Here is a 57,671-nt window from a genome sequence, read left to right as displayed (position 1 = left end):
GTGATGCACGCCCTGATCAAGCCCGGCGACACGATCCTGGGCCTGAACCTGGCCCACGGCGGGCACCTGACCCACGGCATGAAGATCAACTTCTCCGGCAGGCTCTACAACGTGGCCGCCTACGGCGTCTCCGAGGAGGACCACCGGGTCGACATGGCGGAGGTGGAGCGGCTGGCGCACGAGCACCAGCCGCAGCTGATCATCGCCGGCTGGTCCGCCTACCCGCGCGAGCTCGACTTCGCGGAATTCCGCCGGATCGCCGACGCCGTCGGGGCGTACCTGATGGTGGACATGGCGCACATCGCCGGCCTGGTGGCCGCCGGCCTGCACGCCAGCCCGGTGCCGCACGCCCACGTGGTCACGTCCACCACGCACAAGACGCTGGCGGGCCCGCGTGGCGGCATCATCCTGACCAACGAGGCGGACATCGCCAAGAAGATCAATTCCGCGGTGTTCCCCGGCCAGCAGGGCGGGCCGCTCGAACATGTCATCGCGGGCAAGGCCGTGGCGTTCAAGGTCGCAGCCTCCGAGGAATTCGCCGACCGCCAGCAGCGCACGCTGGCGGGCGCACGGATCCTGGCCGAGCGGCTGTCGCAGCAGGACGTCGCGGAGAAGGGCATCACGGTGCTGACCGGCGGCACGGACGTGCATCTGGTCCTGGTTGACCTGCGCAATTCCGAGCTGGACGGCCAGCAGGGCGAGGACCTGCTGGCGGCCATCCACATCACGGTGAACCGCAACGCGGTGCCGTTCGACCCGCGGCCGCCCATGGTCACCTCCGGCCTGCGCATCGGCACGCCGGCGCTGGCCACCCGCGGCTTCGGCGACGAGGCGTTCCGCGAGGTCGCGGACATCATCGCCGAGGCCCTCATCGCTGGGCCGGCCGCTGACCTGTCCGGCCTGAAGGACCGGGTGGAGGCACTGGCCCAGGCGCATCCGCTCTACCCGGACTTGGCACCGGTTTCCACGCCCATTGAAGGGCGCTGAGGAGCCATCATGGCCGTAGGCGTCTTCGACCTCTTTACCGTGGGCATCGGCCCCTCCAGTTCGCACACCGTCGGCCCGATGCGGGCGGCCGCGGTCTTTGCCGGTGAACTGGTGTCACGCGGCATGCTGGACCGGGTCGCCGGGCTGCGGGTGGACCTGTACGGATCCCTCGCGGCCACCGGACGCGGCCACGGCACGTTCACCGCGGTGATGCTCGGGCTGGAAGGTTTTCAGCCCGAGCAGATCCTGCCGGACGACGTCGAAACCCGGCTGGCAGAGATGGCCTCGACCGGCGAGCTGCAGCTGTGCGCGCGGGTCGAGGGCTCGGCCGGCCTGATCCTGGATTACCGGGTCGAGGACATGGTGCAGCATCCGCTCACCGTGCTGCCCCGGCACACCAACGGGATGAAATTCCAGGTGACCGACGACGCCGGCGCCGTCCTTCACGAGGCGACGTTCTTTTCCGTGGGCGGCGGCTTCGTGGTCCGCGACGGCGAGGAAGGTGCGGCGGCCCGGGAGCCGGATGCCACCCAGGAGCCCCTCCCCTACCCCTTCCGGACGGCGGCGGAACTGCTGGAACACTGCCGCAACACCGGCCTGGGCATCAGCGACATCATGATGCTCAACGAGAAGGCCTCACGCTCCGAGGCGGAGATCCGTGCCGGCCTGATCCACATCTGGCAGGTGATGGAGGACTGCAAGGACTCCGCCATCAGGCGCGAAGGTGTCCTGCCCGGCGGGCTGAACGTCCGCCGTCGGGCCCCGGCCTGGCATGAGCGGCTGCGCAAGGAGGACAAGGACCGGGACCACAAATACTGGCAGGAATGGGTCAACCTGGTGGCCCTGGCCGTGAACGAGGAGAACGCCTCGGGCGGCCGCGTCGTCACCGCACCGACCAACGGAGCGGCCGGCATCATCCCCGCGGTCATGTTCTACGCCACGCACTACGCGCCGGGCATGGACAAGGCGACGCAGGCGGACAAGGAAGACGTCATCGTGAAGTTCCTGCTGGCGGCCGCCGCCGTCGGGGTCCTCTACAAGGAGCAGGCCTCCATCTCCGGCGCCGAGGTCGGCTGCCAGGGCGAAGTGGGCTCCGCGTCCTCCATGGCCGCAGCGGGACTGGCCGAGGTGATGGGCGGCAGTGCCGCGCAGGTGGAAAACGCCGCCGAGATCGCCATGGAGCACAATCTGGGGCTGACCTGCGACCCGATCGGCGGCCTGGTGCAGATCCCCTGCATCGAGCGCAACGCCATCGGCGCCGCCAAAGCCGTGAACGCGGCCAAGATGGCACTCTGGGGCGACGGCACGCACCGCGTCTCGCTGGACGAAGTCATCATCACGATGCGCGAAACCGGCAAGGACATGAGCTCCAAGTACAAGGAAACCGCGATGGGAGGCCTGGCCGTCAACGTCGTCGAATGCTAGGCCTGCCCGGTCCGGCTAAGCCCCGCGGGAGCCGGTATTGCGCCCCCGTATTCACTGTCCCTTTTCGGTGTGGCCCTTGATGTCGATCAGGTGCTCCTCCATGGCATCGAAGGCCCCGTCGCCGTCGCGCGCCAAGACAGCCTCAAAAATGCGGCCGTGCCACATCACAGAGCTCCGGACGCGTTCCAGCGTCAGGAATTCGTCGGCACGCGAGGGGGCCATCAGGTCATTGGACATCGCCAACAATTCGGTCAACAGCGGGTTCAGGGACAGCCGGGCCAGTTCCGCGTGGAAATCCAGATCGAGTTTTCTTAATTCCGCGTTCGAGGGCTGGGAGCGGGCCGCTTCTTTGGTGGCCGCATCGAGGATCGACCGCAATTTGGACACCTGGCCACGCGCCCTGATGGCCGCCCGCTTGGCGATCCCCGGTTCGATGACAAGGCGGAGATCCATGACGTGATTCATCGGGTCTCCGGCACCAGTGCTGCCGGCCAGCGACGAGGAGCCGAAGGCCAAAAGCGGTTCGTCGGCTACGTAGGTGCCGCTGCCGGGGCGGCGATACAGCAGGCCGACAGCCTCGAGCTCGCGCAGGGCTTCCCGCACCGTATTTCTGGACAAGCGGTAATTCTCGGCGATTTCCCGTTCGCTCGGAAGTTTAGCTCCGGGGCTCAGGGTCCCGTCCTCAATCCGAGTTCGAATTGCCTCGGCGAGAACGTCTACGCGATCGCTGAATACCAATAAGGGCTCCTGCCTCAGGCTGCGCATATTCGTCCTCTCTATGGGTACCGGTTAGCGGGTTTCCCCCTGACCGCACAAGTTCCGGCAATTAAAAGTGTATTTCGCGGCCCCACACCTTGTGGTTTAGTGACTCACCTCACTATGCTACCCAAAGTGGTCCAACCACCCTACCGGTTCTGTGAACTAGCAGAGGAAGCCCCAGCAATGAATCAAGCAGCAATCTCAACGCCGCACCACCTGGCCACGGAGGCCGGGTGGGCTGTTCTTCAGTCAGGCGGAAGCGCGGTCGACGCCGCCATCGCCGCGGCCGCCGTCCTGTCCGTCGTCTACCCGCACAACTGTTCCATCGGCGGCGATCTGGTGGCGCTGGTGAAGGAACCCGATGCAGAGCCTGAGTGCGTGCTTGCCGTAGGCCGTGCCCCCGGTGCCGGCCGCCTGGCGGACATGAGGGATCGGTTTGGCGAGAAGATGCCTGCCCGGGGACCGGCGACCCTCACGGTTCCCGGAGCCCCCGCCGGCTGGCAGCACCTGCATGAGCGGTACGGACGGCTGGCGCCCTCGACCCTTCTCGAAAGGGCGGCCGAACTCGCCGGCGGCTATCAGCTGTCCCGGTCGGTGACGATGGCAGCGGTCAAAGCAGCAGCTGCCGGCGGAATAAGTGCCGACCTGGTCTCCGCGTTGTTTGGTTCCTCGTTTGAGCCGGGCAAGCGCGTGTCGAACCCGGCGCTGGCGGAAACGCTGCGCCGCATGGGTTCGGAGGGGTTTCAGGAGTTCTACCGGGGCACGACGGGCGAGTCACTGCTCTCGTTCATGCAGGGCCACCGCGCCGAATTCAGTGCCGACGACTTCGCATCGGTCGTCCCGGTCACCGCCGCGCCGCTGTCACACCGCGGCGAAAGCCACACCGTGTACACCAGCCCGCCACCCACCCAGGGCTTCGCACTGATCCGGCTGCTGGAGAACCTTTCCGCGGCCACGGGCCACGCGGTGACCTCGCCGGATGTCGTCGAGGCCATGCAGGTCAATGCCCGGATCTGCAACCACCTCCGGGACAACATCCTCAGCGAAGACTCCGAACCGTACTTCTACCGCGATTACGGCCTGGAGGACCTTCCGTCATCCGGGACTCCCGCACTCGCCTCGGCCCGGGCCGACGGAGACACGGTCGGAATTTCGTGCGTGGACAGCACGGGATTGAGCGTGTCCTGGATCCAGAGCCTGTACTCGGCCTTCGGCTCGTACCTGATGGATCCGGCTACCGGCGTCATCCTGCAGTGCCGGGGCTCTATGTTCTCGCTGAACGACTCGCAGCCGAACGCCTTCCGGGGCGGAGCCATGCCGCCGCACACGCTGATGCCGGTCATGGTGACCGACGAGCACGAACGCATCCGCTACATCCAGTCGACCATGGGCGGCAAAGCCCAGCCGCAGATCCACGCCCAGGTGTTGCTGAGGCAGTGGGCGGGCGAATCGCCGGCGTCTGCGCTGCTGGGCCCGCGCTGGATGATCGTGCAGGACGACCAGGGTGCCGATGTGGCTGTCATTGAGCAGTCCGTGGATGCCGGGACGCGGGAGCACTTGGCGGACAGTCTCGGCCGGACCCGCATGGAGCCGGACTTCACCGACGGGCTGGGGCACATGCAGCTGGTCACGGTGGATTCCGCCGGCGCTCCGGTGGCGGCCAGCGATCCCCGATCGGACGGATCCGGACGCTACGGACCGCTCGGATGACGCTGACGGAAAGGCGTCCGGCAAAGAGTGCCAGGCGCGGCTGGCTGCTTCCCGATCCGCTCCTCTTGACGGTGCTCTCGTTCGGCACGGGCTTCCTGGATGCCCTGACCTACCTCGGACTGGACCGCATTTTCGGTGCCAACATGACCGGAAACCTGATTCTGGTGGGGATCGGACTGAGCGGGGACTGGGCCGAATTGATCCACCCGCTGGTCGCCCTCCTCGCGTTCTGCGTCGGATGCATGGTGGCGGGCTTGTGCAACAGGCTGCTGGAGGCAAAGAAGCGGGGATCCCCGGCCCCACGGATGCTGTTCCTCACCACCGGGGTGCTCCTGGCCGTGAGCACCGCCCTCGCTTTCATGAATGGGGGTGGATCTTTGGGACTGGTCATCACCGCCCTCATCGGGGTGGCCATGGGTTGCCAGAGCCTCGCCGCGAGACTTCTGGCGGTCCCCGAGATCAACACCGTGGTCGTCACCTCCACCCTCTCGCAATTCTTCGCCGAGGCCGGAGCGGGCCGAACCTGGCGCAAACGGCGTGTTTCGGCACGCCAACTGGCAGCCGTTGGAAGCATGCTGGGCGGCGCCATCGTCGGTGCGGCCGTCGTACCCTTTGCCGGCCTCACGGCCCTCGCCGTTCCCACCGCCCTGGTTCTCCTGATGGCTATTTTCTGCCGGCGACTGGAACCCCAGGCGTCCTGACACCTGCCCGCTGCGAGCCCGATCGAGAAAGGGGAAAGAACCAGAGGCTGCCCTGACGGAACAAGCCTCACGTCGATTGCACCAATTCTTCCAAGAACAGGAAATCCAAATGTCTGAGTACAACGCGCCAACCGGAGCGGTGAACCACGCCGACCGGATTGACGACGACGGCGGCAAGCCCGCCAAATGGAAAATTGTCGGCCCCGGGCTCGTCGTAGCGGCCACCGGCGTGGGGGCAGGGGACATGGTCGCCACCCTGGTGGCCGGCACCCAATTCGGTTACCAGCTCTTCTGGGCCGTCATCGTCGGTGTCGTCATGAAAATCGTCCTGGTCGAAGGCGCCGGACGCTACACCCTGGCCACCGGCAAGACCATCTTCGAAGGCTGGCTGACGCTCGGCCGCTGGACCACCTGGTACTTCGGCCCTTACATCATCATCTGGGGCTTCGTCTACGGCGCCACCGCCACCTCCGCGGCAGCGCTGCCGTTGGCCGCCATGTTCCCGGTGCTCCCGCTGTGGGCGTGGGCCATCCTGAACAGCCTGGCTGGCTTCGTCATGATCTGGTTCGGCAAATATGCCACCTTCGAGAAAATCACCGCAGTGCTGGTCGGCATCATGTTCGTCACCGTCGTGGGCCTGGCCATCATTGCCGTTCCCAACATCCCCGAAATGCTCAAGGGGCTGATCCCCTCGATCCCGGCCGAAGGCGGCCTCCTGTCCACCCTGGCCCTCGCCGGCGGCGTCGGCGGCACCATCACGCTGGCAGCCTACGGCTACTGGCTGCGTGAAAAGGGCTGGTACACCCCCAAGTGGATGCGTGTCATGCGCATCGATAACTCCATGGCCTACGTCATGACCGGCATCTTCGTCATTGCCATGCTGATCGTCGGCGCGGAGGTCGTCCGCTCGGCCGGAGTCTCCATCAGCGGGAGCGATGAAGGCCTGCTGGATCTGGGCAACGTCCTCAACGATCGCTACGGCGAGGTCGTCGGCACCACCTTCCTGATCGGCTTCTGGGCGGCGTCGTTCTCCTCCATCATCGGCGTCTGGAACGGTGTGTCCCTGATGTTTGCCGACTTCTGGGGCCACATGCGCAAGAAGCCCTCCGGCCATCCGGACACCCGCATTGGGGGCAAGTACTTCAAGTTCTATGTGCTCTGGCTGACTTTCCCGCCCATGCTGCTGTTCATCATGGGCAAGCCCATCGCGCTGATTTTGGCCTACGGCGTCCTCGGCTCGCTGTTCATGCCGTTCCTTGCCCTGACCCTGCTCGGCCTGCTCAACGGCAGCCGCGTGCCCAAGGCGTGGGCCAACCGCCTCCATACCAACATCGCGCTGGGCATCTGTGCCGTGCTGTTCGGCGTTCTCGGTATCCAGCAGCTGGTCAAGTCGGTCGCCCCGCTCTTCGGCGGCTGACACCCAGGGTGAGGTGGCTCAGCGGCTGCCCAGCCCCGCCGGCGCGTCCTTGAGGATAGCCGGCCTTGGCCGCCACTGCAGTCCCGAGGCAAGGACGCCTCGGCAGCCATGGGGAGAAGTTATAGGTCCGGAAGGCCCGCAACGTCGCGGGCCTTCCGTCTTCCCTTGGTGGATGCTCCGGCAGCTGGTTGTTCGGATCGCACCGCCGTTTGCCGGTCAGGCCAGCCAGCGCCGCCAGCGTGACTGCTCTGGTTCCGGCGTTGGTTCCGGCTCCGGCTCCTCGCCCAAGGCCAGCGCGGCCTCGACGATGTCGTCCTCGGTGAGCGTCATGACGGCCTCACGATCGAGCGCATCGAAACTTTGTTCCCCGTCCAGCGACAGCCGCAGCGCCTGGCGGTTGAGCGCCTGCTCGAACAGCGTGCGGGCGAACCGTGCATTCCCGGAGTCCTCGCCTGCGTGGAGCCCGGTAAAAATGCGGCGCAGCATCTGGTCCGCACCCGGTTCCAGCGTGTACTCGTGTTGGGCCAGCATCCGGTGGAAGATCGTCAGGAGTTCGTCGATGGAGTAGTCGGGGAACGTGATCTCGCGGGCGAATCGGGATCGCAGTCCGGGGTTCGAGAGCAGGAAGGACTCCATCAGTTGCGGGTACCCGGCCACGATCACGACCAGGCGGTGGCGGTGGTCCTCCATCCGCTTGAGCAGGACCTCGATCGCCTCGGGGCCGAAGTCCGCCCGGCCGTCGTCCGGGGCCAGCGCGTAGGCCTCATCGATGAACAGGACGCCGTCCAGCGCCCGCCGGATCACCCGGTCCGTCTTGATGGCGGTCGCGCCGACGTACTGCCCCACCAGGCCCGAACGGTCGACCTCGACCAGGTGGCCTTTCTGCAGTAGACCGACCGCGCGGTACATCTCGGCCAGGAGCCGCGCCACGGTGGTTTTGCCCGTGCCCGGGTTTCCGAGGAACACCAGATGCTGTGATGTGGCCACCTCCGGCAGTCCGTGCGCCTTACGGCGGGCCTGGACCTGGAGCAGTGCGACGAGGGCCCGCACCTGTTCCTTCACGGTCCCCAGTCCGACCAGCGTGTCGAGCTCGGCCTGCACCTCGGACAGCGGCCGGGCCGGCCCGGGCCTCGCACCGATGCGATCGCCGACCAGATCGTCGACGCGCTCCGAACCGTGCAGCTTGAGCTGATCGGCCAGATGGCCGATGGTTTCGCGCAGGTCGTCGAGCGGATTGCGGCTGGCAGCCATGCATCCACTGTAGTACCCGGTTCCCGGCCGGGGTGGGGTTAGCCACACTAGTATCACCCCGTTACCTTCTGGCCGCAGTTCACGCGACACAGGACTCTCCGTTGGATGATGCGGGCACTGGCCGGAGAACAATGAGGAGACTGTCCCTTCCGATCAACGGGGGAAACCCTGGACGCAGGTCGTCCGTAGTTCGCAAGCTGCCAACGACCTGCCATACAAGTCTCCGTTATGGAGGAGCATGGTTATCCGAGTTCTAGGGTCGCCGCCCTTCCCTGCTCAGGGCCCCACCCTGCGCACTCGGCCTGACTGTCTCGTAAGCCGGTCCTCGACCGCGACACTGATGAGCGAGAACTATGCATGCCTGTGAATGGCGCCAGCGAGATGGAATTCATGTTCCGCCAGGGCTCGTGAATGTCCCGTTGGAGGATGCTTCTTCGAGGCACCTGTCCGGACATACTCACGGTTATCGGCCCTTAAAAACGGGCAGAGGGAGTGGCTGCTCAAGGGCTCCGCGACTTGGAGGAGAGTGCTGGTCTGGACTCAGCGCGTGAAGGTGCGCGCCGGGGCGGCCCAGGGTTAAAAGCCGATTTGGAAGCATCGCTGGTCGCGATCATTAGATGACCCTGGCATACTCCCTCGGCGAAATCCCATCGCGCCGCTAGTCGGACTGGTCCAGTCAATGATTGCCCCGTCATCAGGGGACCTGCAGGATCTGGGTTCAGGCGAGTTTGGTTACCTGGTAAGTGTGGCCGGCCGCACGGAGTCGCTGCATGAGCACGTTGCCGAGTGCAGTGGCCGGTGTTAGCGACCCTTTCGCAGTCGGCAGCCGGTCACCGTCGAGGGCAAGAGCGAGTGCAGTCTCCCCTGCCATCACGGCGGTGGCGGCATAGCCGGGATCGCCGGGGCCAGCAGCAATCGCCTGGTATCGGTGCCCGTTCTCGGCGCGGGCGGTTACCTGGGAGTGGAACCAGCCCGCGCGCTGCGTGCTGGTGCTCGGACCCGAACCTGGTGACGGAAGACAGCGGTCGAGCACTCCCCGGGTCGGCGGGAACGCCATCGCGCCCGTGAATGCCCGGAGCCCGAGTGCCATTGCCCTGGCGATGACCGCTCCTGCCGGTCCGCGGGCTACCCCCATCACCTCGCCGTACTGAAGGGAGCGGCCGTAGGCCCAACCCTGCAATGCGTTGCTGCGGCGCACTATCCGAGTGTTGACCGCGGCCATGATGAAAGGCGCGGTCCAGGTGCCGTCATCGGAACGGCGCACAGGACCGGCGTCAGGAGGCTGTTGTGTCGTCGGCTCCCGTGTGCGGTCGGGGCTCAGAGCGTAGGGGTCCGCGGCCAATGACCGCAGGGCGGTGCTCCATCGCATCGCGTCGAGCTGCCCGCGCATCGACTCGAGCGTGCCTCCGCTGATGCCGCCCTTGGCCGTAGCGACGAGTTGGACCTCGACCAAACCGCCAGCGCCATCGGCTTCTGCTGCCTGATGAAGCAGCAATACAGCGAGGTCGGACGGCACGGAGTCGTAGCCGCAGGAGTGCACGATCCGGGCCCCGCTCGTCCTGGCCAGAGCGTCGTAGCGATCGATCGCCTCCCGGACGAAGGACACCTCACCCGCGAGGTCGGCGTAGTGGGTACCGGCCCGTGCGCAGGCGTCGACGACAGGTAATCCGTGTTTCATGTATGGACCGACGGTTGTGAGAAGCACGCGCGTGCCCGCGGCCAGGGCAGCGATCGAGTCCGCGTCCTCCGAGTCGGCTTCGATGAGGGCCCATCCGTGTGCCGCGACCGGCAACTGCGACCGAACCGCCTCGAGTCTGGATTTCGACCGGCCCGCGAGTCCGACTCGCATGCCGGCCGGTGCATGCTCCGCGACGTAGCCGGCGATCAGTCGGCCAACGAAACCCGTCGCTCCGTAGAGAACGAGGTCATGTTCCCGGGATGAGTTGTCCATAACTGCAGCCTTTCACAGCGGCAACTCCAAGCTGACACACGGCTCCTTGCTTTGGTCCTCGGGTACCGTGAGTGGTCCTGCTTGGGAGACTGGCTCGCGTTCCGTGTGTTGCCAGTTCAGGTACACCCCAACCTGACGTCAGGAAGATAGCTGAAAGACGTCAGGTTAGAGTTCAAATCTCCGATCTCTGACGCCTTGAGGCCAAAGTCCTCAATTTCACTCTGACACCTCAAGGGTCAGGGACTGGGCGGCGGGAGTCTCCTCACACACCGTCCCAATAGCCGGTCCTTGACCGCTACATGGAAGAGACGCCCCCCGCGGAAGATCCTGTGAATCACAGCGCTAATGGGCTACCAGGGCTACGCCGGCCCTCCCGTCAAGGCCAGAAGAAACTACACAACCAACAACTAAAAACCACCAAAGGGGGTCAATCTTCAATCAGCAAAAAGGGGTCAAAATTCAGCCGGCGTTGACAGGCGATCTCAAATGGTTCTTCGATTGCGCCTACGCGGGCATTTTTGAGGAGTTCAAGGCGAACCGTTGACTCCTGACCACGCCTGGACCATAGTGTCAGTACATTGATGTTGGTAACACCCTCAGCGTGGAGGCAACGTGTTAACTGAAATGTCACTTAAGGAATTCGTCCTCAAGACTTCCTCCAACAGCCCAACTCCGGGTGGCGGGAGCATCGCCGCTCTGGCGGGTTCACTGGCCGCAGCGCTCTCGACGATGGTAATTCGACTCACGACTGGGAAAAAGTACTTCGCCGAACTTCCACCCTCGGAGCAGCAGGACTTACGGGACGCTCTGGAATCGCTTTTTGGCCTAAGCCAGGAGTTGCTCCAATCTGTGGCGGCGGACGCCGCCTCTTTCGATGGAGTAATGGCAGCATTCCAGATGCCGAAAGATACTGAGGAACAAGTATCGGCAAGAAAAGAAGCCATTCAGGCGGGATATCGATCGGCCGCCTCGGTGCCCCTCGACACCGCAACAAAATGCCTACAAGTCCTGAAAATTTCCGTTCTGATCGCAAAGAACGGAAACCCTGACGCGGTCACAGATGCAGCCACTTCGGCGCTCATGGCTCACGCGGGCGTTCAAGGTGCCCTGTACAACGTCCGCATCAACATGAAATCCATTCGAGATGAAGCACATGTCGTTACGTTACGCCGAGAGGCGGAGACCATCGACGCAGAAGCCCAAATGCTCTCAGACGAGATTCTTGCGATATGCGAGGCACGCCTCTCACAAGCATGAGGGACGACCATAACCCAGTACCCTACCCCCCCTTCCAAGAGGAGACCCCTACCGTGTCCCAGTACATTCTGACCGACCCCAACTTCAGCGAAGGTGCAAACGAGGAGGTGATTGAGGCCATCATGGACTGTTTTCGCAATCGCGAGGGAGTCAAGTTGATCGGCTATGAGCCCGATGCCGACTTCGGAAGACTGCCGGCCGAAGTTCTCGGGCGTCCCGAAGCTGTTAAAGAGGCGCTTCTCGATGCTGCAGCTAAAGCATACGAACTCATCGACATGAATCAGTACACTGGCCGCCATCCGCATATCGGGGCGTTTGACACCATCGAAATCTATAACGCCAAGGGCTTGAGCGACGAGGAAATAGTAGCTTTCGCGGATGACCTTGGGAACGAACTCTTCGCCCGATACGGAGTCCCTATATATTTTACTGGAATGAATGCAACCAAGCCTGAGAACGAGGGGTTGACCTTCATCCGGAAGGGAAACTACAAGGGCGCTAAGGCGGACATACCAGGCGATCCGGACCGCAAGCCTGACTTAGGCCCGGCAAAATTGCACGAGACTGCTGGTGCAACAATCGTTGGTGCGCTTAAGGACCACGACGCCTACTTCAACGTCCTTCTGGACACCCAAGACTTGGACATCGCGAAGAAGCTCGCAAGCGCGGTGCGCTATAAGACCGGCGGTTTTACCAATATTCAGGGCGTCATCGGGCTTCCTCAGACGCACCGCCGTACCAAGAAGGAGGTTGTGATGGTGTCCTGTGAAATCACCGACCCCTTGAGCCTCCCGCTTCACCGCGTCTTCAACCTTCTCAGAGACGAGGCCGCACGATACGGCGTCCGTGTCATTGCTGGTCAGGTCTGCGGCACTATTAGTGCTGAAGTCCTGGTTCAGACTGCGGAGTGGTACCTGCAACTCGAGGGCATCAACGGGCCTTGGGACTACAAGACCCAGGTCCTGGAGAATCACATCCTCGAACTGGACTAGTTCGGCTGCAATTCGGGGGTTACACGTCGACTGGCGTGTCGTCCCGTTGTCCTTTGATCGCGAAGCCCGTCGAAACGCCCCATTCACTTATTCATGGCCCGAGAGGACCGAGAGTTGTGAGCAGCCCCTCCGCTTCCGCCCGAGAACGCCAAAACCCCCGCCGACCTCCGGGCGCGGCCACGCACGGCATGAATCGAGCACTACGGTGGCCGCACGTTGTGTTCATGGTGATGGGAGCGCCTGCCCTAGTTCTTTTCAGCATGGGTGGAATCTCGACCCTTGTTGGCCCTGTCGCTCCGCTGGTCTGGACTATTTCGATCATTTTTGGGTTCGTCCAGTCGATTGCTTACGCAGAGTTCGTTGGAATGCATCCCAACAAGTCGGGCCAGACATCCAATTACGCTACTACGGCATGGTTTCGGTACGGCAAAGTGGCGGCTCCGCTAGCTATATGGGGGAGCTGGCTTGCATGGGCACCCATCATCGCTATTGGGAGCGGTCTTGCTGCCGGATACTTCTTGTCAATTTTTGTACCCGACACGCATCCGTGGCGCGCCTGGAGTCTGGACCTTCTCGACCTCGACTGGGTCTTGGAGGGACTCACGGTAAGAATCGATTTGCAGTTCTTAGTCGCTTTTGTCATCATGCTGGCAATCTGGCTAATTCAGCGTGCTGGAGTAGAGAATTTCTCGAAAGCTCAAATTGTTTTCGCGCTTGGCGGCATACTGCCACTTCTTGTGGTTGTACTAATCCCTCTGTTTTTAGGGCGTTTCGACGCTGACAACTTCGTGCCCTACGTTCCACTCTCAGGGAGTTGGAACGTGCTTGGCGTACATACATTCATTGGCGCACTATTCTTGGCCGCGTGGTCGGCTTATGGGCACGAAACCGCTGCGAGTTACATGGGTGAGCTGAAAGAACCTAAACGTGATGGTCCGCGAGCTATCATTTACGCCGGATTGGTTGCCTTGGCTGTTTACATTTCAGTCCCCCATATGTTTCAAGGGGTGCTGGGTACGGAGCGGATGACAGATCCCACCATTGATGCGGGCACTGGCGTTGGTCGTGCTCTGGCCAGCATGGTGACCACAAACGATGTCTTCCTTAGCATCATCGTCGTGATGTTGATGGTGACGTTAGTTATCGCGGGTATGACGGCCATCGGGGGGACCTCCAGGACATCATACCAGGGCTCAAAAGACGGCTTTTTCCCACGCTATTTGAACCACACGAATGCACGACAAGTGCCAACTCGTTCCATGTTAACAGACCTAGTTTTCGCGACCGGCCTGCTCATGGTGTCAGACTATCTATTTGTTCTCTCTATTTCCGCCGTCAATTACGTTCTGTCGCATTATTACAATTTGAATGCAGCATGGATCCACAGGGTCGACAATCCAAATGCGGACCGTTCGTTTAGGGCTCCGACTTGGATTATAGTGGTTGGCACCGTTTTGGCTTTTGTTAATACGTTTTTGATTGGAGCCGGTGCAAATTTGTGGGGATCGAATGTTCTTCTTATCGCGCTTTGCATCCATTTTCTGATTATTCCAGTGTTTCTTTATAGGCATTATGTTCAAGATAAGGGTGTATTTCCGCCAGAAATGTACGAGGACCTAGTTCCCGTGGGAGCTACAGAACTCCCGCCCAAGCGCGCCGGGATATGGCCGTTTGTGGCGCTCGCAGGCGGCGCAGGCTCAATGGCCTTCGGGTACCTACTCTTCTATGTCTGGCTGTAAAGACGGGACCGGTGCCGGGCGCCTCCTCTCAGTCTCGGCTGGCGAAGCGGTACAGGATGACCGCGACCTCTCCGCCGGTGATGGTGCGTCCCGGACGGTATGACCCGTCCGCGTACCCACGATAAGAGTTAAGAAACCCGTTCGCCCAAGGGCATTCGACAGTGGCATGTCTGGACAGTCCCGTAAGCTGGTCTCCCGCGTATACCCCGCCCGCAAAAATGCCCGGTGAAGGTAGCCCAATCGCTACAGTTGCAGCTATGAGTGCGCACATCATCGGCTAACGCGAGTATCGACCAACGAGCAGGACCTCACCTCCCACCGAAACGGGCTGGCTGCGTTGGGTGTGCCCGAAAACAGGATCTATACCGACCACGGGTTCACCGGCACCAACCGGGACCAACCCGGCCTCCGTGAAGCCCTCGCCGCGGTCGGCGCCGGCGACGCCCTGGCCATCACAAACTCGACCGGCTCGCCCGCCCCCCTGTCCGATGCCCGCGACATCGTCGAAGAACTCACGAAGAAGAACGTGAAGCTGAGCATCGGCGGATCCATTATTGACCCGACCGACCCGGTCGAAGGGATGCAGGTCGCCAAAGCCAAAGGCCGACTCCGCGGCAAACAGCCTAAACTCTCCAAAAGCCAGGAAGCCCACCTCGTCTCCCTATTTAAGGGAGGTCAACACACACCGCCGAGATCGCCGAACTCATCAAGGTCGCCCGGAGCACCGTGTACCGCATCGTCCAGCGGACCCCGTAGACAATGTCAGCATGCGGGTCGCCCAGACCGGGTCCTTGGCCCGGCCCCGCCGGCCCTTGATCTCCTGGGTCAGGCACTGCCGAACGTCGGTGAGCATGCAGTTTCTGAGGGCGACCAGATGGAAATGGCAGGAACGGCTGGCGACGATGCTGGAATCAGGGCATCTGACACCGGTTGAATTCCAGCAGATGAAGAAACAGATCTTCGACTCACAACGTTGATGCCTCCCGAGCGCCGATATTGTGATGCCCTACCCACCGTTTTCAACATCTGGCACTGGATCCACAAGGATTCCACGCCGCTGCTCAACATCATCACGCCGTCCAGTTACGTGGGGCTGGGCGTCACCGCGGCGGCCCTGTGCATCTTTACCGCCACGTACATCCTGCTGGCCGGGTGGCAGCCGAAGACGTGGAACGTCAACCAGGTCAGGAACAGGTAATGGCAGAGGAACACCCCGAAGGAGGCGTTCGACACTGGATTAGCGTCCGGCCCAGCCAGCTGGCGTACCGACGCGGGCGCTGATCTGGGTGAAGTTTTCCATAGCCACCATCGGCTCCTTCGCCCTGACCCTGCTGGCGCTGCGGACTCCGGTGGTGCGGCGCCAAGCCGGGGCCGAGGAACCACCCCGGTCGTTCTTCGGTCCGGGCCGGAGGACCCTTGGTGGCGCTAGAAGAGTCCGGTGATCACGCCGTCGTCCACGTCCATCCGGCCCGCCGCCGGCTCCTTCGGCAGACCAGGCATGGTCATCACGTCGCCCGTCAGCGCGACGATGAAGCCCGCGCCGGTCTTGGGGATCAGGTCGCGCACCGTGATGCTGAAACCGCTGGGGGCGCCCAGGAGTGAGGGGTCGTCGGTGAAGGAATACTGCGTCTTGGCCATGCATACCGGCAGTTTGCCCCAGCCGTTCGCCTCGATTTCGGCCAGCCGCTTGCGGGCCGGACTGGTGAATTCCACATGGTCCGCGCCGTAGATCTGCTGGGCGATGGTCTCGATCTTTTTCTCCACTGTCTGGTCCAGGTCGTACAGCGGGGAAAAGAATTGTTGCTGCTGCAGCACCTGCGCCACTTTCGCGGCCAGCGCGTCGCCGCCGGTTCCGCCGCCGCCCTGAGCCCAGACATCGGCCACCGCCGCCTCAACACCCTTCTGCCGACACCAGTCCAGCACCCAGTCCAGTTCCTCCGGGCTGTCGGTGGTGAACTTGTTGATGGCCACCACCGGTGTGAGGCCGAACTTGGCAGCGTTGTCCACGTGGCGTTCGAGGTTAGCGATGCCGGCCTGAACGGCTGCCAGGTTGGATTCCTCCAGCTGGTCCTTGGGGATGCCGCCGTGCATCTTCAGCGCGCGGATGGTGGCCAGCACTACTATGGCCGACGGCGCAAATCCTCCGGCGCGGGCCTTGATGTCCATGAACTTCTCCGCGCCCAGATCCGAACCGAACCCGGCCTCGGTGACCACGACGTCGGCGAGCCTCCGGGCGGTCTGGGTGGCGAGCAGCGAATTGCAGCCGTGGGCGATATTGGCGAACGGGCCACCGTGCACAAAGGCAGGCGTGCCGGCGATGGTCTGCACTAGGTTCGGCTTGATCGCGTCCTTGAGCAGCATGGCCAGGGCACCCTGCACGCCCAGGTCAGCCACGGTCACCGGCTGGCGGTCATAGGTGTAGCCGACGGTGATGCGCGACAGTCGGGCCTTCAAGTCGGCCGGGCCCGACGCGAGGCAGAAAACAGCCATCACTTCGGAGGCCACCGTGATGTCGAAGCCCGCCTCCCGCGGCACTCCCTGCGTCGGCCCGCCCAGACCGATCACTACCTGGCGCAAGGCCCGGTCGTTCATATCCAGGACCCGTCTGAAGGTGAGCCGGCGCGGGTCGATGCCCAGGGCGTTGCCTTGGTAGATGTGGTTGTCCACCAGCGCCATCAACGCGTTGTTCGCCGAGGTGATGGCGTGGAAATCTCCGGTGAAATGCAGGTTGATGTCATCCATCGGGAGCACCTGCGAATAGCCGCCGCCGGTTGCCCCGCCCTTCATGCCCAGGATCGGCCCGAGCGACGGTTCACGGATGGCCACCATGGTCTTGTGCCCTGCCTTGGCCAGCGCATCCGCCAATCCCACCGTCAGCGTCGACTTGCCCTCGCCGGCCGGAGTCGGCGACATCGCCGTCACCAAGACCACCTGGCCGCGGGGTTCCTCGAAGCCCGCACCGAGCTTGGCCGGATCGATCTTCGCTTTATAGCTGCCGTAAAGTTCCAGCGCCTCCGCCGGGATTCCCACCTCCTCGGCAATCTCGCTGATGGGCCGCAAGGTAGCGCGGCGGGCAATCTCCAGATCGGTCAGCGGAGCCGGTGCAGACATCTTCGTCCTTCTTCCCTCGCATGGGTCATCAGGGCAGCAGTGCTGCCACAGCCAACGTATCAGCCGCAAACGCCCCCGTCACCGGTTGGGGCCGAAGCAAAACAGCGCGCGGGGTGCAACGTTTCCGCCCTGTTATGGGACGGCGCGTCCATGTGCCCGGACATCACCGCCCGCACGGCGTTCGGGCCTACTCGGATCAGCGCCCGAAAGCCGGAATTTCGGCTCCGGGGCGAGAGCTGGTTCGGCCTGATTCTGCCAGTCGCTATTTGCAATCAATGGTTGTCAAGTGTCGTCCGCTTGACGCTTGGCCCCGTTGCATCCATGCGGTAGAAGACGCTGGTGTTGGGAACACGATGGTGCTGCCATCCAGCTACAGGCTTTTCAGAATCTCGCTCTTCTTCGTCGCATTTTCAGCCTCTGTGATCAGCCCTTTTGTCTTGAGGCGGCCAGCCGCCCGGAACTGGATCGGATGCTTGACCATCTGCGGGAAGGGGACGAGGTGGTGGTCTGGAAGCTGGACCGGCTGGGCCGCAATACCCGGAACCTATTGGCCCTGATTGATGATCTAGAAGGACGGGCCGTGCACTTCAGGTCCTTGACTGAGGGCATCACCACCACGGGGGCCATGGGTCGGGCCATGCTCACCGTGATGTCCGCCTTCGCCCAGCTCGAACGCGACCAGTTGGCCGAACGGACCCTTGAAGGGGCGGTGGTGAGACCAGGGACGCCGTTAGCCATTATGAATTGCGTCTTTCACCCGAGCGATTACGTTTTCGAGTTGATAACCCGGGTGCACCTCGATGAGCCGGCAGCCGTTCTGTCTGCAGATGCCTAGCTTTTGGGCGTCTCGCTGCTGCTGAAGCTCGAACGCCTTGGCGCCGCCGAAGTACTTGACGGGCGTTGAATGCTGAACGCCCTGGTATTCGATTCCGATGTTGTGATCCGGGAGATAAATATCGAGGCTCTGTGGTGCTAGCCATCCTGGGCGCGCCTGAAGCACGACGCGCTCATCGGGGAATGCTGTCTGCACCTGGCGCAGGAGTGTCATCTCCGAAACCCATCCCTCTCCTACTCGAGGAATCTCAGCCTCGTCTCGAGCGATGTTTTCGGCATCGCGTGTGAGAGTCCGAAATAGAGCAAAAAGGAGCGCACCATGCCGACTCCAACGAACCCACGGGGCGGGCCAATCAATTGGCTCCTCATACTCGGGCCACTCCTGAAAAGCTTTAGGCGGTTCTCCCAGCGGGCTTTCCTTACGCGCTTTGGAGATGAGAGCCAGGACAGCGGCGCTTGGGATGCGCAGCACTACGTCGTCTTCGATGCTGGCCGCCACTTCAATGACAGAGCCGTCGGCAGTCATTCGTCGCCAAAAATTCTCCACGCGGCTTTTGCCATATGAACGATGGAATTCATCGAGGCGTGACTGAAGCGCGTGGAAAATCGCCTCGAGGTGACGGACGCCCTTCTTCGTGATTCCGTTTTCTGCCCACCTAAAAACTTGCATTGCCGTAAGTGGAGGGTGGTCGAGATGCGCCGCAAGTGATAGGTGGTGCGACGGGGTCACCCATGGGCCGAGTGCAGCGTAACCGGAAACAAAGTCACCCTCAACAAAGTAGAAGTCAGCCAACGCGGACTCCGCATAATAAGGTCGATCACCGCTACGGTATGCCATCACGAAAGACTCCAATATGCGTCGGGCTTCGATCGGGTTGGTCCGGCGCTCTTCCAACAGCTCGTGCACCAATACGGCCCCATATCCGGACTGCCCCTGCACGTCCACAGGGTCGCCGGCGAGCAACGAAGGGAGGAAGGTACGGTGGTAGAAAGATTTCTGCAGCCGATTCATCTCCGGTCGTTCCAGGCCGTAGTAAAACTTCGGCACTCGACGCGGTGCTTTTGGAGTGGATGCGGCCACGCTCTTGTCTTGCTCCATGGCGCTATTTTGCACGAGAGTCACTAAACTCACGGCGGACTTCGACGATTGTGACTGAATTCGTGTTCCAACAGCCGGAAGAGCTCTTCAGCACACAGTGAGACAAAGCCACCTTCGGAACTCAAACGTTCGGGTGGCCGTCAATAGACGGCCCTCCTGCCTTGGCAAACCGCCTTTGTTGAGGCGTTCCGCCAAGCTACATAAAGCTCTCTCATAGCCATGCTGAGCCTCAACCGCTTTCGTCGCACGTCAGTGGCCTTTGCTGACCGGCAGTACGGCGCGATCAGTAAGTGCAACGTTATAGTACAAAGCCAATGTAGATTCATCCTATGTCTGGCGACCAGGAGAAAAGTATTGACCGCATTCGGCAGCTGTGCAGTCGAAGGCGTGGGTGAGCGAACTTTTGCATCAGCTTCCGGAACCCTCACAGTTATTTCGCCGCTTCGACGCCGACAGCAGCTCTGACGGCGCAGCCCGTGACCGGTTTGAACAATTCGTTACTGACCTCGTCGCCACTCAATGGGACGACGCGACCACGGTCTCTGCACGGAATCACAACGACTGGGGTATCGACACGTTTGTCGGGGAGCTAGGAAAAGGTGAGGTTCGGGTTTGGCAGTCGAAGTACGTCCGTTCCTGGCAAGATGACGGCCCCCGAAGACAGGTCCGGGATTCGTTCACGTCGGCTCAGAGGCAGTCAGAAAAAGAAGGGCACCGGATTGTCGAATGGACCCTCGTCATTCCTGCGATTCTTCACCCGAAGGAGATGCAGTGGTTCTCTAATTGGGCGAGACGCATGACGAAGCAGACCGGAACGAGGGTAACTATCTGGCAAGGCGACAAACTTCGTCAACGGCTTATGAGCAGCGAAGCCTATGACGTACGCAGAGAGTATTTTCCATACACCCTCACGCAGCAGGTAGCCCAGGTTGCGTCGGTCCCTGAAGTAGCCTTGACCGACGACTACGCGGCATTCGATGACGCCTTATTCGTCCGGCAGCTCCATGAAGCCGGGTTCTCGGAAACCAGCGCCGCGTGCGGGATGTACTTCGCGACCGACGCACTACGTCGCGATCTGGAAGCGAAGGAATCCGTCACGGCGCTTCACGCCTTCCGCACCGTTCAGCTCAGCGTGCACGGGGTGTGGGAGACCCGATTCAACGAACATGTTTCGACCTGCGACGAAAATGGGAGGATGCTCCCCCTTTACGGCACCGTCATCCGCGAAGCGGCTACAGTCCCCGACGCTCCAGGCCTCGCTCTGCAAAGCGCGCATAAACAAGGTGCTGCGCACCTGCTCGTCGAGCAGCGCAAGGCAGGCTGGGTGAAGCACTGGCGGGAGGTCGCTGAATCCCATATCCCAGAGACTGCGATCGGCTCGACCGTACCCCATGAGAGCACCGCCGCCCCGACCGCTAACGCTGGCGGAGAGTTGATAGTCAATCGTTCCATTGAAGATGACTACCGCGTTGAGCCGGAGCTGCCACGCCAAGCGGAGACACCAGTGGAAGAAGGCGTCGACGCATGATGGGTGACGGTTCAAAGGCGGCCGATATGACTGTGCCGCCAGCGTTTGTGCCGGAAAATAATCGCACGTTTCGTTGTGCTCGTTTGCTTCTCCTTCTTGCCACCGCTAGACACGACGGCAGGCAAATTGCCTCTCTCGATCGGCTCGCTTACTACGAGTTCTTCGCAGACAACCCCTGGGTTGTCATCGATGGCGGAAGCAGCGGGGACGCGGCCGACGAGAACACTCTGATACTCGCGGGATTCTCGCGCACACAGCTGTCGTACGCCTCCACCGGGCAGCGATTCGTGTCTCGGAGGGAACGGATTCGCGGTGACCTTGCGCAGCTCGTTGCGTACGGCTTGGTCCATCTCGCCGATGCGCAGTTCGTCATTACCGAGCGGGGCCGAGGAATCGCCGAAAGCTTGCAATCCTCATACGCCGACGGGTTCCGGGCATCCGCAAGCGTTGTCCTCCGACGCCTTACACGGCTCTCGAACAAGCAACTGCAAGAGAACGTCGAACGTTGGCTGGGTCATTCATGGCTCCTACTCGACCTTCTCGACGGCGTTCGCGGGGCTGACGTGCCCACCGCTGTCTTTATGAACCAGGAAAGGAACTCGGCGTGGGTATCAGAGTGAAACGGCTGCGGCTCATGGGTGCGTCAGCTACTACACCCAGCTACGAGGTCTCCTTCCAGCCGGAAGGTGCCACGGACGGTTACCGTCCCCTCTCCATCATTGCCGGCCCGTCATTGACTGGTAAGACAACCATCGTCGATTTCATCGCCTACTGTCTCGGCGGCAACTACCTTCCCCCGCACGACGAGATACGCGCACGCGTACGCGGGGCACTTCTCGAACTGGACCTTGGGGATCAGCCGACCGTGATTGAGCGTACCGCCGCTGGATCCCCGTCCGAGTTCGCCACAGTCTGGCAGTCCGCATTTGAAAACATTGGGGACAGCGCCGAGCTCAGGCTTAATATTGAGCCGACCGGAGACCCATCAGGGTTGTCGCAGTTTGTTCTCGCATCATCGGGCCTCGACGGGGTGCGGCTGTCCGATTCAGTCATCAAGGACAGCACTGCGTCCGCAATGCTGTCCATTCGGGACGTTTTTCGGGTTCTGATAGTTACCAACGACCGCCTCGACTCGAAAAGTCTTGTTTACGAGCGCGAGCACTTCATGGTTAAGCAGAAATATCGCCAGACCATTGAAGTCATGTTCGGTGTGTACGACAACGAGGAAGCAGTCCTCGCGGAACAGCAGCGCCGTGCAGTTCAGCAACGCAACAGTGCACAGGCACGTCTCGAAGGCCTGATCATTAGCGCTGAACGAGACTACCCGGACGGCCTCGGTGCGTTGCAGAGCATCGTCGACCAGCAGTCGATCCTCATTGCGGAACTGAATGCCCAATTGCGCAACCTTGACGCAGAACGGCGAAGCACCGAGAGCGCTTCGGCGAACATGCGCCGGTCTCTCGACACGGCGCAGCGCCGCGCTTCGATGAAACGTGTGCAGGTTCGGGATCGCCAGTCGCTTCTCGATCGGCTCGATTCGCTCCGCAGCCAATATATAGACGACCGCCGGAAGCTAAACTTCCTCCTCGATGCAGAAGCATCGTTCGATCCTTTACGAGTGTCCCAGTGCCCGGCTTGCTTCAACCCGCTGGATCCGACACCATCCATAACGGATGGGAGTTGTTCCCTCTGTCAGCATCCTATTGATGCCGGGACGCCAGAGCCGATCGCGGCGAACTTCGAGGACTCTCCCCCTACGGGGGCATTAGCAGATGCGGCCGCCGACGCGAATGAGCTGGCGACAGGCGACCCTAACGGTACTCGGCTGATTCGTGCGGAGCTTCGTGCGGTGAAGTCCCGGCTCGTCAATCTCAACGACTACATGGCCCGGCTCACAGTCGACCATGCGGCGTTGGTGCGAGACGCCGCAAATGCGGAACGGAACGCAACCGAAGCGGCCGCAGCCGTGGACGCGATCGTCGCCAGCCCTGCTCCATGGCTGGCGCTACGAGATCGGCTCACGGACGACATCACGTCGGCGAAACTTGCTCGCCAAGCAGCGGAAAGTGGTGTGCGAGCATGGGAATGGGTAAATAAGAGCTGCTCTCTCGTGGAGTCGCTGCAGGGGGACGTGGACCGACTATCTCGGGCCCGCCGGAGAACCCGACCGGACCGCGACGCAATAGCACGGGCACTGTCCGACAGGTTCGCTGCTATCCTCGCCGACATCGGCTATCCAAAGCTCAGCAATGCGTACATCGGAGAAGACTTCATCCCGTACGTCCGCGGCCTGCAATACACCAACGCGAGCAGCGGTGGCATGGTCATAATCGCCCTCGCCTGGAATCTCGCCCTGTGGGAAGTAGCGTACGAACAGGACGCGAACGCTCCAGGCTTGCTCATCATCGACAGTCCCCAGAAGAACCTCGGCCACAATGCTAGTCCAGACGACGATTTCGCCGACGCTGCCCTCGTCGACCGGTTCTATGCCCACGCGAAGAACTGGCTCGCCACCGACGGACAAGGGGCGCAGCTTATCGTGATCGACAACAGCCCGCCCGACTCTGTCGCGGACGATGTCGTCGTACGGTTCACTCGACGCGCGGAGGAGTACCCCTACGGGCTCATTTGGGACGCCGTTAACTAAAGGATGCACCAAGCTGTTATTGCTTATGTGATGGGCCGATGTGAAGGGGGCAATCAACTGCAGGTCCTTCGCGGTGAATCTACCGCCCGATCTCGTACTCCATTATTGATGATGACCTCAGCGGGCAAAGGAGTTGCAACTGTTGTTGTCCGTGTTCTCTCCGCTCAGCCGATAACAGCGCATATGTTCGGTTGTAAGCCCTCGTTGAAAACCTTACTCGTCTACTCACATGGGTAATTGAGTTGCCGCCCTAACGAATCCCAGCCCGCAGTTCGGAGTACCAGCGCTTCGCGCTGATAGGGCGCATACGTCGCTGAACCAGCAAGGTAATGAGGCTCAGGAACGCCGGCGCCTCCGTTGTCGAAGCGCCGGCGTTCCTGAATTTCGGCCGTGTACCGCGTGAGGTGCGGCTACTGGAAGTTGGCGAGGTCGCGGTCGCGGCCTTCCTTGGTGAGCAGGATTGCTCCAGCTGCTGCCACGAAGGCCAGGATCCACACCGAACCGAGCAGGGTGAGGCTGCCGCCGCCGAGGACCAGCAGGCCCGCTGCGATCGCCGGAGTGAAACCGGCTCCAAAGGTCGAAGCGCTCTGGTAGGCCAGCGACGCGCCCGTGTAGCGCATGCGCGTCGGGAAGAGTTCGGCGGTGAACGCGCCGAACGGGCCGAAGATCAGCCCCTGCAGGGCCTGCCCAACCACGACCGCTACGGTGAAGCCAAGCACGGTTCCGCTGTCCACCAGCCACAGGATGGGGAAAGCGCAGACTGCAGCCGCGATCACGCCGGTGAGCATGACCGGTTTGCGGCCGAACCGGTCGCTGAGCCGGGCGCCGACCATGGTGGTGATGATCATGCCGAAAGCTGCAAGGGCCTTGGCGTTCAGGACGCCGGTCTTGTCGGCGCCGGCGTCGACGGCGTAGGAAACGGCCCAGACGGTGACCATGCCGGCGATGGTGTAGACGCTGGTGCCGGCGATGATGCCGAGGATCAGGTTCTTGGGGTGCCGGGTCAGCACTTCGGCCAGCGGAATCTTCTTGGATTCGGCCTTCGCCTCAAGTTGCTGGAACAGTGGCGTTTCGCTGACCTTCAGCCGAATGACGAGCCCGACGGTCACCAGCACGATGCTGATCAGGAACGGAACTCGCCAGCCCCAGGCCAAGAACTGTGCGTCCGGCAGCAGGGTGAAGAGACTTACGGCCAGAGTTGCCAGCAGGGCTCCGGCGGGCGCACCCATATTGGCGAAGCTGGCCGCAAAGCCGCGCTTCTTATCCGGGGAGTGTTCGAGGGCCATCAACATGGCGCCGCCCCACTCCCCTCCGACAGCCAAACCCTGAACCACCCGCAGGGTGATGAGCAGAATGGGAGCGGCAACGCCGACCTGGGCCGTGGTGGGCAACAAGCCGATGATGGTTGTGGCGACGCCCATGGTCATCATCGAGATGATGAGGACCGTCTTGCGGCCGATGCGGTCGCCGAAGTGGCCGAAGATTGCCCCGCCGAGCGGTCGGGCCACGTAGCCGGCCGCCAGCGTTCCAAAGGAGGCGAACGCGGCCATGCCCGGCCCCAGGTCAGTAAAGAACACCTGGCCGAACACGATGGCAGCGGCCGTGGCGTAGAGGAGGAAGTCGTAATACTCGATGGCACTGCCAATGAAGCTGGAGGCCAGGATCCTCCGCATGTGCTTGGTGTTCAGGCTTTGGTCGGCCGGGTTCTGCCGCACAGTTTCCATGCTGGGTGATGTCGTCATCGTCATACCTATTCTGCGGTAGCGAAGGAAAGGGTTTCCTGTCGGGCGAAGGAGATAACCTCCAGATCGTCCGGAACGTAGACCTGGCCCTCGAAGGTGTCCTCGGCCCGGTGCCAAACTGCGGGATCTGCCGTTCCCGGGACGAGGTGGTGTAACGCAAGCGCTTTGGCTCCCGCCCGGGCGGCAACCTCCCCTGCCTGCTGCGGACTGGTGTGGGATTTGTGGTGGTGGTCCACCGAGGCTTGTGCGGTCGCCGGTTCCTCGTGCGCGTAAGCCCGCTCGACCCAGTCAAAGTCGATGGCCTCGTGCATCAGCAGGTCGGTGTCCCGGGCCAGCCGAACCAGGTTGTCGCAAGGTGCTGTGTCTCCGGAGATGGTCACGGAGCCATCGGCCGTCTGGAATCGGAAGGCAAAAGCCGGAGCAATCGGCGGGTGCTTGACCAGCGTCGCCGTCACGGTGACCAGTTCGTCGCGGTAGATCTCGAAGGGTTCCATGCCGGGTACCGGATTGTCGTTTGGGTGGAAGCCGGTTTCTTCGGGGACCGCGATGTCCTCGGCCTGGAAGTACTTCAGCGGAGACGGACGCAGCGAATCGATCACTCGATCATTGATGTCGGTTGAGTACGCGCGCAGCAGCGTACTCACCATGTCCTTCGTGCCAAGTGTGGGGTTCTCCGGGAAGACCGGTTCCGGCACTTCAACCGCCCGCGGCGATGCCGGAGGAAGCGCCCCGCGGTCGCCGGGTCCCAAGATGCGGATGGGCCGCTGTGACGGATCGACGATATGCAGGAAACCGAAAACGGTCATGCTGGCCAGATCGATGGTGTGGTCGGAGTGCAGATGGGTCAGGAAAATCCCGCGGATCTGCGGAATCTGCAGTCCCGCCATCATCAGCTGCCGGCCGACCCCGTGCCCCAGATCCACCAGGTACACCGCATCTCCGACGACTACGGCGGTCGCTATGCCAGCCCTTTGGCCTTGCCTAGCGCCCTTCCACCAACGGGGACCGCCCGCCGTGCCGAGCGCCACAACGTGGGGCTTCAGCTTCGAACTACTTGATTCAACGGTCATCGTTCCTCCGGGTGGGTAATACAGATCACAGGTTCTAGATATCTACTATCCGGAGTACGCTAATTTTTGTAAATCACAAAGAACAAACAAACAACTTATGATTTCCTAATGAATGTCACGCTCCGGCAACTGGAATACTTTTTGGCCGTGGCCGAACTGGGCTCGGTCACCGCCGCTGCCCGTCGCTGCCACGTCTCCCCCGGCGGCCTCTCGCTGGCGTTGACCGAATTGGAAGCCGCCCTCGGAGTTCAGCTACTCCTGCGTCGGAAGGCCAAAGGCGCCGCACTGACGCCGACCGGCCGCTGGGTCGCCGAACGGGCTAAAACCATCGTGGCGGACGCGGGGGAACTGCAGTTTGCCGCCCAACGGCTCCACGGTGAACTCGTCGGACCGCTGAAGATCGGGTGCTTCGGCTCACTTTCGCCCTGGCTGCTACCCCGCATCATCGAACACTTCGCGCTCGAGCACCCCGCCGTCGACATCGAACTCACAGAAGGCTCCTCCGACCTTCTGCAGCAAATGCTGCTCGACGGCGAACTCGACGTCGGCCTGATGTACTCACTGCACATCAACACTGAGATGGACCAGACCACGATCGCGCCCGTTCGGCTCCAGCTCCTACTTAGCCCCGAACACCCCCTCGCTGCCCAAGACGAAATAGCACTTCGGGACCTCCGCGACTCCCCGGCCGCACTCCTGGCGCTTCAACCGGCACGCGACCTGGCCGAAAACCAACTCCGGAGCGCCGGGTTCGAACCGTTCATCAAATGGCGCAGCACCAACGTGGAAACCATCCGCTCGCTCGTAGCACGGGGGCTGGCCTACTCCGTCCTGATGGGCAGGCCAATGGGCGACCGTACCTATGAAGGACTCTCCCTGGCCTACCGGCGAATCAAGGACGACCTGCCTGAGAATGCCGTCGTGGCAGCGACCCCGCGTGGAACTGCCCCCTCAGGGAAAGTGCGCGCCCTCCTCGAGTACTGCCAGCAGGAATTCACACCCAACAAGTCACCGGTCCAGTAACCACACCCGCCTGGACACCGAGCAACACGTGTTTTGGACGTACCCCCCCCGGCCCCAGCTGTCCGATAACGGCGCCGATGACGGGAGTACGCCCCGCCCGGGTCTCTCAAGGCTGGGCTAGGTAACTGCCTGGGCAGTACAGCCAGGTCAGCGGAGTGTGGCCGCGCCATATTGCAACATGCAATTGATCAGCTTTCTTAAGGTGAGTTAATAGCATTCTTACTATTAGATGGTCAGCTTTCTTTGCAATTCCACCCTGATATAACAAGGGTTTCCGAAGCGATACTGAGACATACTAAGGCAGCTCTTTCTGGGCAGTAGAGGTCAGCATGGTTGGACCTATACCTTCACCCGACCGGCCTACTCGGGCCGGCTGTTGACGGGCGGCTTGATTCGCAGGATTCGGTAACTGGAGGGCGCAGCACGCTTCCACCCGGTGCCGGCAACTGGAGCCTGCGCAGGCCAGGCTTTGCCGCCCGTTCACCCGGTCGTAGCGGACGAGGGACCGGTCCGTCATACGGAAGTCCTACCTTGAGGGATTGCTTCCAACAGCAATCACCCTGGCGAAAGGAATCTGTATGTCTTCCCCTGTCTCCCGGCGTCGTCGTGCCCTGATGGGCGGCACCGCCCTGGCCTTGCTGGCACCGCTGGCGTCTTTCGGCGTGCAGATCGCTTCGGCGGATCCGCCGAAGCACTCCGGCGCGGAGGGCAACCCGCCGGCCCATGCTCCCGCCAAGGGCCACCGCGGAGACAAGCCCGTTGATGATGGGGTGGACCCCACGACCTACGTCGGCGGTCCGGAAGTGGTCACCGATGGCGAGACAGGGAAGGATGTCCTGGAAGGCGTGGTCTTCGATGACGCCAACCAGAACTCGGTCCGGGATAAGGGCGAGGAGGGCATCGCGGGGGTGACGGTGTCCAACGGCCGCGAGGTGGTCCAGACCGATGCCAAGGGCCGCTACGAGCTGCCGGCACAGGACAAGGACACCTTCTTCGTCACCAAGCCCGCCGGCTGGGACACCCCGGTCGACGAGAACAACATCGCGCAGTTCTCCTACACCCACGCCCCCCAGGGCACCGCCGAGCAGGAGTTGCGCTTCGGCGGCCTGGAACCCACCGGGGCACTGCCCGCCGCGGTGAACTTCCCGCTGACCAAGAATCCCTCCTCGGCCGGCGAGGACATCCGGTGCCTGGTGCTGGCCGATCCGCAGGCCTACTCCAACCAGGAGATCTCCCATGCGCGCAACGGTGCCCTGCGCGAGGCAGCGGCCTATGATGCCGCCGACTGCGGCGCCCTGTTGCTGGGCGATATCGCCGGCGATGACCTGGGCATGTACGACCGGGCGAAGGAGGCCCTGGGCCTGATGGGCATGCCCGTGCGCGCCATCCCCGGAAACCATGACTTGGACTTCGACGCCACGGACGCCCGGTGGTCGTTCGATACCTACCGGCAGCACTGGGGACCGGAGAACTACTCCTATGATGTCGGCGAGGTACACGTGCTGGCGCTGAACAACGTGAAATACCCGTGCACGCCCGAGGACGACAACGCCGACGGCAAGCGGCCGGCCTGCGAGGACCCGGCCGGCGCCCCGGCGTACAACGGCCGCCTCGGGGAAGACACCCTGGCCTGGATCAAGAAGGATCTGGCCACCGTGCCCAAGGGCAAGCGCGTGGTGGTCGCCACGCACATCCCGCTGGTGTCCCACTCCGGCGCGGACAGCGCCCAGCACCAGACCGACGACGTCCGCACACTCTACGAACTCCTTGAAGGACGCGAGGCGTTGTCCCTGTCCGGTCATTCGCACTGGGTCGAGTCGATGGCCAAGGGAGATTCCCTCGGGGCATGGGAGAAGGCCGTTGGGGTGAAGGCGGTGCCGTTCGACCACATCGTCGCCGGCGCCGTGTCGGGAGACTGGTACGCCGGGGACTACGACGTCGACGGCCAGCCGATGAGCTTCCAGGGCGACGGCGCGCTGCCGGGCTTCTGGACCTTCGACTTCTCCGGCACGGACTACCGGCACGCTTTCCATGCCACGGGCCGGGACGGCGACCAGATGGGCCTGGGCCTGAGCTCCCCGCACTACCGCCACTGGGCGCAGACCCTGATCGACTGGCGCGACGAACACCCCGTCACCTGGGAGAACAAGCACAAGGACGCGGTGCCCCCGCTCACCCTGGGTGATCTCGGGGATCAGAACATGATTACCCGCGACGACCTGGACGGGGGCACCTACCTGACCGCCAACGTCTGGGCCGGCACCACTGACTCCACCGTCAGCGTCTCGATCGACGGTGCCGAACCCGTCACCGCGGAGATCACCCAGCCAGCGGCGGGTGAAGAGGTTCGGCGCGGCGTCGAGTGGTCCGACCCGTCGGCGCTGATCCGCCAGCTCACCAGCGCCCGGATGTCCTACCAGTCGACCTCGGGGAACCCGGAGGCCCAGGGCCTGCACCTGTACAACGGCCAGGTCTACGGACCCTCCGCACCGCGCCCGGTGGAAGGCAACCTCGCCGATGGCTCCCCGCACCTGTGGCGCATCCCGCTGTCGGCCGACCTCGAGAACGGCATGCACCTGGCCGAGGTGGTCTGGACCGACCGCTACGGCAACGGACACACCGAGACCCTCGCCTTCGAGGTCGTCGACGAACGGCCACAGCAGAGCTTCCGGCTGGACACCTTCGGCGAGGACGTCGTGTGGTGATCCACGGTCCTCGGCCAGGCCTGACAAGAAGAAGGTGATGGGCTTCGGCCACCGAGTCTACAAGCACAGTGATTCCCGCGTGCCGACCATGAAGGCCGCCCTCGACAAGATGATCGACAACTACGGCCGCCCCGAAATCCTCGGCCTATATGACGGGCTGGAGCACGCGATGGCCGAGGCGAAGGACATCAAGCCGAACCTGGACTACCCCGCCGGCCCCACCTACCACCTGATGGGGTTCGACACGAGAATGTTCACCCCGCTGTTCGTGGCCAGCCGCATCATCGGCTGGACCGCACACATCATGGAGCAGCTGGAATCGAACTCGCTGATCCGTCCGCTCAGCGAATACAACGGCCCGGCAGAACGCTCTCTCTGAAAGAGCACAGCTGTAGACGTCGTAAACCGGTTACAGGTGCCCTCAAACTGCGGTGTGGCACCGGACGATCACCCGGATCGTCGATCCTACCGCCACGATTACGGTGCCCCACCGCCACTATGCTCCTAGCAAAAATGAGCAGTGAAAGCTAGAGAGCCGATGCAGCTCATTAGTGCCAAACAACTTGATTCGAAAACCACTGGAGATTCTTATTTAGAAAGCAGTTGCTTATGAAGAAGACCAACCCCGACTCACGTAGGAACTAAGGTAGAGCCCGCCACTATCACTCCGCCCAGTCGGAGCGATAGTGGTTTAGGCTGCCGAAGGCGGGAAAGCAGCCGACGTTACTCTTTCTTGACGTAGCCAAGTCTAGGGTCAGCATAGCCGGCGGCTTTCCAGGGTCGTTCTGCTACCAGAGGGCGCGCCGTCAGGAATTTAGGCGAACCGACGGAAACCCGTCTCCCATGATGAAGACGGGTGCAAGGATTTCCCCTGCTCGTCCGCTTGTTAAAATCGGCCACGCTTTTCTGGTGAGATCGGTGGGCGCGTCAAAGCCTCCCTGGCGTACTTCTTCCCAAACGCCCGCCCGGCGGGCTAGGGGCCGCATAAAGTCATGAGAGTAAACCGTAATACCATCCCAGATCTTCTCCTCCCTGCTCTTCTTCGCATACGCGCGATATAGGTCCAGGGTTCCTTTCTCTGCTCGGGATGCGAGGCTCTTCAACTCGTCGTCCCCGAGCAGCCGCAGCTCGGACATGGGGGTTTCAAGAGTGTCACGGGCAAAAACAGCCACCCGCTCGAGGTGGTCGAGGTAGGTGGAAGGTGTGGTGAAGGTTGTTCCGATGTCATTGATCCTTACTGCAATATCATCATTCCCAAAGATCATTACTTCCGAGATGGCATATGGCATGCCTTGGGCCACCTCCCCCCAGGAATAGGCCGATTCGTGCAGAAAATGGTCTCGCACTAAAGCGAATCCCCCTCCGGGAAGCGGATAGGGGCCGGTGTCTCCCATGCCGAGCCTATTGTCGTAATGGAGCATGAAGCCGAACAGTTCGGTCGTTGCATTGAATCGGCGGAAGGTGGCTCGCCGCTCGGGGTCCTCCAGTGACGTGGCTTTGTCGAGGAGCGAATCGAGAATGTCGCGGTCGAGGTGTGGCAGTTGGAAGTCTCTGCCGGATGCCAGGCCCGACCCGTCGCCCCAAGTGCCATGCCATAAGCGTCGTCCGAACTGGATGGCGGTTTCGACGTCTCCACGGGAGGCCACAGGATCGACAAGGTCGAGCTTCACGCCGATTCCGCGGCCGAGAAGAGCCATCAGAGCGCAAGCGTAGTTGCGGAGATGGTTAACCTTTGTCCCAACTTCCCTCTTTGAGACTTTCCCCAGCTCCACCAGACCGTCGACGCCGATTTTCTCCGTTATGGTTCGCATGGCATCTGGGTATATGTCCCACTGCTGCACGAATGAGAGCGTTTCGTACTCCTGGCGTGGAATCAGACCAGATTCGCCTTCGGTGGAACGGGAAGCCATAAGCTCCCACAAGTTCCACGCCATGTAGTTGAACCAGCTGTCGATCTGGTCGTCAGTAAGCCGATCGGGTTGGATGTCCGCCCATGTGGTGTCAACGAAAGGATGGGGATCTTTTAGTCGCATCACCCGGTCCCCTTCGGGGCCTCCCGGAACCTCGGCCTTGAACTTCTCTACGAATTTGGCGAATTCGATTGTCTCTGACACGTTGCGCCTCTTTCCCGATGAAGACATAAAGAACCGTCTTTGATCAATCATTGCCCCATTAGATGGTCCAACCATAGGTGATTGAACTCAGAGGTCAAGCCCCTGCCCGGGGTTGTTCAGACCAGTTGTCCGTTTCCTGCGGCACCTAGGATTGGGAGCGGGAAGCCGGCCTGTCTAAGGTCAAGTCCAGTGCTTCAGAGTCTGGGTCACAGCACGTTGATGATTTCCACTGGGACTGTCCTTTTTGACTAAGCCAAGCAAGACATGCCCCGTGAGTGATTACTTCTGCCCGGATGTACTCGGCGCCCTTCCGGTTTTAGAACAGCTGTTGATGCCTCGGCATCGCAGGCACGGACCAAATTACTCGGAGGCGAAGACCCGGAAACGAGACGCGCTTCCAGGTCTTCGAGGCTTGCCTTAACTCCTAGGGAGATATGTCGTGGGACGACGACGAGGGAGCTCCACTGCAATGCAGGCAGATCAGACACCGGGGAACCGAGCCAGGAGCGCAGCCTTGAGCCCTTCGATTACCGTCATTGAAACGCCCCCGGATTCCAAAAGGTACTGCGCAGCGCCGCCATATTGTTCATCCAAATGTTGCAGGGCGCTTTCCATCGCAGAGGCTGGTGTTTCAAACAACACTCGTACATCGTCGAGAGATACCCCTGCTTCTTCGAATATCGGAGCGTAGGCCCGTACGCGGTTAGGACGGAATACCCCCGTGAGGGCATAGTCGGCCACGGTAACAGCCCTAGGCGTGCCCAGGACCTCCAGCACCAAAGCAATCAGCAGCCCGGTACGATCCTTACCTGCCGAACAATGCACTAGCGCAGGTAAACGTTCGCTATCGGCAAGGAGCTCAGCAGCGGCAGCGAACGTCGTCGCCCGACGATCCAGGGTGTCTCGGTAAAATTGCGCCAGGTCGGCCTCGGTGAAGCGGGCCATCTCGCCGGACAGGAGACGGCGGATGTAGTTGGTATCTGTGCCCTCACCGCCTTCGGCAATAGGAAGTTCCACAACGTCAGCACCGGTGGCCTGCTTCCAATACGACGGGGTGTGCGCGGCCTCATGGACGGCCCTCAGGTCTATGACAGTTCGGATGCCTAGCTCTCTGAATCGTTTAGCGCTGGCGGCGCTCCACACCCCGTGGATGCGACTTCCGCCTTCTCCGACAAGGACTTCCGAGCGCAACAACCGCCGGCGGGCAACTACCATGCCATCACCGGCCGGATAACCGCCCAAGTCTCTTAGATTGCTGGTTCCCGGAATCGGGATTCGACTGTTTTCGATCGTCATAGCACCTCCCCTTCCAGTTCTCACTTTTCTGGCACGCGTGGCTAGCCCGGTGATGCCAATCACAAATTCGCCTTCCCTTCGGCTCTGACTGATGCTATCTTGGGGCTCACCCATTGCAATGGTCATACCATAGACCTAGTTGGACGAAAGGGACGCTGTGACACGAACCGAGGGCTTTGACTCTCCCCTTGGAGTGCCTGTTATTTATGCTTTCGATCACGACCACGCCGTATCGGCGCGGAATCTGGTCGACATCCTTGGTGGTAAGGGGGCCGGCCTGGCAGAGATGACAGCGGCACTGGGCATGGCCGTTCCGCCCGGCTTTACAATTCCGCTTCCAGTATCTCGGGTGTATCGCCAGACGGGATGGCCTACGGAGCTGGATGACGCTCTCATTGGGCATATGAAAGCCCTGGAGATTAAAATCGGCAGGAGCTTCGGCAGCGATAAAGATCCTCTCCTCGTCGCTGTGCGCAGCGGGGCCCCCGTCTCCATGCCGGGAATGCTCGATACGGTCTTGAATCTCGGACTGAATACACGGACGGTGGTTGGTCTCGCCAAGGTGTCCGGTGATGAATGGTTCGCCTGGGACAGCTTCCACCGTTTTCTGCACATGTTCGGCACGACGGTCATGGGAATCTCGGCCGAAGAGCTCGACGGTGGGCCCGTGGGCAAGACAGTGGAAGAAGTGAAAGCCTCAGTTGAGGCGCTTCAAGCCCGCATCCTGACATTGGCCGGCCGCGCAGTCCCGGAAGACCCCTGGCAGCAGTTGCGCGAGGCGATCGAGGCAGTCTTCAAGTCATGGGACTGTGACCGCGCCAAGGCCTATCGAGCCAAGGAAAACATCGACGAAGCCATGGGCACCGCAGTCAACGTGCAGGCCATGGTTTTCGGCAACCGCGGACAAAACTCGGGAACTGGCGTTGTCTTTACCCGCAATCCTGCGACCGGCGCACCGGGCCCGTACGGTGATTATCTTCCGCGCGCCCAGGGCGAAGAGGTTGTGGCCGGTACGTCCCGGACGCTGCCGATAACGCAACTAAGTGAGCATCAGCCGGAGGTGTATGCAGAGCTTCTTGCCGTTCTACGCCGCTTGGAGATCCACTACCGTGACATTTGTGACGTCGAATTCACCATAGAAAACGGCCGCCTCTGGCTACTTCAAACCCGAGCAGGAAAACGCGGGGCCGCGGCCGCAGTACGGGCCGCTGTGGACTTCGTTCATGATCCTGACATCAGCCTCACTCCGCAGGAAGCCTTGGAACGGGTCCCGGTCGAGATGCGCGAGAGGGCCCGCAAGGAGGCACTGGAAAACTTCACGGAAGCAGACCACGACGCAGATCTCCTCGAGGTGGGACTGGGGGCATCGCCAGGACGGGCAACGGGCTCCGTTGTTCTGAGCAGTGACGCCGCAGCAGAGGCAGAAGGCGACGTCATCCTGGTACGTCGTGAAACCAGCCCCGAGGATGTTGCCGGCATGTCGGCCTCGGCCGGCGTTCTAACAACCAATGGCGGACTAGTCAGTCACGCTGCCGTCGTCGCACGCGGATGGGGCATCCCTGCCGTCGTCGGCGCCCATGGCATCACTTGGCACGCGGACAGACTCCTCGCAGGCGTGCGGGAGATCCGGGAAGGCGACGTCATCACGATTGACGGATCCACCGGCCAGGTCTGGCTCGGTGCAGTTGGCGCCCGCAATGGCGAGCCGGCGGACGAACTGCTTGCAGCTGCCCTCCCCCAGTTGGCCGAACTCGAGAACTGGGCCGCGGAGCTGGAAGTCCCTGCATAACTTTGGCCAGGGAAAGCCTGCCGTCGCTTCCAGCCGGCGGTTCGTCGCAAACTAACCAGCCCGGAGGGTGCAGCGCCTACAAAACTTCTGTCTCTCTTTCGAGGAAATTGATTGACGAGCCGGCATAGTACTAGCGACTCCGAAGGCGAAATACCACGCGACCGAATTTCGGGGCAATTTGTCGAGGCAGGGGGTCGCTTCGCCCATTACTGGCTAAAGGGCTCCTACGGGCCGACAGTACTTTCAGTGCGATCTTGTTATGCGAAAAAGCCACGGCACCTGGATCCCCGTCTGTAGAAGGACAATGTTCCACCAAGAAATGCTTGAACAATTTCAGAAATAACCGGCTATTCACAACCCTTCATAAGGAGACTCTGTGGTTGTCAAAGAAGAAACCAATGCTGTGATCGTCAAAGAAGACGCGATTGCAGAAAGCACGGCGGAGAAGATATGGCCGAGTGATGACGTCGTCAGCAAGCGATTTCCCATCTTCACGCGGGCGAATACAGGGGAAGTGTTCACCGTAGCCTCCAGTCCATTCACCTGGAGCCTCTTCGGCCGCGTGGACTACGAAGGCGGTTTCCGCGACGCCTTGGTACGCATGGGCACATTCGCCAAGGAGGAGTTCGGCCCCGAGAGGCCAGGGGAATCCGAGTGCGTGGCGTCGTTCGGTGGGTACATCTATATCAATGTATCGATCTCGCGTATTCTAGGCGTTCGTGCCCCGGGTATGTCGCCGGAGGCTATCGACCAGTCGTTTTTCGGTGAGCACCCCGATGTGCGTCCCTACCGTCCCCAACCAGAGGACGAAAATGAAGCACGTTCAGCTGCGATGGGTGCCTGGATGAATCAGATCCTGACGGCCCCGGACACAGATGTAGTGAATCTCCGCCATCGCTCAGACATAGACAAGATCATTGCGTCGCGGCCCGACCTGAGCAGGCTCTCCAACGCGGAGCTCTTTAACCGCACCAAGTGGCTCGCCGAGGAGTTGCGGCCCGTATTTGCCACGCACATGGTGAATCTTTACGGCGCCACGATCATCTCGGGTCTTATTTCTGGAGCCTGCAAGTCTGCTGGTCGTCCGGACCTCGAGCCGAAAATTATTTCGGGTTTCGGTGAAGTGGATTCCGCCCAGCAGTCCTTCGAGCTATGGTCACTGTCGCGTATCATCCGCTCGTCGGCAATATTGAGCGCAGAGTTCGACAAGGGCCTAGATGGTCTCTTCCAGCGCCTCCGCAACCTCACCGGCCCGGAGGCCGAGGAATTCTTTGCAGGTTGGGACTCTTTCATGGCGAACTGGGGTTTCATCGGTCCGAGCGTTTGGGAACTTCGTTCGGCAACCTATGCAACCGAGCCCAACATCGTGTTGCACATGCTCGACGGAGCCCGCAAGGTGCCAAACGAAGGATCACCCCAGGCACGCACCGCCTCATATAAAGGGGAACGTGAATCAGCGATCGCAACGATTACGAGCCTGCTGGAAGGCACAGATCTCCATGGTCCCTTCCAAGCCGCTGTGGCATCCGCGTCGATTATGTTGCCCGGCCGCGAAGGTTCCAAGGTGCAGTGCACCCGCCTTGTAGACGAGGCCCGCATTACGATGCGGGAACTCGGCAGCCGTTTCGTCTCGAGCGGGCAGCTGCAGGAATGGACCGACATCCTTCTGCTTCTCGACAGCGAATTGGATGACTTCCTGGCCGATCCATCACCTTGGAAAAACACAATAGCAGAACGTCGTTCGACCCTCTCTGAGCTTGAGAAGAAGACACCTCCCTTCATCATCGATGGCAAGTACCCCTCGATCGAAGACTTTGTCGCAGACCCCGACTCCGAAGTCGGCACTGCGACGACCGGGGAAACTTTGACCGGACTTGGAGTCTCACCAGGCACACACATTGGTTATGTGAAGGTGGTCGAATCGATCGAAGACGACGTGGACATAGAGCCGGGTGACGTCCTAGTGGCCAACACTACCGACTCCTCTTGGGGCGCTCTCTTTCTCAGCGCCGGGGCCATGATCGCACAAACAGGAGCCCCGGTCTCACACGCCGCCATCGTTTCCCGAGAGCTTGGCATCCCCGCTGCTGTCTCCGTGCCATACGCCACCCGCCGCCTCGTCACAGGTATGAAAGTGAGCGTCGACGGCAACACCGGTGTCGTCACGGTGCTCGAGTTACCGTAAATCGGCCGGTCATCACAGGCTTGTGCAGCACTCGTCGGACTATGCACTCCTTTAAGTCGCAGAGTGCTGCACAACAAACTCCCGCGATGAAGGGCGAACGACTGCCATCAACGGAGGTGCACCAATCTAATCAAGAGCAAACTGAGCAAATAAAAGCGAAACTTAACCGTGCGCAGATAAAAAATTCAAAGGCGTATCCTCTCTGATCGGAGCAAAAAAATGATCCTCGACAATGACGCTGAATTCCACGAGCCGCCCGTCGGCGAACCTTTGTGGGCAGAAACGAACTATTTCGGGTTTGAAATTCCGCAAGCTTCGGCTCACGTCGGTCTCTACTCGCTCTTTCGGCCGAACTTGGGCGTCGTCAACTCTGCAATCTTCGCAAATTCGCGAAAGGTGACGGCCGGCTGGGAAATCGACTACTGGGACCACCGCGCCTACCTACCGATGAAAAAGCAGCCCCTGACCAATTTCTCGCTTGACAACGGTCTCACGGTGGTCTGCCGTGAACCCAACCGAGTCTGGGACATTTCGTTCCACAACAACGTAGCGCTTGACGTCGAAGTGACCTTCGAGGCGCTCATGGCTCCGTTCGATATCCACGATCCGGAGATGAATCCCCGGGCAAAGCGCAAGGGGACCGATCTCTCCGCGGGTGAGCTATGGGCGGGTGGTCACTTCGACCTCACGGGCCAGGTCACCGGCGAAGTCACTCTCCACGGCTCACGGTATGACGTCGACTGGTTGTCGACGATGGATCACAGTTGGGGCGTGCGCAGCGAGTACCAGCCGGGGACAATGACGTGGCTGCAGGCGCACTTCTCTCGTGATCTCGCAATTCATGGCATGTTCCAGTTTGACCCCACCGTTCCGCTCGATCAGCCGCTCGACCTCGACCTGACCCATGGTTTCCTCATGCGGAACGGATCCGCGATCGGTTTCAAGAACGGCACGGGACGCACAGAACGGACCGGCCTTTATCAAGTACGCACCACCCTCGACCTGGTGGATGCCGAGGACAACGAATGGCACCTCGTCGGCGAGAGCATCACGCAGTTCCCGGCCGAGTACTGGCCTGGTTCAATGTCAATGATGGTCATGAAGAAATGGACCATGAACAATCAGACCGGTTACGGCACGAGTACAGACTTCTACGATTACTCGCACTTCACAAAACTCTTCCACCGCTGATCCGTCAAAGGAGACGCCGACACCAAGGTTGTTACCCGCCTAAACGGCCGACATTATCCGTCCAACCAACGCATGCCGGGCAGCGTGACCTACTGCTGCCCGGCATGCACTCTGACCCATAAACGATGTTGAGGACTTCTTCCTTACCCATCATTCGTACCTTCATCCCCCTGACGGTCCGGCAAGGGACCGTGGGGAGAACCCGAACGCGACGGTATGCGGCGTCCGGGATTCGGTGGACCCGGGCCAATCCTTGGCGAATCTCGCTGCCGGCTCGCGCCTGCCAGTGCATACACGATGGAGCTCGCACGCGGTCTCCAGCTCGGTAGACGAGGCGAGGAATCGACACGAAAAGTTCATGTCGGTGAGGGCGAGATCAGCTTCAGCCGGTTTCACCGCTGCTTCGCCGCCGCCTCTCGTCGCGGGATCGGCTGGCCTGCAGGTCAGCAAGCTCACGCCGTAATGCGGGGAAGTTCAGAGCCTGCCCGCACCCGGCCACATGCAAGTGCTGACGTTTCTAGTTGTCGGTCAGCACATCCTGCCCATGGGACATCGGCTAAGTTCTTCGATCTCGTCGATCGGACGTCCGGTATCCCGGCCAGCCACGTCCTCGCGACAAAATGATGAGAGCAGTCGGACTATACTCCCTGCGCCCGCAGCGACCAGCTCAGGTCGAACGCAGCAAGAATCCCCTGTCTTCTCCGTCAAACTTCATACCGGGCCTCTTCCTGATTTAGCCTCGGTGCGCTTAGACACCGCCACCAGACCCGGGGAGAGGCTTCACCGCTTAAGACACGGTCTGTTCAGTAAGGAGTTGGCCGTTTCATGGCGAGTGACAGTTTCAATTGCGCGCCAGCGGTCACTTTCATGGCCATCCATGGGCAGATTTTCATGCGCGGCAACATTTGTCGCTTCTGGAACCGAATTAAGCCCTATGTCGGTTCACTGAGGATCATCGGTGGCGCCGGCGGGAGCGAAACTGACTGCCGCGCCACAACGAGGGCGACGTATGGACTGAAACGCTTCGACTCTTCTGTTTCCGCCCTGGCCGTCACCGCATCTACGATGCGGTGACGGCGGACATCCCGGGCGGCAAGGTTCGCCACTCTGCTACGCCCCGCCCCGCGCACCGGCAAAGCGGCCTGATGCCTCCGGGCCCCAGAAACAGCAAAAATTTTCACTAGCTCAGGTCATTCTGGGTAAGGGAGCCAGTTGGTCCATCACTTGGGCCGCTGCGTCCGTGCAACGCTGTTCCCCCAGCGGGATAGGCATTCCATGTGCGGAGCTTCCAGTCTCCGCTGGCAGACCGCTCGACCAGCGCCCAACCCGTGTTGTGCAGTTCCATGTCGGCCGCGAAACTATCGGATACGTTTTGGCATCGCAGGCCCGTCCAGACGCGGATTGACGCCCCATGGCTGACGATCACGGGCAGCTCCTCGTCGCGCCTCATTACTCGGTCGACGACCTCGTCAAAACGATCGAAGAACTCGTGCCCGTTTTCGGCACCTGGCATGCGAGGAGTAAGGTCGCCTGCCGCCCAGCTCCATGCGATCTTCGCGTAGCGGGCCAAGGCGTTGCCTCCCGCTGCCATTTCCATGTCACCCGCGAGAATTTCGTGCACGCCATGCTCGACGGCGACGGGGAGCTGCCGGTCATCAGCAAGCGGTTGACTGGTCTGCTCCGTGCGCACCATGGACGACGCCGTGACACTGCTGACCGGATAACCTCTTAGCGCGCCGGGGACAGCTGCCGCCTGCTCGCGGCCAAGGTCAGTCAGGTCAGGTCCGGGGATTCGGCTGTCGAGCAGGCCGAGGACGTTGGAGGGAGTCTGAGCATGCCGAAGAAGCAGAAGTCGCTGAGTGGGCATGGGTCAGCGCCCCGGAGTAAGGATGGTCCTGATCACCGATCCGGACTGCTGCGCCTTCACGACTTCATTGATGTCATCAAGGCTCGCAGTCCCGCTGATCAAACGCTCGATGGGTAGGCGTCCGTTTCTCCAGAGCCCTACGAGCATGGGTAGGTCGCGGTGCATGCTGATTCCCCCGTGGAAGCTGCCGGTAAGCTTCTTGTCGTCGTGAAAGAGTTCGTAGGCCGGTATCTCCACCACCTGGTCGGGACGCCCGGCTCCCACAACTGTCACTTTGCCCCCTCGACGCACGGCATTCCATGCGGCGAGAACTGTTGGCGGATGACCGACTGCATCGATGACAATGTCCAGATCAGCGACCGATCCCGAGAATTCATCAAAGCTGGTTGCCTCGGTGGCTCCAAGGGTCAATGCGAATTCACGGCGTGCGGGCATCGGGTCGACTGCAACAATGCGGGCGGCGCCGGCGACCACCGACCCCATGATGGCGTTGAGTCCCACGGCGCCGCAGCCGATCACAGCGACATTGTCTCCTGGCTGGACTCGAGCACTTCGGAGGGCGGCTCCCACGCCGGTGGGCACCGCGCAGCCCATCATCGCAGCAACGTCGAATGGTACGTCACTGTCGATGCGAACTACCGCGTTGGCCGGCAGCACGGTCTGTTCTGCAAACGTGGAGGTCGCCATGCCCTGATGCACGTGCTGACCGCTGATGCTCAAGGGCGACGGCCGGAGGGATTCGTGGCCCGCACGCGCATCCGCCGATGAGCGGCGGTTGGCGCAGAGATAGTCGTCGCCTCGGCGGCACGCGGTGCAGCGGCCGCATGGGGGAACCCAGACGATTACCACGTGGTCGCCGACCGAGATATTCTCGACGCCCTCGCCGAGTTTGGTTACCACGCCCGCGCCTTCGTGTCCGAGCACCACAGGCGTGGGCTGCCCGAAGGACGTGGTCAGTGACAGATCTGATGCACAGATACCGCACGCGCGTACTTCTACTGACACCTGTCCGGCGGCGGGGGCGGAGATGTCAACGTTCCGGACATCGAAGGGGGTGCCTGCTTCCCACATGACTGCTGCTCTCATGTTGTCTGTCTCCTCTGGTTGTTCGTCTTTTCGGGGTCAGTCTTCAAGATGGATCGATGTGTAGGCGAGGTACTGCGCGAGGCCCTCTGGCCCGAATTCGGTACCGAGACCGCTTGCCTTGTGGCCACTGAACGGTGCTGAGGCGTTCGACCCGTAATGGTTGATCCCTACATTGCCCGTGTCGAGTCTGCCAGCGACGGTCCGGGCACGTTCGATGTCGGCTCCGAAGACCGTCGCAGCCAGGCCAAAGGGGGAGTCATTGGCTATGGCGACGGCCTCATCGATGTCTGAGTATGGAATCACAGCGAGAACTGGACCGAAGATTTCTTCCTGGGAGATGCGCATGTCGGAGGTCACGTTCCGGAAGACTGTCGGCTCCACATAGAACCCGCGGCCCAGCCCGGCGGGAACCCCACCCCCCACCACCGTCTTGGCACCTTCGGCACGCCCGATGTCAATGTACCGCAGCACTCGATCGCGCTGGCGTTCCGAGACGAGCGGGCCGAAGAACGTTGCCGGATCGGATGGGTCCCCGATCGGGGCTGATGATACGACGTCTGCCACGAGGTCGAGCAACTCGTCATGCCGGTGGGCAGGGACCAGCAGACGGGTGCACGCCTTACATGTCTGTCCCGTGTTGCGCATGGAAACGCGGAGGATGTTCGAGGCGAGCACGGACGGGTCTACGTCATCCAAAACGACGGCCGGGGACTTGCCTCCGAGTTCGAGGGTCACGGGGCGCAACAGTTGCCCGCATGCGGCACCGATAGCACGGCCGACGTCCGTCGAGCCTGTGAACGAAATCTTGTCAACGCCCGGGTGCTCAACCAGCGCCGAGCCGGCTTCGGTCGAACCGGTAACAAGGTTGATGACGCCAGGGGGAAACCCGGAAGCCTCCACTGCTTCCATGAGGAGGCGGGCTGCCATGGGAGTCTCCGGGGCCGGTTTCAGGACTACCGTGCAGCCGGCCAGCAGAGCCGGGCCCAGTTTGACGATGATGAGGCCCAACGGAAAATTCCACGGAGTGATAAGGCCTGCCACTCCCAAAGGACGCCTCTGTACGACTGATGCTCCCGGGGCCATCGGGTTGGAGCGAACATCAGCATCTGTAAGCAGGCTCACGAGGCCGGCAACATGACGGAGGTGCGCAGCTGCGTGCCCGGGAGCAGAACTGCTTTCAGCAATGGGTGTCCCATTCTCGGTCGTGATGAGTTCGCTTAGCGCTCCCGCGCGCGCCTCGATCTGGTCCGCCAATCGAAGAATCAGGTCCGCGCGCTCCCCCGGCGCTGTGCCGGCCCATGCCGGGAACGCCTCGCGTGCCGCGGTTACGGCGGCATCGATGTCATGCCGATCCCCATCTGGAACGGAAGCCCATCCCTCCCCGGTTGCCGGGTTCAAAACGACTGATCGGCGTGCGGAATGGGAGGCACGCCAGCGACCGCCGATATGCACGTCGTCGTGTTGGTCAATCATGAGCAACTACCCTTCTTGACAAGATGTTGTACGAATCACATAATACCTAAATAGTTGGTCCATTCCAATGGTCCTACCGATAATCAGATGTGTTTCACAGAATCCAGCGTTGGAGGCAACAATGCAGCAGCACAAGCTCATCGGCTCGGGCATCAAGGCATTTACGTCCGAGCAAGGTGCTACGGGCACTATCCGCTTCCTCGATTCCCCGGACGAAGTCCTGGAATTCGTCGAGGGCCCTGACGTTGAGTCCACAGTGATCATTTCCCGCGGGGGAACTACAACCTTCATGTCACCGGCGCTCATGGCAGGCGTCGCCGGCCTCATCACACTTCAAGGTGCGCCCGAAAGCCACTTGGGCATCCTCTCCCGCGAGTTCGGGATTCCGTGCGTGATGTCCACGACCTTCAGCGAAGGGATCTCCACCTCCCGGGGTGAAACCATCCCGGCGGACGGGACCCGGGTCCGGCTGGATATCGCCGGCGAAGAAGGCCAGGTCTTCCTGGTGGGTGCCGAAGTAGAGGCGAACTGATGTCGGAAACCATAGACGTTGAGAAATACCTCTCCGCATTCCTCGGCGAAGTGCCGCAAGGCATCGAAGGTGACAAGCAAATGCGCTCCCGTGTCGCCTTGCCGTTCATGGACACCACCGACGAGGATGTTAGACGGGACGACCTCAGCGCCGCTGAGGTCAATAGCTGGCTTGATTATGCGGCGTGGAACTTGTTTGACTTCATCCGCGGACGAGCGTCCGAAGGGGAGTCCGGACTCATCCCGCGCCAGGAGTATGAGACCATTTCGTTCGTCCAGCAATGGAACAACTACCCCCGGTTTATCCGGATGCTCACGGACGAGATCGGAGTGGACGGGCTTCTCGACTTGGCGAAGACCTCGAGCCGGGAGATCGGGACAAAGGTCAACGTCACTCGGAACTGGGCGGCTTCGGTGTGCCCCATCCTGGGGCGAGGCATCGGCATTGAGCTTGAGCAAGACACGCCCGATGCACGGCGTGAAGACTTGGACGCCATCATCCAGTTCGGGCGTCGGCTCCAGCACGGTACGTGGGGCGGCGGCAGCGGATTCGTGTCCGGGCGGCAGTACACCGTACCCACCCTCGCTCCGGATGTGCTGCAGACGCTGCTTGATCAGGTGAAGCCGCTGGAAGATCCCGAGGATCTTGCCGCCTTCCGCAAGTTCAACGCTAGGACCGAGCTCTTCGGCTTCATGCTGCACTACGACTGCCGCGCGGGCATGGCAGATACGGGACCGTACCCCTTGCCCGGCGGCCGGTTTGCCATCGTACGCGACCACTTCCTCAACGAGACCGCTTACCCGTGGGCCGGTGTGGCGGCCGGGTTGCCGTATGCAGTCACGCAGGTAATGGTCTTCTCGTCCGAAAAAGTATCGGCCACCGTCAACGAGATCCAGACGACCTTCACGCAACCCTCCAATTACCTCGACTATCTCGAGGGCGGGGTTGTCTTCGCCCGAGACAAGATCGACACGCCGATGAATGAAATCAGGATCCTGTCCAAGGAGGAGATGACGAGCATCTCCGACCATGCACAGCGCGGAACGCTCGAGATGTACAAGGTGCTTGCCAAGAAGTCGAAGGAAGAAAAGATCCGCGACGGGGTCATGGTCTACACCCGGGAGTTCCTCCTGCCCCACGCCTCGAAGGTGGGGATCTGGGGCAAGTTCCAGGAAGAGGGCTTCGACGCTATCCACCCCAATGCCACCGCGGCCTGGCCGGTCCTGACCAGTGAACGCGCCGCCGAGATCCTGACGCCCGTCCTGCTTTTCGGCAACGGGTTTCCCCATGTTGCGAATCCCGGCAAGTGACGAAGGAGTTTACTATGACAATCACCCAGCCTGACTCAGACATCGACCTGATGGACCTGGCCCCGTTCATCGACGGCACCGAAAACGATCTACTCGCACGACTCCGTGCGGCCGAGCCGCTGCACTGGAACACGGAGCCCAATGGTCCCGGGTTCTGGTCACTCACCCGCTACTCGGACATCGTCGAGGTGCTCAATGACCCGCTGACTTTCATCAACGGTGAGGGCACCCAAATCCTCAGCCGAAAGGTTGAGGGAGGGACAAGTACCGTCCACAACACCGACCCGCCCCGGCATGGCAAACTCCGCAAACTCGTCACACCGCATCTCCGAGCCGTCAAGATAACCGAATGGCACGACGTCATCGCGGAGACGGTCGACGAAATTCTCGACACCGTTGCCGCGCAGAACGAAATCGAACTCGTCAGCACGGTCTCCGCTCTCCTGCCGATTCGTGTGCTCGGCCAGGTGCTCGGTGTCCCCGTCGAGGACTGCGGCCTGCTTCTCGACTGGACCAACCGGGTGATCTCCGATGACCCCGAGTTTATGACCGGTCCGGACGAGAAAGAGCGGGCACGCGAGGAGCTCTTCGCCTACTTCCGCGACTTGACCGCGAAGCGCCGGGCCGAACCGCGCAACGACATCATCTCGAAGCTCGTGGCTGCGGAGATCGACGGCCAGCCGCTCAGCTGGGAAGACCTTGCCGCCTACTACTTCGTGCTGGTGGGTGCCGGCAATGAGACAACACGCAACCTGATCACCGGCGCCGTCCTTGCATTCGACCAGTTTCCCGAGCAGTGGGACGCACTCATGGCGGACCATTCGCTCATCAAACCTGCAATCGAGGAGCTCCTGCGGTTCGTCACCCCCATCCGGGCGATGCGCCGCACAGCGACCCGGGATGTCGACTGGCAGGGAACAACCATCCGCCAAGGCGACAAGGTGGTTCTCTGGTTCCAGGCCGCCAACCGAGACCCGGACGTATTCGAGGACCCCGACACGTTGCACATCGGTCGTGCACCGAACGACCACCTGGGATTCGGTTGGGGCATCCATGCCTGCATGGGCTCACACCTGGCCCGCGCCGAAGTAACCACGTTCCTCCAAAAAGTGTTGGAGCGCGGGATCCGATTCCGCCCCCTGGAAGAACCAGACCGGCTGCATACAAACCAATTCCACGCATTCAAACGGCTAAGGGTGGCTGTCGAAACATCATGACCACTACAAAGATGAACGGAGAAACGATGAAGGTCGTCGTCGACTGGGACCTGTGTGAGAGCCACGGACAATGCGAGTTCGCCGCACCCAATGTGTTCAGCATCAACGACAACGGAGACCTTGACGTCCTTGAGGGTCCGCTGCCCGAGAGTGAAGTCGGCCCCGTGGAGCAGGCCGTACGCCGATGCCCTGTGCAAGCCTTGAAGCTCAACGGCTGACCGAAACTGAGCGAACCGGCATAGCAGGCAACACTGATTATTCTGACAGTGGCATCCGCGCTCACCGGCTTGTCCTCGCCGCTTCAGCTCCGGTAATAAAAGGGGGCCAATGATGCCCCGGGGTCCCCGCGTCTCTCAAACGCCAAGCATCTCGATTCTCTCGCAGACGGGGCGACGGGTGGCGGCTTCACCAGAGGAGGGAACATCATCACCCAGGGCTAAGCGTCTGCCAAGATGCGGGCCGTCGGCATATTTATCCTTCCGCCACATTATTCCCGGCCTCCGTTGACCGTGGAGGCCGCTTGACCCGAAGATACACAGTTCATGGAGGTTCCGTGTCCACCAAAGTTGAAATTGACGAATACTGCATTCTGCACGCCCTGAAAGTGCGGGGCTTCGCCGATGCCGAGCAGCTGTCGGAGAGCATCGGCATACCGGCCGCCGACATTCATGGTTATCTGACAACTGCCGGCGAGGACGGGCTGGTCAAGCAGCGCTCCGGGCGAATCAACGGCTTCACACTGACGTCCTCGGGCAGGGAGAGACGCTCCCAACTCCGAGAATCAGCCGTAACCCCCGATCAAGTCTCAGCTCTAACCCCGATCTACGAAGAATTCCTCGCACCTAACCGGCAGTTCAAGAAGCTAACGACCGACTGGCAACTCCATGCAGACGGCGATATATCAGTGGTACTGCCACGTCTTGATGAAGTCCACTCACAGGTCTCCTCGATACTGGCCTCAGCCACCGCTGTCATAGACAGGTTCAAGTACTACCAGCCGCGATTCGACCGGTCATTGGCTGCCTTCCGCAACGGTGAGACCGGTGCTCTCACCCTTCCACTCTCAGGCTCATACCACGACATCTGGATGGAGCTTCACGAAGATCTGCTCACAACACTCGCCCGTGAGCGAACTGACGCCGATGAATGAGGGTAGCGACCTCTAGTGAAGGTAGATAGCAGCCCGGTCAGTTCAATATCCGCCCAATCGTGCGCGTAGATACGGCCTGATCCGCCACCCGGCCCTGAGCCACTGGTTGTCGACTTCCTTTCCTGACTGACGTGCCTGTTCTCCGCCAGGTTCTGGTGCAGGGGAAGGCAAAGGAATCGGCTCTCCCGCTCGCCGCGGAACCGGCCACCTCGGGCAGGGCCGGGAACCGGGTGTCAGCTTCATGGGCTTCCAATGCGGGGCGTGCACCAACTGGTGGACGCCCCGCACACCACTATCAGGCTGAAATATGACGCCGCTGTTACACTTCAGGTTTCTTGCTTGACGGCTGCAACCGCAGCTTTCCCTCTAGTACGAAACTCCGGTGGCCGAGGGCTTCGATGATCCCCGATAGCCGCCGGTATGCCCTCGCCTAGGAAATCATGGTTCAACGCTTTCGCCCAGCCAGCGTTCATGGAGGAGTTCAAGGTACGCGCGAACGGTATTCTCTGCTTTCTCCGGGTCACGGTGTCTAAGGGCATCAAGCAGACTCCCGCGAACCTCCCACATCACGTCCCCGGCAGTAGGACGACCTATGCGTAGCGAGACAGAGGCAGTCAGGTCGAGGAGCGGCTTGATCAGCAGGGCAAGAACGGGGTTTCGGGCGGCCGCAACAAGTTTTTCCTCGAACTCCAGGTGCGCCTTCAGCCTGGCCGGCCAGTTCCCCTCCTTCGCCGGGTCCTTGGCCTTTTCAACCAACGCTTCAAGCTCGGCGATCTCCTCGTCCGTGACTTCCTCGGCCGCGCGGCGGGCAATGAACGTCTCCATCGCGATGCGGGCTTCCATTAGATCGGCAATGGAAAAGTTGGCCAGAGAGAGCCCGTCCGAAAGCCCCTGGGCCAATGCCTCCTCGTTCGAGGAGGCAATGAACGCCCCTCCTGTCGCGCCCTTTTTCAGGGTAACCAGTCCCGCGATCTCCAACATGCGGATCGCTTCGCGGACGGTATTCCTGCTGACTCCCAGCTGGACGGCGAAATCCCTTTCGCTCGGCAGCTTTTGCCCGGGCTTCAGATCCCCCGACTTCAACTGACCCCGCACCTGGTCGATGATGTCGTCAAAGGCCCGGCGGGTCTGAGCCGGGGTGAAGGTTACTGATGCCTCCGTCATGTGGCTGTTCCTTTCCCTGGCGCATTTTCTTTGACTGCGCGGAAGTGGCTATCGGCCGATCCCTTAACTGCTAAGTGCTGGTGGCCCCACGTCCCTGAGGTGATGGATTCACGCTTGAACGTTAGGAGCGGCCGATTGCACCGACAGCCCGTAGAGAGCGGTTGCGCTGTTCAGGTTTTCCCCTGATGCTATCAATGGCCGGACCTTTTGGTCCACGGCCATGGATGCGGGTGGCAGAGGAAACAATAGATGGACTCAGAGCGCGGTGAGGCCGCCTCACCCACGGTTTTATCTGAATCGAGCAGGGAATGACGTGAACAGTGGCGTCATGAGGTCCCATCCATGGCTTCACCCAGCCACCGTTCGTGCAGCAGTTCAAGGTACGTATGTACAGTCCGCTCAGCCGCTTCCGGGTCCCTGTACTGCAGTTCGTCCAATAGACAGCGCCTGACTTCCCAGATAACGTCCCCGGCAGTGGGTCCGATACGAAGAGAAACGTTTGTAGTCAGGTCGAGGAGCGGCTTGATCAGCAGGGCAAGAACGGGGTTTCGGGCGGCCGCAACAAGTTTTTCCTCGAACTCCAGGTGCGCCTTCAGCCTGGCCGGCCAGTTCCCCTCCTTCGCCGGGTCCTTGGCCTTTTCAACCAACGCTTCAAGCTCGGCGATCTCCTCGTCCGTGACTTCCTCGGCCGCGCGGCGGGCAATGAACGTCTCCATCGCGATGCGGGCTTCCATTAGATCGGCAATGGAAAAGTTGGCCAGAGAGAGCCCGTCCGAAAGCCCCTGGGCCAATGCCTCCTCGTTCGAGGAGGCAATGAACGCCCCTCCTGTCGTGCCCTTTTTCAGGGTAACCAGTCCCGCGATCTCCAACATGCGGATCGCTTCGCGGACGGTATTCCTGCTGACTCCCAACTGGACGGCGAAATCCCTTTCGCTCGGCAGCTTTTGCCCGGGCTTCAGATCCCCCGACTTCAACTGACCCCGCACCTGGTCGATGATGTCGTCAAAGGCCCGGCGGGTCTGAGCCGGGGTGAAGGTTACTGATGCCTCCGTCATGTGGCTGTTCCTTCCATGGCCCCCGCCATCTGTCTTATTCCTTCTTCCTTTGTGGGCTTCAACTTGACGGCCCTATCTGTGAGTCCCATCATATCAATGGATGGACCATTTTGTTGGTCCGATGCACTGGCTGAGGAGATTGGCGGAAAAATGGACCAGCAAAGCCCGGTTATTGAATGCGACGTCTTGGTGATAGGTTCCGGCGCGGCGGGACTGGCGGCCGCGCTGAAGGCGGCAAGCCAAGGTCTGAGCGTGATCGTTGCGGAGAAGGAACAGTATTTCGGCGGCACCACGGCCATTTCCGCCGGCTGGGCGTGGATCCCCGGAAACAAGCAGGGGCTAGCACATGGCGACACCCGTGAGGAAGTTGAAACCTACCTTCGCAACCTCGCGCCAACTACGTACAACACCGAGGGTGTCGCCCGGTTTCTGGACAGCGTCGCGGAAGCCATCGCCTTCTTTGAGAATGAGACGGACGTCGAGTTCATCTACCCGGAGAAGGCGCCGGACTACCAGATGGACCTGCCCGGCGCTCGGCTCTCCGGCCGCGCGGTCATCCCGAAAGACGTTGACGCCCGGATCTTGGGTGACAAGCGGCTGACCATCCAGCCTTATATGAGCTCCTACACCGTCTTCGGGTACATGCCTCAAGTGGGCGCGGACATCAACGAGTTCTTCCGTGTCAACCAGTCGCTGAAGTCCTTTGTGTATGTAGCGCGCAAGCTGCTGCGCACCTGGTTTGACGCCGCACGTTACCGCCGCCCGGTGCTGCGCTCCAATGGCAACGCGCTGATCATCCGGATGGTCAAGAGCGCATACGACGCGGGGGTGCGCATGTGGCGTTCCTCTCCGGTTCTGGAGCTGACCCGCGACGACGACGGACGCGTCTCCGGCGCGGTCCTCGGCGGTGAACACGCGGGCACAGTCCGCGCCCGGCTTGGAGTCATCCTTGCCGCAGGCGGATTCTCCGGAAACAAAGAGCTGCGCCGCCGGTACTTCCCCCACGACCGCGCCGGCGACGACCACTTCACACCCACCGTCGGCCATGGTGGCGATGCTGCGAACCTGGCGGTGTCCGCTGGCGGGTACATTGACGATTCGGTTTTCAGTGTCGGCTCCTGGGCCCCGGTCACGGTCTTCAAATACCTGCGTACCGGTACAGAGCGCCTCTTCCCGCACCTGCGCGCCATCGGCCTGCCGGGCCTGATCGCAGTGGATCGTCGCGGCCGCCGCTTTGGTAACGAGGCGCTGAGCTACCACGACTTCGGCGGGCGGATGATCGAGCACAACACCGGTGAGGACAAAACCTTCGGCTACGTCATCGGGGACGCGAAGACCATGCACAAATACGGCATCGGCTACGCCAAACCGTGGCCGATGCCTCGCGGCTACTTCTACAAGACCGGCTACCTGGTCAAGGCGGACACCCTCGATGAACTCGCAGCCAAACTGGACATCGACGCCGAAGGGCTCAAGCAGACAGTGGCCGAGTTCAACCCGGGCGCCGAGCGCGGGGAGGACCCGGCCTTCGGCCGCGGCTCCACGCCCTACAACCACTTCCGCGGGGATTTGGCGCACAAACCCAATCCCAACCTCGCCCCCGTCGGGAAGGGCCCCTACTATGCAGCCAAGATCCAGATGGGCGATCTCGGCACCTTCGCCGGGATCGCCGTTAACGAAAACAACGAAGTCATCACGCCCGAGGGCGCTCCAATCCCCGGCCTGCTCGCCGCAGGCGCCGCAGCTGTCTCCGTCTTCGGCGGCGGCTACCCCGGCTACGGCTCCCACATCGGCCCCGCCCTCATCTTCGGATACCGCGCCGGCCGCGACATCGCCAAACTCGCCACCAAAGACGGGACGGAACGAAGCCCGGCCTCCTAAACGCCGCCGAGGCAAGGGGCGGCAGCACCGATGTGCGGCTCCGTTAAGACGTGATGGTTGACACACAGGCCAGCGGCCACCACAATATCAATGGATGGACCATTGACGAGTAAAAGATGTTGCTCTGCTAACTAGAAAGTTACTTTGCCGAGCAGGGACCTCCCAGAAAGCAGGACTAATGAAAAGTAAGGCGTTCAAGGCCGCTGCTGCCGCTGTCGTTCTGTTGTCGCTGGCAGCGTGCGGCGAAGGCTCCGTCTCCGGAGCCAACGGCCTAGAGGCAGATGAATCCGGGCTGACCACTCTCAAGATCGGTTTTGTCCCGGCGGCCTCGGCCGGGGCACTGCAGCTGGGCATGGAGAAGGGGATCTTCGAAAAGCACGGATTCAAGTTGGAATTAACGCAGGGCACGGGCGGCGCGGCATTGCTGCCAGCAGTCACCGCGGGGTCCCTTGATGTGGCCCTCGGCCACCCGATTTCGGTCCTCACGGCCCAGGACAAGGGGCTGGGGATGAAGATCGTGGCCGGGTACGGGTATTCACCCGAGGACCGCCCGGACAGCAACGGCGTCGTAGCCCTGCAGGGATCGGGCATCGAAACGCCACTGGATCTGGCGGGTAAGACAGTCTCGGTGAATACCATTAACGGGCCGGGTGACCTGACCATCAAGGAAACGATCTCCAAGAAGGGCGGAAATCCGGACGATACCAAGTTCACCGAGATGCCCTTCCAGGACGCCCAAGCGCAGCTGGAGCGCGGCAACGCTGATGCGATCTGGCTTTCCGAACCGTTCCTTACCAACGCCATTAACGCGGGGCACCATCTGGTCACCTCGCCTTACGCAGAGGCAGTACCCCAGCAAAGTACCCAGCTGGTGTTCACCTCTGAGAAGTGGGCCGCAGAGAACGCGGATGTCATCGAAAAGCTTCGGCCGGCTTTGGACGAGGTTCTGGACTACGCGACCGAGAACGAAGAAGAGCTTCGGGAAGTCCTGCCCGATTTCATCAAGATGGACAAGGCCACGGCGGACAAGGTGATTATCGAAGATTTGGACTCCGAAGTACGCACGGATCCGCTCCAGCGGTTCGCCGACCTGATGGCCAAGTACGGCTACACGGAATCCACCGTCAACGTCTCCCAGATGGTCGCCGGCTAGCGGCTGCCGCCCCTTACGAAAATCTCCACGAGCACGAGGAGGCTCCAACAATGACAATTGTCGCCCAAAAGGCATGGACCGAGCACGAATACACCACCGACTACGACATCTCATCGGCCGCCTTCTGGTCGCAGACGTTCAAAGAACGCGAAGCGACCTTCGCGAAGCTGCGCAAGGAAGCGCCCGTGAGCTTCCACCGTCCCACAGAAATCCCCATGGAACATGAGGAAAAGGGATTCTGGGCCATTACAAAGGCCGACGACCTAGCCGACGCGGCGCGGATGAACGATGTGTTCCTTTCCGGCTACGGCCTGCACGTGGACCCCTACCCCTGGGACGGATCGGCGTCAAGCTTCTTCCACACCCAGGACGGTGCCCTCCACCAGCAGAACCGGGCCCTCGTCAGCGCAGCCTTCACACCTAAACAGGTCGGGCGTCTCGTCGATGACATCCACGGCGCCGCTGCGGCGATTGTTGACGACCTTGCCGGTGCTGGTGACGTCGACTTTGTGACTGCCTGTGCCGAGCGGCTGCCTGCCATCACCGGCGCACGCCTGATGGGCGTACCGGATTCAGAGGTAGAGCAGTTCATCTCGGCCGCCGGCGCGCTCATCGGCAAGGCGGACCCCGAATACGGCGACCCGGAAAATCCCCTCAAGGCGTTCAAGGCCGCACGCGCCTACATGTTCGACCTTGGACGAAGCCTGGCTGCCCACCGCAGGAAGAACCCCGGCGACGACCTGGTCACCAACCTGGTCCGGGCCGAACAGAATGGCCACCAGCTGTCGGATGATGACATCGGGGGTTTCGCCTACCTCATGGCTATCGCGTCAAACGACACGACGAAGCAGACCACGACCCTCACCATGATGGCTCTCGACGCGAATCCGGATCAGAAGCGCTGGCTAATGGAGGACTTTGACGGCAGGATCGCCACGGCGACGAACGAATTCCTGCGCTACGCAAGCCCGGTGATCCACCATGCCCGCACCGCTGCCCGGGACGTGGAGTTCAAGGGCCATCAGATCGCCCGGGGCGACAAATTGGCTCTGTTCTACTGCTCTGCCAACCGTGACGAAGAACGGTTCACGGATCCGATGAAGTTCGACCTCTCCCGCACGCCGAATCCGCATGTTTCGTTCGGCGGCGGCGGCGTTCACTTCTGCCTCGGCAACCGTTTCGCCACCACCATGCTGCAGGCGATTTTCGGCCAGTTGCTGAGCCGCACCGAAATCACTGTTACCGGTCAGCCGGAGTATCTGGTCAGCAACCTCATCCACGGCGTGCGGCACCTGCCGGTCCATATTGCCGCCGCCTAACCCGGTACCTCTACAAAGCAGAAGGAAAGAAACATGAAGATCGAAGTCGACAGGGTCAAGTGTGTCGGACTCGGCCTATGCGAGGCCGCATCACCGGACCACTTCGAGGTCGGGGACGACGGTAAGCTCGTTTTGCTCTCCGAGACAGTCACCGACGACCAGCGCGTAACGGTCGAAGAAGCCGTCCGCTCCTGCCCCACAGCAGCACTGAGGATCCTGTCATGAGCGCCGCGCTCGGCAGTGCCGACCGTTTGGTGATCGTTGGAGCTTCCCTCGCGGGACTGCGGGCGGCTGAATCCGCCAGGGCCAAGGGATTCACCGGCGAGATCCTGATCGTCGGCGACGAGAAGGAACTGCCCTACGACCGCCCACCGCTGTCCAAGCAGTGCCTGGTGGATGCCGCACCCATCCCCTACCTGCGCGAAGACAGCGCCTACACGGACCTCCAGGTGACCTTCATGCTGGGGAAGCCGGCCTCAGCACTGAACCCTGCGGAAAAAACCATCACCGTAGGAGAACGGCCCGTGCGGTACGACGCGCTGATCATTGCCACCGGTGCCCGCCCGCGCCAACTCCCGGATCTTCCGGACGCCGCAGGTATCGTCACCCTGCGCAATTTCGACGACGTCGCCCGGCTGCGCCAGGCAGTTGACTCAGGATCCCGCATCACCATCGTCGGCGCCGGCATCATCGGCGCCGAGATCGCCTCCGCGGCCCGTAGCCGCGGTTGCCCGGTCACCATCATCGAAGCCACCGAGCACCCGCTGGAACGAGCCCTGGGCCGCCGCATGGGTGTCCTGCTGTCCGATATGCACCGCAGGAACGGCACCGATCTGCGCTGCGGCGTCACGCTCACGGAGGTCAGGACCCAAGCGAACAAGGTCACCGGTGTTCTGCTCAGTGACGGCAGCGAAATCACCACGGACCTGCTGCTCGTTTCCATCGGTGTCGTGCCCAACACGTCCTGGCTCCAGGAATCCGGCATCGAACTGGCCCCCGACGGAAGCATCGCCTGCAACGAACACCTGCAGACGTCCCTGGAGAACGTGTACGCCGCCGGCGACGTGGTCAGCTGGCCCAACGCGCTTACCGGACGCAACGGGCGGCTGGAGACCTGGACGAGCGCCAACGAGCAAGGCGCGCTGGCCGGAGCCAACGCCGTCGGCGGCGACGATGACCAGGAGCCGTACGCGACCGTCCCCTACTTCTGGAGCGACTGGTACGGCAACAGGATCCAATTCGCCGGCACAGCAACCGATGCGGAGCCCGAAGTCGTTCATGGTGCAACGGAAGAGGACAAATTCGTTGTCCTGTACCGCAACGGTGACGCAGCGGTCGGGGTACTGGCCGTCAACGAGCCGTCGAAAATCATGAAGGACAGACGGAAGATCCGCAATGGGGCCAGCTGGCAGGAAATGATTGAGCACTACCGCGGACTCGGCGCGGAAGCGGCCAAGGCCGCCAAGCAGGCCGTCCCCGTAGCCTAGGAGGCAAACATGGCCGGCGAAGGTCACGGAGCACCACATAACGAACTCACGTGGAACATTAAGCAATCGTTCCGCGAGTACGTCCGGTCACTGCCGGACGGGACGGAAACCTGGATCGGAGACGCAGGGCGAATGGAACCGGAGACCCTCGTCTTCGACTTCGACGGAGCCGAAACAGACGATGCCGGCACCCGAATCCTCCGCTTCCGCGGGGCGGTACGTTTCCAGGGATACAGAGGTGCCCTGCGCGTCGACATTTCCGATCCTTGGATGGAGGAAACGGCCGCGGGGACAGTCATCACAGTCGACACCGCCCCTTCCGGGACCGGTCCGCGAAGGATCCCGATTGCGACCCTTCACCGGACAACCTCTGACGACGGCCCAGGCCCAGTCCTGGCTCACACACAGCTGACCCTGCAGGGCTCTGCACTGCTGGGCTCCGTCTACCCGCCGGGCGCGGAAGCGGACCCGCTCACTTACGGGACGGCCGGCCTTCCGGCCCAGTAACAATCAGCGTCTGATCTACTCTTTTTCGCCACGCTGAGGAGCAGCCGCCGTACCGGTCCCCATCGGTACGGCGGCTGCTCTCGTCTCCGCGAATTGAACCGTATGACGCCCTCCGGAGCCTCGAAGGTCTACCGGCCAGATACTCATCCGGCCCGGAGCCTGAGTCAGTTCTCTGACGATTCTTCGGCCAGTACCCTCGCGGTAAGAGCGGAAAGAATAGTACCCTTCCGGCGGCGAGAAGGTCACGCAGAGGAGTGTCCCCCGTGGTCGGTTGACCAATTTAGACGGTTCCGGATATTTGGGTGCGGGTCGAGCATCCCGTAACTGGTGTCAGGCGCGGCTGGCGTCGGCGTCATGCTTCCGGTTTCCGCTCTTGATAGACCAGAGACCGGGCTCGCGCGGCGTCCCGGCACTATTCGGATCGTCAGGCTGGGAAGCTCATGCGGCACGCTGCTCCCCGGAACCAGACCGTGCATCTCGCAATCCGTCGTCCGGGGAACAGCGCGGCCGCGGCGGGCAGTCGTCTTGCTACTGGCTCCCGGCCGGCTCCAAAGCCCGCGCGGCGTACGAGACAAGGTCGGTGTAGCGCACCGCCACGATTTCGACCCGTTCCCCGACTCGTGGAGCGCTTTCACCGACATACCTCGTGGCCATCCGAATGTTCTCGTCCAGGTCGACGATGCACACCTGGTACGGCAGCTCGTCCACGAAAGCCGTCGGTGCCGCGTGGATGGTCGTGTGGGAATAAAGTGTCCCCCGCCCGCTCAGCTCGATCCAGTCAACCTCCTCCTCCCAGTCCTGCGGGGAGATGGGTTTGGGTGGGAAGGCAGCCTGCCCGCTGCGCCGGCCAGCGGTTGTGAGGAGGCGGCCCTCGCGCAGTCCGTCCCAAAATGTCCGGGTAAATTCAGTAATGCGGGGAGGGTACGGGTGCGGACGATCGACGTCGATGGTCTGAATCACTGGTGAACTCCTTCAAGGATGTGTACGAGAGCGGCGTTATAGTTGCCCAGCTCCGCGCTCGTCAGGCCCAGCTCCGCTCCCTGGACTTGACGTTCTCCGGCCAAGCCAAGCAGCTGCTCGTAGATCTCAACGAAACTGTAGAGCGGCGTGACGTATGCCGGGTGGCCCCGCGAGGTGAGCCCGCCCGATGTGGAAATCGGCATATCCCCACCCAATGCCGTCCTGCCCTCAGAGGCCCACCGGGCTCCTTTGCCCACCGGGGCTAGTCCCAGAGCCTCGGATGCCAGGACTTCGACAATCGTGCACGGTGCGTACACTTCTGCGACGTCGATGTCCGCGGCCGTCACACCGGCCGCCTCGTAGGCCTGGCGGGATGCTCCTCGGACGGAGGCGAAGGCCGTCATATCGTTTGGGATCTCGCTGATCTGATGCGCGCCCTCGTGGAAGAAGCCGCGCCCGCGCACCCTGACATACGGTTTGCCCAGACTCTTCGCATACTCCTCATCCGCGAGGACGAGGACCACGGCTCCGTCGCTGCGCGGCGGGACCTCGTACAGGCCGAGGGGCTCGACGATCGGGCGCTGTTCGAGCACCTCCTCGAGGGTAATCGGCTTCCGAAACTGGGCCAAGGGGTTCAACGAGGCGTGCCTCCTGTTCTTAACCGCCACAGAGGCGATCTCCTCCCGGGACGAGCCGTGTTCGTGGATGTACCGGTTGGCGTCCATCGCATACCACGCGATGGGCGTGATGCCGAAGCTCGATTGGAAGTCCACGTCGCCGGTGGCCCGCATTGAACTCATCATGTGGTCCTGGGCGCGGGCAGCAGTCTCGAAGTTGATGCCGAGCGCCAAGGAGACCCGTGCCCGGCCGAGGAGGATGTCATTCGCCGCGTTCTCGAAGGCCCACCCGCCGGTCATTCCGTTGCCCAGGACCTCGGAGACCGTTCCGTGGCATGGCAACCGAAGGTAGTTTGCCATGAAGGTGGCG

At 61.7% G+C, this 57,671-nt stretch carries 48 protein-coding genes and 1 pseudogene (1 of these 49 running past the window's edge); 33 read left to right on the top strand and 16 right to left on the bottom strand.

All coding sequences use genetic code 11. The annotated features are described in order from the left end of the window. A protein-coding gene (glyA, locus tag AC5RV2_RS01250; protein ID WP_494090811.1) for a serine hydroxymethyltransferase crosses the window boundary here: on the top strand, positions 1 to 987 show its 3' portion. 327 nt of this gene lie to the left of the window's left edge; 987 of the gene's 1,314 nt are visible here — the last part of the coding sequence; the start codon falls outside the window, past its left edge; it ends in the stop codon at positions 985 to 987. 9 nt (positions 988 to 996) lie between these two features. Then, on the top strand, positions 997 to 2,412 hold the full coding sequence (locus AC5RV2_RS01245) for an L-serine ammonia-lyase (RefSeq protein WP_494090805.1): 1,416 nt from the start codon (positions 997 to 999) through the stop codon (positions 2,410 to 2,412). Between the two features lie 51 nt (positions 2,413 to 2,463). Here AC5RV2_RS01245 and AC5RV2_RS01240 read toward each other — a convergent pair whose 3' ends face one another. Further along, a complete protein-coding gene (locus AC5RV2_RS01240) occupies positions 2,464 to 3,177 on the bottom strand; it encodes a FadR/GntR family transcriptional regulator (RefSeq protein WP_494090804.1) in 714 nt (237 codons plus the stop codon). A gap of 177 nt (positions 3,178 to 3,354) precedes the next feature. On the opposite strand from AC5RV2_RS01240, the gene AC5RV2_RS01235 reads away from it, so the two are divergent. From AC5RV2_RS01235 to AC5RV2_RS01225, 3 genes are all read left to right on the top strand, one after another. Next, the gene (locus AC5RV2_RS01235) at positions 3,355 to 4,881 is read left to right on the top strand and encodes a gamma-glutamyltransferase (protein ID WP_494090803.1); all 1,527 of its coding nucleotides are present in this window, start codon (positions 3,355 to 3,357) and stop codon (positions 4,879 to 4,881) included. After that, on the top strand, positions 4,878 to 5,582 hold the full coding sequence (locus AC5RV2_RS01230) for a YoaK family protein (protein WP_494090802.1): 705 nt from the start codon (positions 4,878 to 4,880) through the stop codon (positions 5,580 to 5,582). Before AC5RV2_RS01235 ends, AC5RV2_RS01230 begins: the two co-directional genes overlap by 4 nt. A 109-nt stretch (positions 5,583 to 5,691) precedes the next feature. After that, positions 5,692 to 6,999 carry an Nramp family divalent metal transporter gene (locus tag AC5RV2_RS01225; RefSeq protein WP_494090801.1) on the top strand — a complete coding sequence of 436 codons (1,308 nt, stop codon included), beginning with the start codon at positions 5,692 to 5,694 and terminating at the stop codon, positions 6,997 to 6,999. A gap of 216 nt (positions 7,000 to 7,215) precedes the next feature. Here AC5RV2_RS01225 and AC5RV2_RS01220 read toward each other — a convergent pair whose 3' ends face one another. Both AC5RV2_RS01220 and AC5RV2_RS01215 read right to left on the bottom strand, forming a co-directional pair. Next, entirely contained in the window at positions 7,216 to 8,250 is a 1,035-nt protein-coding gene (locus AC5RV2_RS01220; protein ID WP_494065292.1) for an AAA family ATPase, read from the bottom strand. Between the two features lie 718 nt (positions 8,251 to 8,968). Beyond that, the gene (locus AC5RV2_RS01215) at positions 8,969 to 10,201 is read right to left on the bottom strand and encodes a saccharopine dehydrogenase family protein (protein WP_494090800.1); all 1,233 of its coding nucleotides are present in this window, start codon (positions 10,199 to 10,201) and stop codon (positions 8,969 to 8,971) included. A gap of 612 nt (positions 10,202 to 10,813) precedes the next feature. On the opposite strand from AC5RV2_RS01215, the gene AC5RV2_RS01210 reads away from it, so the two are divergent. The 6 genes from AC5RV2_RS01210 to AC5RV2_RS01185 all read left to right on the top strand — a co-directional run bounded on the left by AC5RV2_RS01210 (position 10,814) and on the right by AC5RV2_RS01185 (position 15,631). After that, positions 10,814 to 11,458, top strand: coding sequence for a cyclodeaminase/cyclohydrolase family protein (locus AC5RV2_RS01210; protein WP_494090799.1), 645 nt, complete (start codon positions 10,814 to 10,816; stop codon positions 11,456 to 11,458). Between the two features lie 53 nt (positions 11,459 to 11,511). Continuing rightward, on the top strand, positions 11,512 to 12,450 hold the full coding sequence (gene ftcD / locus AC5RV2_RS01205) for a glutamate formimidoyltransferase (protein ID WP_494090798.1): 939 nt from the start codon (positions 11,512 to 11,514) through the stop codon (positions 12,448 to 12,450). A gap of 188 nt (positions 12,451 to 12,638) precedes the next feature. Next, the gene (locus AC5RV2_RS01200) at positions 12,639 to 14,189 is read left to right on the top strand and encodes an APC family permease (protein ID WP_494090810.1); all 1,551 of its coding nucleotides are present in this window, start codon (positions 12,639 to 12,641) and stop codon (positions 14,187 to 14,189) included. 337 nt (positions 14,190 to 14,526) lie between these two features. Continuing rightward, a complete protein-coding gene (locus AC5RV2_RS01195) occupies positions 14,527 to 15,123 on the top strand; it encodes a hypothetical protein (protein ID WP_494090797.1) in 597 nt (198 codons plus the stop codon). Positions 15,124 to 15,165: 42 nt separating this feature from the next. After that, on the top strand, positions 15,166 to 15,387 hold the full coding sequence (locus AC5RV2_RS01190; RefSeq protein ID WP_494090796.1) for a hypothetical protein: 222 nt from the start codon (positions 15,166 to 15,168) through the stop codon (positions 15,385 to 15,387). 88 nt (positions 15,388 to 15,475) lie between these two features. After that, complete coding sequence (locus tag AC5RV2_RS01185) at positions 15,476 to 15,631, top strand: hypothetical protein (RefSeq protein WP_494090795.1); 156 nt, start codon at positions 15,476 to 15,478, stop codon at positions 15,629 to 15,631. On the opposite strand, the gene AC5RV2_RS01180 is transcribed toward AC5RV2_RS01185, so the two are convergent. Then, the gene (locus tag AC5RV2_RS01180) at positions 15,615 to 17,300 is read right to left on the bottom strand and encodes a formate--tetrahydrofolate ligase (protein ID WP_494090794.1); all 1,686 of its coding nucleotides are present in this window, start codon (positions 17,298 to 17,300) and stop codon (positions 15,615 to 15,617) included. The two genes, AC5RV2_RS01185 and AC5RV2_RS01180, sit on opposite strands and share 17 nt — an antisense overlap. Before the next feature lie 304 nt (positions 17,301 to 17,604). On the opposite strand from AC5RV2_RS01180, the gene AC5RV2_RS01175 reads away from it, so the two are divergent. Further along, on the top strand, positions 17,605 to 18,135 hold the full coding sequence (locus tag AC5RV2_RS01175; RefSeq protein ID WP_494090793.1) for a recombinase family protein: 531 nt from the start codon (positions 17,605 to 17,607) through the stop codon (positions 18,133 to 18,135). On the opposite strand, the gene AC5RV2_RS01170 is transcribed toward AC5RV2_RS01175, so the two are convergent. Then, positions 18,031 to 19,233 carry a PDDEXK family nuclease gene (locus AC5RV2_RS01170; RefSeq protein WP_494090792.1) on the bottom strand — a complete coding sequence of 401 codons (1,203 nt, stop codon included), beginning with the start codon at positions 19,231 to 19,233 and terminating at the stop codon, positions 18,031 to 18,033. The two genes, AC5RV2_RS01175 and AC5RV2_RS01170, sit on opposite strands and share 105 nt — an antisense overlap. Before the next feature lie 391 nt (positions 19,234 to 19,624). Between AC5RV2_RS01170 and AC5RV2_RS01165 the strand changes: the two genes are divergently transcribed. The 3 genes from AC5RV2_RS01165 to AC5RV2_RS01155 are packed head-to-tail and all read left to right on the top strand — an operon-like array spanning position 19,625 to position 23,408. Further along, entirely contained in the window at positions 19,625 to 20,761 is a 1,137-nt protein-coding gene (locus AC5RV2_RS01165) for a hypothetical protein (RefSeq protein ID WP_494090791.1), read from the top strand. Continuing rightward, positions 20,758 to 21,381 (top strand): hypothetical protein, encoded by a 624-nt coding sequence (locus AC5RV2_RS01160; protein ID WP_494090790.1) that lies wholly within the window; start codon positions 20,758 to 20,760, stop codon positions 21,379 to 21,381. Before AC5RV2_RS01165 ends, AC5RV2_RS01160 begins: the two co-directional genes overlap by 4 nt. Then, entirely contained in the window at positions 21,366 to 23,408 is a 2,043-nt protein-coding gene (locus AC5RV2_RS01155) for an ATP-binding protein (protein WP_494090789.1), read from the top strand. Before AC5RV2_RS01160 ends, AC5RV2_RS01155 begins: the two co-directional genes overlap by 16 nt. A 410-nt stretch (positions 23,409 to 23,818) precedes the next feature. Here the strand turns inward: AC5RV2_RS01155 and AC5RV2_RS01150 are convergent, their stop codons facing one another. Together AC5RV2_RS01150 and AC5RV2_RS01145 are read right to left on the bottom strand one after the other, a co-directional pair. Next, on the bottom strand, positions 23,819 to 25,150 hold the full coding sequence (locus tag AC5RV2_RS01150) for an MFS transporter (protein ID WP_494090788.1): 1,332 nt from the start codon (positions 25,148 to 25,150) through the stop codon (positions 23,819 to 23,821). A gap of 8 nt (positions 25,151 to 25,158) precedes the next feature. Next, complete coding sequence (locus tag AC5RV2_RS01145) at positions 25,159 to 26,220, bottom strand: MBL fold metallo-hydrolase (protein WP_494090787.1); 1,062 nt, start codon at positions 26,218 to 26,220, stop codon at positions 25,159 to 25,161. Positions 26,221 to 26,328: 108 nt separating this feature from the next. Here AC5RV2_RS01145 and AC5RV2_RS01140 point away from each other — a divergent pair, with 108 nt between their 5' ends. The 3 genes and pseudogenes from AC5RV2_RS01140 to AC5RV2_RS01130 form a co-directional block, all read left to right on the top strand. Then, complete coding sequence (locus AC5RV2_RS01140; protein ID WP_494090786.1) at positions 26,329 to 27,243, top strand: LysR family transcriptional regulator; 915 nt, start codon at positions 26,329 to 26,331, stop codon at positions 27,241 to 27,243. 578 nt (positions 27,244 to 27,821) lie between these two features. Continuing rightward, complete coding sequence (locus AC5RV2_RS01135; RefSeq protein WP_494090785.1) at positions 27,822 to 29,948, top strand: calcineurin-like phosphoesterase C-terminal domain-containing protein; 2,127 nt, start codon at positions 27,822 to 27,824, stop codon at positions 29,946 to 29,948. A gap of 13 nt (positions 29,949 to 29,961) precedes the next feature. Then, positions 29,962 to 30,327 (top strand): annotated as a pseudogene (locus AC5RV2_RS01130) (citrate/2-methylcitrate synthase); the annotation flags it as partial. Between the two features lie 427 nt (positions 30,328 to 30,754). Here AC5RV2_RS01130 and AC5RV2_RS01125 read toward each other — a convergent pair. Both AC5RV2_RS01125 and AC5RV2_RS01120 read right to left on the bottom strand, forming a co-directional pair. After that, positions 30,755 to 32,062 (bottom strand): hypothetical protein, encoded by a 1,308-nt coding sequence (locus AC5RV2_RS01125; protein WP_494090784.1) that lies wholly within the window; start codon positions 32,060 to 32,062, stop codon positions 30,755 to 30,757. A gap of 480 nt (positions 32,063 to 32,542) precedes the next feature. Continuing rightward, complete coding sequence (locus tag AC5RV2_RS01120) at positions 32,543 to 33,358, bottom strand: tyrosine-protein phosphatase (RefSeq protein ID WP_494090783.1); 816 nt, start codon at positions 33,356 to 33,358, stop codon at positions 32,543 to 32,545. Between the two features lie 157 nt (positions 33,359 to 33,515). Between AC5RV2_RS01120 and AC5RV2_RS01115 the strand changes: the two genes are divergently transcribed. The 4 genes from AC5RV2_RS01115 to AC5RV2_RS01100 all read left to right on the top strand — a co-directional run bounded on the left by AC5RV2_RS01115 (position 33,516) and on the right by AC5RV2_RS01100 (position 39,597). Further along, positions 33,516 to 35,147, top strand: coding sequence for a pyruvate, phosphate dikinase (locus AC5RV2_RS01115; RefSeq protein ID WP_494090782.1), 1,632 nt, complete (start codon positions 33,516 to 33,518; stop codon positions 35,145 to 35,147). A gap of 376 nt (positions 35,148 to 35,523) precedes the next feature. Next, positions 35,524 to 37,332: a PEP-utilizing enzyme gene (locus AC5RV2_RS01110; protein ID WP_494090781.1), complete on the top strand. Its 1,809-nt coding sequence runs from the start codon at positions 35,524 to 35,526 to the stop codon at positions 37,330 to 37,332. Positions 37,333 to 37,551: 219 nt separating this feature from the next. Continuing rightward, a complete protein-coding gene (locus AC5RV2_RS01105; protein WP_494090780.1) occupies positions 37,552 to 38,523 on the top strand; it encodes a DUF7064 domain-containing protein in 972 nt (323 codons plus the stop codon). Between the two features lie 825 nt (positions 38,524 to 39,348). After that, positions 39,349 to 39,597 carry a hypothetical protein gene (locus tag AC5RV2_RS01100; protein WP_494090779.1) on the top strand — a complete coding sequence of 83 codons (249 nt, stop codon included), beginning with the start codon at positions 39,349 to 39,351 and terminating at the stop codon, positions 39,595 to 39,597. Between the two features lie 106 nt (positions 39,598 to 39,703). Here the strand turns inward: AC5RV2_RS01100 and AC5RV2_RS01095 are convergent, their stop codons facing one another. The 3 genes from AC5RV2_RS01095 to AC5RV2_RS01085 are packed head-to-tail and all read right to left on the bottom strand — an operon-like array spanning position 39,704 to position 42,949. Beyond that, complete coding sequence (locus AC5RV2_RS01095) at positions 39,704 to 40,390, bottom strand: histidine phosphatase family protein (RefSeq protein WP_494090778.1); 687 nt, start codon at positions 40,388 to 40,390, stop codon at positions 39,704 to 39,706. 3 nt (positions 40,391 to 40,393) lie between these two features. Next, positions 40,394 to 41,476, bottom strand: coding sequence for an alcohol dehydrogenase catalytic domain-containing protein (locus tag AC5RV2_RS01090; RefSeq protein ID WP_494090777.1), 1,083 nt, complete (start codon positions 41,474 to 41,476; stop codon positions 40,394 to 40,396). A 36-nt stretch (positions 41,477 to 41,512) separates the two neighbouring features. Next, on the bottom strand, positions 41,513 to 42,949 hold the full coding sequence (locus AC5RV2_RS01085) for an aldehyde dehydrogenase (RefSeq protein WP_494090776.1): 1,437 nt from the start codon (positions 42,947 to 42,949) through the stop codon (positions 41,513 to 41,515). Between the two features lie 121 nt (positions 42,950 to 43,070). On the opposite strand from AC5RV2_RS01085, the gene AC5RV2_RS01080 reads away from it, so the two are divergent. From AC5RV2_RS01080 to AC5RV2_RS01060, 5 genes are all read left to right on the top strand, one after another. Next, positions 43,071 to 43,481 carry a PEP-utilizing enzyme gene (locus tag AC5RV2_RS01080; protein ID WP_494090775.1) on the top strand — a complete coding sequence of 137 codons (411 nt, stop codon included), beginning with the start codon at positions 43,071 to 43,073 and terminating at the stop codon, positions 43,479 to 43,481. Continuing rightward, positions 43,481 to 44,791 (top strand): hypothetical protein, encoded by a 1,311-nt coding sequence (locus AC5RV2_RS01075; RefSeq protein WP_494090774.1) that lies wholly within the window; start codon positions 43,481 to 43,483, stop codon positions 44,789 to 44,791. Before AC5RV2_RS01080 ends, AC5RV2_RS01075 begins: the two co-directional genes overlap by 1 nt. 14 nt (positions 44,792 to 44,805) lie before the next feature. Next, positions 44,806 to 46,008, top strand: a complete 1,203-nt coding sequence (locus tag AC5RV2_RS01070) for a cytochrome P450 (RefSeq protein WP_494090773.1) — start codon at positions 44,806 to 44,808, stop codon at positions 46,006 to 46,008. Next, the gene (locus AC5RV2_RS01065) at positions 46,005 to 46,226 is read left to right on the top strand and encodes a ferredoxin (protein ID WP_494090772.1); all 222 of its coding nucleotides are present in this window, start codon (positions 46,005 to 46,007) and stop codon (positions 46,224 to 46,226) included. Before AC5RV2_RS01070 ends, AC5RV2_RS01065 begins: the two co-directional genes overlap by 4 nt. A gap of 335 nt (positions 46,227 to 46,561) precedes the next feature. After that, positions 46,562 to 47,158, top strand: coding sequence for a hypothetical protein (locus AC5RV2_RS01060; RefSeq protein ID WP_494090771.1), 597 nt, complete (start codon positions 46,562 to 46,564; stop codon positions 47,156 to 47,158). Between the two features lie 438 nt (positions 47,159 to 47,596). Here the strand turns inward: AC5RV2_RS01060 and AC5RV2_RS01055 are convergent, their stop codons facing one another. Together AC5RV2_RS01055 and AC5RV2_RS01050 are read right to left on the bottom strand one after the other, a co-directional pair. After that, the gene (locus tag AC5RV2_RS01055; RefSeq protein ID WP_494090770.1) at positions 47,597 to 48,322 is read right to left on the bottom strand and encodes a FadR/GntR family transcriptional regulator; all 726 of its coding nucleotides are present in this window, start codon (positions 48,320 to 48,322) and stop codon (positions 47,597 to 47,599) included. 326 nt (positions 48,323 to 48,648) lie between these two features. After that, the gene (locus AC5RV2_RS01050; protein WP_494090769.1) at positions 48,649 to 49,377 is read right to left on the bottom strand and encodes a FadR/GntR family transcriptional regulator; all 729 of its coding nucleotides are present in this window, start codon (positions 49,375 to 49,377) and stop codon (positions 48,649 to 48,651) included. Between the two features lie 150 nt (positions 49,378 to 49,527). Here AC5RV2_RS01050 and chcC2 point away from each other — a divergent pair, with 150 nt between their 5' ends. From chcC2 to AC5RV2_RS01020, 6 genes are all read left to right on the top strand, one after another. Then, positions 49,528 to 51,258, top strand: coding sequence for a 4-oxocyclohex-2-ene-1-carboxylate 5-dehydrogenase (chcC2, locus tag AC5RV2_RS01045; RefSeq protein ID WP_494090768.1), 1,731 nt, complete (start codon positions 49,528 to 49,530; stop codon positions 51,256 to 51,258). A gap of 178 nt (positions 51,259 to 51,436) precedes the next feature. Continuing rightward, positions 51,437 to 52,411, top strand: coding sequence for an ABC transporter substrate-binding protein (locus AC5RV2_RS01040; RefSeq protein WP_494090767.1), 975 nt, complete (start codon positions 51,437 to 51,439; stop codon positions 52,409 to 52,411). A 50-nt stretch (positions 52,412 to 52,461) separates the two neighbouring features. Beyond that, complete coding sequence (locus AC5RV2_RS01035; protein WP_494090766.1) at positions 52,462 to 53,730, top strand: cytochrome P450; 1,269 nt, start codon at positions 52,462 to 52,464, stop codon at positions 53,728 to 53,730. Positions 53,731 to 53,763: 33 nt separating this feature from the next. Beyond that, positions 53,764 to 53,955 (top strand): ferredoxin, encoded by a 192-nt coding sequence (locus tag AC5RV2_RS01030; protein ID WP_494090765.1) that lies wholly within the window; start codon positions 53,764 to 53,766, stop codon positions 53,953 to 53,955. Beyond that, positions 53,952 to 55,217 carry an NAD(P)/FAD-dependent oxidoreductase gene (locus AC5RV2_RS01025; protein WP_494090764.1) on the top strand — a complete coding sequence of 422 codons (1,266 nt, stop codon included), beginning with the start codon at positions 53,952 to 53,954 and terminating at the stop codon, positions 55,215 to 55,217. Before AC5RV2_RS01030 ends, AC5RV2_RS01025 begins: the two co-directional genes overlap by 4 nt. Before the next feature lie 9 nt (positions 55,218 to 55,226). Next, entirely contained in the window at positions 55,227 to 55,724 is a 498-nt protein-coding gene (locus tag AC5RV2_RS01020) for an HtaA domain-containing protein (protein WP_494090763.1), read from the top strand. 528 nt (positions 55,725 to 56,252) lie between these two features. On the opposite strand, the gene AC5RV2_RS01015 is transcribed toward AC5RV2_RS01020, so the two are convergent. Together AC5RV2_RS01015 and AC5RV2_RS01010 are read right to left on the bottom strand one after the other, a co-directional pair. Further along, a complete protein-coding gene (locus tag AC5RV2_RS01015; RefSeq protein WP_494090762.1) occupies positions 56,253 to 56,684 on the bottom strand; it encodes a Zn-ribbon domain-containing OB-fold protein in 432 nt (143 codons plus the stop codon). Next, a partial coding sequence (locus AC5RV2_RS01010; protein ID WP_494090761.1) for a thiolase family protein occupies positions 56,681 to 57,671 on the bottom strand: 991 nt, incomplete at its 5' end. The genes AC5RV2_RS01015 and AC5RV2_RS01010, both read right to left, overlap by 4 nt.

It is taken from the genome of Arthrobacter sp. Y3225116 (assembly GCF_059091245.1).
Note: the sequence above shows the minus strand (reverse complement) of the source record. Positions and strands in the feature narration are given on the sequence as shown.

Excerpts from the sequence above, each read along its gene's own strand:
- AC5RV2_RS01245 (WP_494090805.1), top strand. The coding sequence starts at position 997 with ATGGCCGTAGGCGTCTTCGACCTCTTTACCGTGGGCATCGGCCCCTCC.
- AC5RV2_RS01240 (WP_494090804.1), bottom strand. The coding sequence starts at position 3,177 with ATGCGCAGCCTGAGGCAGGAGCCCTTATTGGTATTCAGCGATCGCGTA.
- AC5RV2_RS01235 (WP_494090803.1), top strand. The coding sequence starts at position 3,355 with ATGAATCAAGCAGCAATCTCAACGCCGCACCACCTGGCCACGGAGGCC.
- AC5RV2_RS01230 (WP_494090802.1), top strand. The coding sequence starts at position 4,878 with ATGACGCTGACGGAAAGGCGTCCGGCAAAGAGTGCCAGGCGCGGCTGG.
- AC5RV2_RS01225 (WP_494090801.1), top strand. The coding sequence starts at position 5,692 with ATGTCTGAGTACAACGCGCCAACCGGAGCGGTGAACCACGCCGACCGG.
- AC5RV2_RS01220 (WP_494065292.1), bottom strand. The coding sequence starts at position 8,250 with ATGGCTGCCAGCCGCAATCCGCTCGACGACCTGCGCGAAACCATCGGC.
- AC5RV2_RS01215 (WP_494090800.1), bottom strand. The coding sequence starts at position 10,201 with ATGGACAACTCATCCCGGGAACATGACCTCGTTCTCTACGGAGCGACG.
- AC5RV2_RS01200 (WP_494090810.1), top strand. The coding sequence starts at position 12,639 with ATGAATCGAGCACTACGGTGGCCGCACGTTGTGTTCATGGTGATGGGA.
- AC5RV2_RS01190 (WP_494090796.1), top strand. The coding sequence starts at position 15,166 with ATGCCTCCCGAGCGCCGATATTGTGATGCCCTACCCACCGTTTTCAAC.
- AC5RV2_RS01180 (WP_494090794.1), bottom strand. The coding sequence starts at position 17,300 with ATGTCTGCACCGGCTCCGCTGACCGATCTGGAGATTGCCCGCCGCGCT.
- AC5RV2_RS01170 (WP_494090792.1), bottom strand. The coding sequence starts at position 19,233 with ATGGAGCAAGACAAGAGCGTGGCCGCATCCACTCCAAAAGCACCGCGT.
- AC5RV2_RS01160 (WP_494090790.1), top strand. The coding sequence starts at position 20,758 with ATGATGGGTGACGGTTCAAAGGCGGCCGATATGACTGTGCCGCCAGCG.
- AC5RV2_RS01150 (WP_494090788.1), bottom strand. The coding sequence starts at position 25,150 with ATGACGACATCACCCAGCATGGAAACTGTGCGGCAGAACCCGGCCGAC.
- AC5RV2_RS01145 (WP_494090787.1), bottom strand. The coding sequence starts at position 26,220 with ATGACCGTTGAATCAAGTAGTTCGAAGCTGAAGCCCCACGTTGTGGCG.
- AC5RV2_RS01140 (WP_494090786.1), top strand. The coding sequence starts at position 26,329 with ATGAATGTCACGCTCCGGCAACTGGAATACTTTTTGGCCGTGGCCGAA.
- AC5RV2_RS01135 (WP_494090785.1), top strand. The coding sequence starts at position 27,822 with ATGTCTTCCCCTGTCTCCCGGCGTCGTCGTGCCCTGATGGGCGGCACC.
- AC5RV2_RS01120 (WP_494090783.1), bottom strand. The coding sequence starts at position 33,358 with ATGACGATCGAAAACAGTCGAATCCCGATTCCGGGAACCAGCAATCTA.
- AC5RV2_RS01105 (WP_494090780.1), top strand. The coding sequence starts at position 37,552 with ATGATCCTCGACAATGACGCTGAATTCCACGAGCCGCCCGTCGGCGAA.
- AC5RV2_RS01100 (WP_494090779.1), top strand. The coding sequence starts at position 39,349 with ATGGCGAGTGACAGTTTCAATTGCGCGCCAGCGGTCACTTTCATGGCC.
- AC5RV2_RS01095 (WP_494090778.1), bottom strand. The coding sequence starts at position 40,390 with ATGCCCACTCAGCGACTTCTGCTTCTTCGGCATGCTCAGACTCCCTCC.
- AC5RV2_RS01090 (WP_494090777.1), bottom strand. The coding sequence starts at position 41,476 with ATGAGAGCAGCAGTCATGTGGGAAGCAGGCACCCCCTTCGATGTCCGG.
- AC5RV2_RS01085 (WP_494090776.1), bottom strand. The coding sequence starts at position 42,949 with ATGATTGACCAACACGACGACGTGCATATCGGCGGTCGCTGGCGTGCC.
- AC5RV2_RS01080 (WP_494090775.1), top strand. The coding sequence starts at position 43,071 with ATGCAGCAGCACAAGCTCATCGGCTCGGGCATCAAGGCATTTACGTCC.
- AC5RV2_RS01075 (WP_494090774.1), top strand. The coding sequence starts at position 43,481 with ATGTCGGAAACCATAGACGTTGAGAAATACCTCTCCGCATTCCTCGGC.
- AC5RV2_RS01070 (WP_494090773.1), top strand. The coding sequence starts at position 44,806 with ATGACAATCACCCAGCCTGACTCAGACATCGACCTGATGGACCTGGCC.
- AC5RV2_RS01065 (WP_494090772.1), top strand. The coding sequence starts at position 46,005 with ATGACCACTACAAAGATGAACGGAGAAACGATGAAGGTCGTCGTCGAC.
- AC5RV2_RS01055 (WP_494090770.1), bottom strand. The coding sequence starts at position 48,322 with ATGACGGAGGCATCAGTAACCTTCACCCCGGCTCAGACCCGCCGGGCC.
- AC5RV2_RS01050 (WP_494090769.1), bottom strand. The coding sequence starts at position 49,377 with ATGACGGAGGCATCAGTAACCTTCACCCCGGCTCAGACCCGCCGGGCC.
- chcC2 (WP_494090768.1), top strand. The coding sequence starts at position 49,528 with ATGGACCAGCAAAGCCCGGTTATTGAATGCGACGTCTTGGTGATAGGT.
- AC5RV2_RS01040 (WP_494090767.1), top strand. The coding sequence starts at position 51,437 with ATGAAAAGTAAGGCGTTCAAGGCCGCTGCTGCCGCTGTCGTTCTGTTG.
- AC5RV2_RS01035 (WP_494090766.1), top strand. The coding sequence starts at position 52,462 with ATGACAATTGTCGCCCAAAAGGCATGGACCGAGCACGAATACACCACC.
- AC5RV2_RS01030 (WP_494090765.1), top strand. The coding sequence starts at position 53,764 with ATGAAGATCGAAGTCGACAGGGTCAAGTGTGTCGGACTCGGCCTATGC.
- AC5RV2_RS01025 (WP_494090764.1), top strand. The coding sequence starts at position 53,952 with ATGAGCGCCGCGCTCGGCAGTGCCGACCGTTTGGTGATCGTTGGAGCT.
- AC5RV2_RS01020 (WP_494090763.1), top strand. The coding sequence starts at position 55,227 with ATGGCCGGCGAAGGTCACGGAGCACCACATAACGAACTCACGTGGAAC.